The organism is Prochlorococcus marinus str. MIT 1013, from assembly GCF_027359395.1.
GTDB lineage: Bacteria > Cyanobacteriota > Cyanobacteriia > PCC-6307 > Cyanobiaceae > Prochlorococcus_B > Prochlorococcus_B marinus_E.
On sequence record NZ_CP114778.1, the window covers coordinates 229,453 to 284,364 of the forward strand.

At 32.6% G+C, this 54,912-nt stretch carries 69 protein-coding genes and 1 tRNA gene (2 of these 70 cut by a window edge); 39 read left to right on the forward strand and 31 right to left on the reverse strand.

The features are described from left to right. Nucleotides 1-2,838, forward strand: partial view of a carbamoyl-phosphate synthase large subunit gene (gene carB / locus O5633_RS01200; RefSeq protein WP_269610201.1) — the 3' portion only. It extends 471 nt beyond the left edge of the window; only the last 2,838 of its 3,309 coding nucleotides appear in the window; its start codon lies beyond the left edge, outside the window; it ends in the stop codon at nt 2,836-2,838. A 223-nt stretch (nt 2,839-3,061) separates the two neighbouring features. Continuing rightward, on the forward strand, nt 3,062-4,168 hold the full coding sequence (gene acsF, locus O5633_RS01205; RefSeq protein ID WP_269610202.1) for a magnesium-protoporphyrin IX monomethyl ester (oxidative) cyclase: 1,107 nt from the start codon (nt 3,062-3,064) through the stop codon (nt 4,166-4,168). Nucleotides 4,169-4,183: 15 nt separating this feature from the next. Here acsF and O5633_RS01210 read toward each other — a convergent pair whose 3' ends face one another. The 3 genes from O5633_RS01210 to O5633_RS01220 all read right to left on the reverse strand — a co-directional run bounded on the left by O5633_RS01210 (nt 4,184) and on the right by O5633_RS01220 (nt 5,328). Continuing rightward, a complete protein-coding gene (locus O5633_RS01210; protein WP_269610203.1) occupies nt 4,184-4,570 on the reverse strand; it encodes a 2Fe-2S iron-sulfur cluster-binding protein in 387 nt (128 codons plus the stop codon). 8 nt (nt 4,571-4,578) lie between these two features. After that, on the reverse strand, nt 4,579-4,914 hold the full coding sequence (locus O5633_RS01215; RefSeq protein WP_269610204.1) for a hypothetical protein: 336 nt from the start codon (nt 4,912-4,914) through the stop codon (nt 4,579-4,581). 195 nt (nt 4,915-5,109) lie between these two features. Further along, nucleotides 5,110-5,328 (reverse strand): hypothetical protein, encoded by a 219-nt coding sequence (locus O5633_RS01220; protein WP_036907367.1) that lies wholly within the window; start codon nt 5,326-5,328, stop codon nt 5,110-5,112. A gap of 136 nt (nt 5,329-5,464) precedes the next feature. Here O5633_RS01220 and O5633_RS01225 point away from each other — a divergent pair, with 136 nt between their 5' ends. Together O5633_RS01225 and O5633_RS01230 are read left to right on the forward strand one after the other, a co-directional pair. Beyond that, complete coding sequence (locus O5633_RS01225) at nt 5,465-6,328, forward strand: NAD(P)-dependent oxidoreductase (protein ID WP_269610206.1); 864 nt, start codon at nt 5,465-5,467, stop codon at nt 6,326-6,328. A gap of 98 nt (nt 6,329-6,426) precedes the next feature. Continuing rightward, nucleotides 6,427-6,555, forward strand: a complete 129-nt coding sequence (locus tag O5633_RS01230) for a hypothetical protein (RefSeq protein ID WP_269610207.1) — start codon at nt 6,427-6,429, stop codon at nt 6,553-6,555. Here O5633_RS01230 and O5633_RS01235 read toward each other — a convergent pair. Continuing rightward, a complete protein-coding gene (locus O5633_RS01235; protein ID WP_269610208.1) occupies nt 6,547-6,951 on the reverse strand; it encodes a hypothetical protein in 405 nt (134 codons plus the stop codon). The two genes, O5633_RS01230 and O5633_RS01235, sit on opposite strands and share 9 nt — an antisense overlap. A 95-nt stretch (nt 6,952-7,046) precedes the next feature. Here O5633_RS01235 and O5633_RS01240 point away from each other — a divergent pair, with 95 nt between their 5' ends. From O5633_RS01240 to O5633_RS01250, 3 genes are read left to right on the forward strand one after another with little or no spacing between them, the layout of a single operon-like run. After that, on the forward strand, nt 7,047-8,045 hold the full coding sequence (locus tag O5633_RS01240) for an ABC transporter ATP-binding protein (protein ID WP_269610209.1): 999 nt from the start codon (nt 7,047-7,049) through the stop codon (nt 8,043-8,045). Beyond that, complete coding sequence (locus tag O5633_RS01245; protein WP_269610210.1) at nt 8,042-8,839, forward strand: ABC transporter permease; 798 nt, start codon at nt 8,042-8,044, stop codon at nt 8,837-8,839. Before O5633_RS01240 ends, O5633_RS01245 begins: the two co-directional genes overlap by 4 nt. 1 nt (nt 8,840) lies before the next feature. Then, complete coding sequence (locus O5633_RS01250) at nt 8,841-9,629, forward strand: ABC transporter permease (RefSeq protein WP_269610211.1); 789 nt, start codon at nt 8,841-8,843, stop codon at nt 9,627-9,629. Between the two features lie 56 nt (nt 9,630-9,685). Here O5633_RS01250 and O5633_RS01255 read toward each other — a convergent pair whose 3' ends face one another. Further along, a complete protein-coding gene (locus tag O5633_RS01255; protein ID WP_269610212.1) occupies nt 9,686-10,999 on the reverse strand; it encodes an NRAMP family divalent metal transporter in 1,314 nt (437 codons plus the stop codon). 149 nt (nt 11,000-11,148) lie between these two features. Between O5633_RS01255 and O5633_RS01260 the strand changes: the two genes are divergently transcribed. Then, entirely contained in the window at nt 11,149-11,655 is a 507-nt protein-coding gene (locus O5633_RS01260; RefSeq protein WP_269610213.1) for a josephin, read from the forward strand. 7 nt (nt 11,656-11,662) lie between these two features. On the opposite strand, the gene O5633_RS01265 is transcribed toward O5633_RS01260, so the two are convergent. Continuing rightward, entirely contained in the window at nt 11,663-12,049 is a 387-nt protein-coding gene (locus O5633_RS01265) for a phosphoribosyltransferase (RefSeq protein WP_269610215.1), read from the reverse strand. 333 nt (nt 12,050-12,382) lie between these two features. Next, nucleotides 12,383-12,547: a hypothetical protein gene (locus O5633_RS01270; protein ID WP_269610217.1), complete on the reverse strand. Its 165-nt coding sequence runs from the start codon at nt 12,545-12,547 to the stop codon at nt 12,383-12,385. A 137-nt stretch (nt 12,548-12,684) separates the two neighbouring features. On the opposite strand from O5633_RS01270, the gene O5633_RS01275 reads away from it, so the two are divergent. Then, the gene (locus O5633_RS01275; protein ID WP_269610218.1) at nt 12,685-12,972 is read left to right on the forward strand and encodes a hypothetical protein; all 288 of its coding nucleotides are present in this window, start codon (nt 12,685-12,687) and stop codon (nt 12,970-12,972) included. Nucleotides 12,973-12,976: 4 nt separating this feature from the next. Here the strand turns inward: O5633_RS01275 and O5633_RS01280 are convergent, their stop codons facing one another. Together O5633_RS01280 and O5633_RS01285 are read right to left on the reverse strand one after the other, a co-directional pair. Beyond that, nucleotides 12,977-13,375, reverse strand: a complete 399-nt coding sequence (locus tag O5633_RS01280) for a DUF2862 domain-containing protein (RefSeq protein ID WP_269610219.1) — start codon at nt 13,373-13,375, stop codon at nt 12,977-12,979. Nucleotides 13,376-13,500: 125 nt separating this feature from the next. Beyond that, nucleotides 13,501-13,695 (reverse strand): hypothetical protein, encoded by a 195-nt coding sequence (locus O5633_RS01285; protein WP_269610220.1) that lies wholly within the window; start codon nt 13,693-13,695, stop codon nt 13,501-13,503. Between the two features lie 154 nt (nt 13,696-13,849). Here O5633_RS01285 and O5633_RS01290 point away from each other — a divergent pair, with 154 nt between their 5' ends. Next, entirely contained in the window at nt 13,850-14,059 is a 210-nt protein-coding gene (locus tag O5633_RS01290; RefSeq protein ID WP_269610221.1) for a hypothetical protein, read from the forward strand. Nucleotides 14,060-14,109: 50 nt separating this feature from the next. Next, nucleotides 14,110-14,883, forward strand: a complete 774-nt coding sequence (locus tag O5633_RS01295; protein WP_269610222.1) for a sulfite exporter TauE/SafE family protein — start codon at nt 14,110-14,112, stop codon at nt 14,881-14,883. Nucleotides 14,884-14,902: 19 nt separating this feature from the next. Here O5633_RS01295 and O5633_RS01300 read toward each other — a convergent pair whose 3' ends face one another. Next, entirely contained in the window at nt 14,903-16,090 is a 1,188-nt protein-coding gene (locus O5633_RS01300) for a glycosyl transferase (RefSeq protein WP_269610223.1), read from the reverse strand. 71 nt (nt 16,091-16,161) lie between these two features. Between O5633_RS01300 and O5633_RS01305 the strand changes: the two genes are divergently transcribed. The 5 genes from O5633_RS01305 to O5633_RS01325 all read left to right on the forward strand — a co-directional run bounded on the left by O5633_RS01305 (nt 16,162) and on the right by O5633_RS01325 (nt 20,531). Continuing rightward, a complete protein-coding gene (locus O5633_RS01305; RefSeq protein ID WP_269610225.1) occupies nt 16,162-17,913 on the forward strand; it encodes a sugar phosphorylase in 1,752 nt (583 codons plus the stop codon). Nucleotides 17,914-17,969: 56 nt separating this feature from the next. Next, nucleotides 17,970-18,764: a mannosyl-3-phosphoglycerate phosphatase-related protein YedP gene (gene yedP, locus O5633_RS01310; RefSeq protein WP_269610226.1), complete on the forward strand. Its 795-nt coding sequence runs from the start codon at nt 17,970-17,972 to the stop codon at nt 18,762-18,764. A gap of 228 nt (nt 18,765-18,992) precedes the next feature. After that, on the forward strand, nt 18,993-19,778 hold the full coding sequence (locus O5633_RS01315) for a uridine kinase (RefSeq protein ID WP_269610227.1): 786 nt from the start codon (nt 18,993-18,995) through the stop codon (nt 19,776-19,778). 137 nt (nt 19,779-19,915) lie between these two features. After that, nucleotides 19,916-20,293 (forward strand): GIY-YIG nuclease family protein, encoded by a 378-nt coding sequence (locus O5633_RS01320; RefSeq protein ID WP_269610228.1) that lies wholly within the window; start codon nt 19,916-19,918, stop codon nt 20,291-20,293. A gap of 76 nt (nt 20,294-20,369) precedes the next feature. Continuing rightward, nucleotides 20,370-20,531, forward strand: a complete 162-nt coding sequence (locus O5633_RS01325) for a hypothetical protein (RefSeq protein WP_269611374.1) — start codon at nt 20,370-20,372, stop codon at nt 20,529-20,531. Between the two features lie 42 nt (nt 20,532-20,573). Here O5633_RS01325 and O5633_RS01330 read toward each other — a convergent pair whose 3' ends face one another. Then, nucleotides 20,574-20,855, reverse strand: coding sequence for a hypothetical protein (locus O5633_RS01330; RefSeq protein WP_269610229.1), 282 nt, complete (start codon nt 20,853-20,855; stop codon nt 20,574-20,576). Nucleotides 20,856-20,936: 81 nt separating this feature from the next. Between O5633_RS01330 and O5633_RS01335 the strand changes: the two genes are divergently transcribed. Both O5633_RS01335 and O5633_RS01340 read left to right on the forward strand, forming a co-directional pair. After that, a complete protein-coding gene (locus O5633_RS01335; RefSeq protein WP_269610231.1) occupies nt 20,937-21,776 on the forward strand; it encodes an undecaprenyl-diphosphate phosphatase in 840 nt (279 codons plus the stop codon). A 58-nt stretch (nt 21,777-21,834) separates the two neighbouring features. Further along, nucleotides 21,835-21,993 carry a hypothetical protein gene (locus O5633_RS01340; protein ID WP_269610232.1) on the forward strand — a complete coding sequence of 53 codons (159 nt, stop codon included), beginning with the start codon at nt 21,835-21,837 and terminating at the stop codon, nt 21,991-21,993. 17 nt (nt 21,994-22,010) lie between these two features. On the opposite strand, the gene O5633_RS01345 is transcribed toward O5633_RS01340, so the two are convergent. From O5633_RS01345 to O5633_RS01370, 6 genes are all read right to left on the reverse strand, one after another. Then, a tRNA-Pro gene (locus tag O5633_RS01345) sits at nt 22,011-22,084 on the reverse strand. Nucleotides 22,085-22,097: 13 nt separating this feature from the next. Next, complete coding sequence (locus O5633_RS01350) at nt 22,098-22,451, reverse strand: hypothetical protein (protein ID WP_269610233.1); 354 nt, start codon at nt 22,449-22,451, stop codon at nt 22,098-22,100. A 39-nt stretch (nt 22,452-22,490) separates the two neighbouring features. Further along, nucleotides 22,491-22,655, reverse strand: a complete 165-nt coding sequence (locus O5633_RS01355) for a hypothetical protein (protein ID WP_269610234.1) — start codon at nt 22,653-22,655, stop codon at nt 22,491-22,493. Further along, the gene (gene msrA / locus O5633_RS01360; protein ID WP_269610235.1) at nt 22,655-23,404 is read right to left on the reverse strand and encodes a peptide-methionine (S)-S-oxide reductase MsrA; all 750 of its coding nucleotides are present in this window, start codon (nt 23,402-23,404) and stop codon (nt 22,655-22,657) included. Before msrA ends, O5633_RS01355 begins: the two co-directional genes overlap by 1 nt. 4 nt (nt 23,405-23,408) lie before the next feature. Next, entirely contained in the window at nt 23,409-23,654 is a 246-nt protein-coding gene (locus O5633_RS01365; protein WP_269610237.1) for a hypothetical protein, read from the reverse strand. Between the two features lie 90 nt (nt 23,655-23,744). Further along, complete coding sequence (locus O5633_RS01370) at nt 23,745-25,496, reverse strand: ABC transporter ATP-binding protein (protein ID WP_269611288.1); 1,752 nt, start codon at nt 25,494-25,496, stop codon at nt 23,745-23,747. A gap of 74 nt (nt 25,497-25,570) precedes the next feature. Between O5633_RS01370 and O5633_RS01375 the strand changes: the two genes are divergently transcribed. The 9 genes from O5633_RS01375 (at nt 25,571) to O5633_RS01415 (ending at nt 35,834) form a co-directional block, all read left to right on the forward strand. Then, nucleotides 25,571-25,882 (forward strand): DUF3288 family protein, encoded by a 312-nt coding sequence (locus O5633_RS01375; protein ID WP_269610238.1) that lies wholly within the window; start codon nt 25,571-25,573, stop codon nt 25,880-25,882. Between the two features lie 111 nt (nt 25,883-25,993). After that, nucleotides 25,994-27,031 carry an anthranilate phosphoribosyltransferase gene (trpD, locus tag O5633_RS01380; protein WP_269610239.1) on the forward strand — a complete coding sequence of 346 codons (1,038 nt, stop codon included), beginning with the start codon at nt 25,994-25,996 and terminating at the stop codon, nt 27,029-27,031. 29 nt (nt 27,032-27,060) lie between these two features. After that, nucleotides 27,061-28,215 carry a glutamine-hydrolyzing carbamoyl-phosphate synthase small subunit gene (gene carA, locus O5633_RS01385; RefSeq protein WP_269610240.1) on the forward strand — a complete coding sequence of 385 codons (1,155 nt, stop codon included), beginning with the start codon at nt 27,061-27,063 and terminating at the stop codon, nt 28,213-28,215. A 51-nt stretch (nt 28,216-28,266) separates the two neighbouring features. Next, nucleotides 28,267-28,632 carry an STAS domain-containing protein gene (locus O5633_RS01390; RefSeq protein ID WP_269611289.1) on the forward strand — a complete coding sequence of 122 codons (366 nt, stop codon included), beginning with the start codon at nt 28,267-28,269 and terminating at the stop codon, nt 28,630-28,632. After that, complete coding sequence (locus tag O5633_RS01395) at nt 28,629-29,027, forward strand: Mini-ribonuclease 3 (RefSeq protein WP_269610241.1); 399 nt, start codon at nt 28,629-28,631, stop codon at nt 29,025-29,027. Before O5633_RS01390 ends, O5633_RS01395 begins: the two co-directional genes overlap by 4 nt. 17 nt (nt 29,028-29,044) lie before the next feature. Continuing rightward, entirely contained in the window at nt 29,045-30,295 is a 1,251-nt protein-coding gene (gene rlmB, locus O5633_RS01400) for a 23S rRNA (guanosine(2251)-2'-O)-methyltransferase RlmB (protein WP_269610242.1), read from the forward strand. 227 nt (nt 30,296-30,522) lie between these two features. Then, on the forward strand, nt 30,523-30,753 hold the full coding sequence (locus O5633_RS01405) for a DUF1816 domain-containing protein (RefSeq protein WP_269610243.1): 231 nt from the start codon (nt 30,523-30,525) through the stop codon (nt 30,751-30,753). A 30-nt stretch (nt 30,754-30,783) separates the two neighbouring features. Further along, entirely contained in the window at nt 30,784-32,244 is a 1,461-nt protein-coding gene (gatA, locus tag O5633_RS01410) for an Asp-tRNA(Asn)/Glu-tRNA(Gln) amidotransferase subunit GatA (protein WP_269610244.1), read from the forward strand. Nucleotides 32,245-32,315: 71 nt separating this feature from the next. Beyond that, nucleotides 32,316-35,834 carry a DNA polymerase III subunit alpha gene (locus O5633_RS01415; protein ID WP_269610245.1) on the forward strand — a complete coding sequence of 1,173 codons (3,519 nt, stop codon included), beginning with the start codon at nt 32,316-32,318 and terminating at the stop codon, nt 35,832-35,834. 8 nt (nt 35,835-35,842) lie between these two features. On the opposite strand, the gene O5633_RS01420 is transcribed toward O5633_RS01415, so the two are convergent. Genes O5633_RS01420 through O5633_RS01440 form a run of 5 tightly spaced genes read right to left on the reverse strand, consistent with a single transcriptional unit; the run spans nt 35,843 to nt 38,634 of the window. Continuing rightward, nucleotides 35,843-36,283, reverse strand: coding sequence for a PAM68 family protein (locus O5633_RS01420; protein ID WP_269610247.1), 441 nt, complete (start codon nt 36,281-36,283; stop codon nt 35,843-35,845). Between the two features lie 27 nt (nt 36,284-36,310). Then, the gene (gene rpsO, locus O5633_RS01425) at nt 36,311-36,580 is read right to left on the reverse strand and encodes a 30S ribosomal protein S15 (RefSeq protein WP_269610248.1); all 270 of its coding nucleotides are present in this window, start codon (nt 36,578-36,580) and stop codon (nt 36,311-36,313) included. A 51-nt stretch (nt 36,581-36,631) separates the two neighbouring features. Continuing rightward, nucleotides 36,632-37,303, reverse strand: a complete 672-nt coding sequence (ruvA, locus tag O5633_RS01430) for a Holliday junction branch migration protein RuvA (protein WP_269610249.1) — start codon at nt 37,301-37,303, stop codon at nt 36,632-36,634. Nucleotides 37,304-37,342: 39 nt separating this feature from the next. Continuing rightward, nucleotides 37,343-37,729: a glycine zipper 2TM domain-containing protein gene (locus O5633_RS01435; RefSeq protein ID WP_269610250.1), complete on the reverse strand. Its 387-nt coding sequence runs from the start codon at nt 37,727-37,729 to the stop codon at nt 37,343-37,345. Then, nucleotides 37,726-38,634 (reverse strand): DMT family transporter, encoded by a 909-nt coding sequence (locus O5633_RS01440; protein WP_269610251.1) that lies wholly within the window; start codon nt 38,632-38,634, stop codon nt 37,726-37,728. The genes O5633_RS01435 and O5633_RS01440 overlap by 4 nt, the downstream gene beginning before the upstream one ends. A 48-nt stretch (nt 38,635-38,682) precedes the next feature. Here O5633_RS01440 and dnaG point away from each other — a divergent pair, with 48 nt between their 5' ends. Both dnaG and O5633_RS01450 read left to right on the forward strand, forming a co-directional pair. Continuing rightward, the gene (gene dnaG / locus O5633_RS01445; protein WP_269610252.1) at nt 38,683-40,710 is read left to right on the forward strand and encodes a DNA primase; all 2,028 of its coding nucleotides are present in this window, start codon (nt 38,683-38,685) and stop codon (nt 40,708-40,710) included. A gap of 22 nt (nt 40,711-40,732) precedes the next feature. Beyond that, nucleotides 40,733-41,032: a hypothetical protein gene (locus tag O5633_RS01450; RefSeq protein WP_269610253.1), complete on the forward strand. Its 300-nt coding sequence runs from the start codon at nt 40,733-40,735 to the stop codon at nt 41,030-41,032. Nucleotides 41,033-41,045: 13 nt separating this feature from the next. Here O5633_RS01450 and O5633_RS01455 read toward each other — a convergent pair whose 3' ends face one another. The 5 genes from O5633_RS01455 to O5633_RS01475 form a co-directional block, all read right to left on the reverse strand. Next, on the reverse strand, nt 41,046-41,504 hold the full coding sequence (locus O5633_RS01455; RefSeq protein WP_269610254.1) for a serine hydroxymethyltransferase: 459 nt from the start codon (nt 41,502-41,504) through the stop codon (nt 41,046-41,048). A 96-nt stretch (nt 41,505-41,600) separates the two neighbouring features. Beyond that, nucleotides 41,601-42,878 carry a Y-family DNA polymerase gene (locus tag O5633_RS01460; RefSeq protein WP_269610255.1) on the reverse strand — a complete coding sequence of 426 codons (1,278 nt, stop codon included), beginning with the start codon at nt 42,876-42,878 and terminating at the stop codon, nt 41,601-41,603. Between the two features lie 2 nt (nt 42,879-42,880). Beyond that, nucleotides 42,881-43,327: a LexA family protein gene (locus O5633_RS01465; protein WP_269610256.1), complete on the reverse strand. Its 447-nt coding sequence runs from the start codon at nt 43,325-43,327 to the stop codon at nt 42,881-42,883. A 56-nt stretch (nt 43,328-43,383) separates the two neighbouring features. After that, nucleotides 43,384-43,821: a 23S rRNA (pseudouridine(1915)-N(3))-methyltransferase RlmH gene (locus tag O5633_RS01470; RefSeq protein WP_269610257.1), complete on the reverse strand. Its 438-nt coding sequence runs from the start codon at nt 43,819-43,821 to the stop codon at nt 43,384-43,386. A 13-nt stretch (nt 43,822-43,834) separates the two neighbouring features. After that, nucleotides 43,835-44,200 carry a hypothetical protein gene (locus O5633_RS01475; RefSeq protein WP_269610258.1) on the reverse strand — a complete coding sequence of 122 codons (366 nt, stop codon included), beginning with the start codon at nt 44,198-44,200 and terminating at the stop codon, nt 43,835-43,837. 111 nt (nt 44,201-44,311) lie between these two features. On the opposite strand from O5633_RS01475, the gene rsmA reads away from it, so the two are divergent. From rsmA to secF, 6 genes are all read left to right on the forward strand, one after another. Then, entirely contained in the window at nt 44,312-45,184 is an 873-nt protein-coding gene (rsmA, locus tag O5633_RS01480; RefSeq protein ID WP_269610259.1) for a 16S rRNA (adenine(1518)-N(6)/adenine(1519)-N(6))-dimethyltransferase RsmA, read from the forward strand. Beyond that, on the forward strand, nt 45,162-46,121 hold the full coding sequence (gene ispE / locus O5633_RS01485) for a 4-(cytidine 5'-diphospho)-2-C-methyl-D-erythritol kinase (protein WP_269610260.1): 960 nt from the start codon (nt 45,162-45,164) through the stop codon (nt 46,119-46,121). The genes rsmA and ispE overlap by 23 nt, the downstream gene beginning before the upstream one ends. Further along, the gene (locus O5633_RS01490) at nt 46,108-46,470 is read left to right on the forward strand and encodes a DUF3082 domain-containing protein (protein WP_269610261.1); all 363 of its coding nucleotides are present in this window, start codon (nt 46,108-46,110) and stop codon (nt 46,468-46,470) included. Before ispE ends, O5633_RS01490 begins: the two co-directional genes overlap by 14 nt. Nucleotides 46,471-46,664: 194 nt before the next feature. Continuing rightward, the gene (locus O5633_RS01495) at nt 46,665-47,654 is read left to right on the forward strand and encodes a pyruvate dehydrogenase complex E1 component subunit beta (RefSeq protein ID WP_269610262.1); all 990 of its coding nucleotides are present in this window, start codon (nt 46,665-46,667) and stop codon (nt 47,652-47,654) included. Between the two features lie 2 nt (nt 47,655-47,656). Next, complete coding sequence (gene secD / locus O5633_RS01500) at nt 47,657-49,147, forward strand: protein translocase subunit SecD (RefSeq protein WP_269610263.1); 1,491 nt, start codon at nt 47,657-47,659, stop codon at nt 49,145-49,147. A gap of 24 nt (nt 49,148-49,171) precedes the next feature. Next, entirely contained in the window at nt 49,172-50,137 is a 966-nt protein-coding gene (gene secF, locus O5633_RS01505) for a protein translocase subunit SecF (RefSeq protein WP_269610264.1), read from the forward strand. A gap of 294 nt (nt 50,138-50,431) precedes the next feature. Here secF and O5633_RS01510 read toward each other — a convergent pair whose 3' ends face one another. Then, nucleotides 50,432-50,629: a hypothetical protein gene (locus O5633_RS01510; RefSeq protein WP_269610265.1), complete on the reverse strand. Its 198-nt coding sequence runs from the start codon at nt 50,627-50,629 to the stop codon at nt 50,432-50,434. Nucleotides 50,630-50,774: 145 nt separating this feature from the next. On the opposite strand from O5633_RS01510, the gene O5633_RS01515 reads away from it, so the two are divergent. Then, the gene (locus tag O5633_RS01515) at nt 50,775-52,424 is read left to right on the forward strand and encodes a glycosyltransferase family 39 protein (RefSeq protein ID WP_269610266.1); all 1,650 of its coding nucleotides are present in this window, start codon (nt 50,775-50,777) and stop codon (nt 52,422-52,424) included. 53 nt (nt 52,425-52,477) lie between these two features. Continuing rightward, entirely contained in the window at nt 52,478-52,615 is a 138-nt protein-coding gene (locus O5633_RS01520; protein ID WP_269610267.1) for a hypothetical protein, read from the forward strand. 8 nt (nt 52,616-52,623) lie between these two features. On the opposite strand, the gene O5633_RS01525 is transcribed toward O5633_RS01520, so the two are convergent. Next, nucleotides 52,624-52,968: a hypothetical protein gene (locus O5633_RS01525; protein ID WP_269610268.1), complete on the reverse strand. Its 345-nt coding sequence runs from the start codon at nt 52,966-52,968 to the stop codon at nt 52,624-52,626. A 223-nt stretch (nt 52,969-53,191) separates the two neighbouring features. Between O5633_RS01525 and O5633_RS01530 the strand changes: the two genes are divergently transcribed. Beyond that, nucleotides 53,192-53,461, forward strand: coding sequence for a hypothetical protein (locus tag O5633_RS01530; protein WP_269610269.1), 270 nt, complete (start codon nt 53,192-53,194; stop codon nt 53,459-53,461). A gap of 266 nt (nt 53,462-53,727) precedes the next feature. Here O5633_RS01530 and O5633_RS01535 read toward each other — a convergent pair whose 3' ends face one another. Further along, nucleotides 53,728-54,033 carry a DUF2103 domain-containing protein gene (locus O5633_RS01535; protein ID WP_269610270.1) on the reverse strand — a complete coding sequence of 102 codons (306 nt, stop codon included), beginning with the start codon at nt 54,031-54,033 and terminating at the stop codon, nt 53,728-53,730. A 106-nt stretch (nt 54,034-54,139) separates the two neighbouring features. On the opposite strand from O5633_RS01535, the gene petN reads away from it, so the two are divergent. Next, complete coding sequence (gene petN, locus O5633_RS01540) at nt 54,140-54,241, forward strand: cytochrome b6-f complex subunit PetN (protein ID WP_071841048.1); 102 nt, start codon at nt 54,140-54,142, stop codon at nt 54,239-54,241. Between the two features lie 143 nt (nt 54,242-54,384). Here the strand turns inward: petN and psb29 are convergent, their stop codons facing one another. Next, nucleotides 54,385-54,912, reverse strand: the 3' portion of a protein-coding gene (gene psb29, locus O5633_RS01545; protein ID WP_269611290.1) for a photosystem II biogenesis protein Psp29. 72 nt of this gene lie beyond the right edge of the window; the window shows 528 of its 600 coding nt (coding positions 73-600); its start codon lies off the right edge, out of view; its stop codon occupies nt 54,385-54,387.

Consider the following 54,912-nt stretch of genomic DNA (forward strand, 5'->3'; position numbering starts at 1 on the left):
GTTGGAAATGAAATTTCTTTATTTCCAAAAATTATTCGTCCCGCTTTCACATTAGGAGGAAGTGGAGGCGGTATTGCTTATAACCAGGATGAATTTTTAGAATTATGTAAAACAGGCCTAGATGCTAGTCCTGTTTCTCAAATACTTATCGAAAAATCTCTTTTAGGTTGGAAAGAATTTGAGTTGGAAGTTATGAGAGATTTATCAGATAATGTTGTAATTATATGCAGCATTGAAAATGTTGATCCAATGGGAGTTCACACTGGAGATTCTATTACAGTAGCTCCTGCGCAAACTCTTACTGATAGAGAATATCAACGTTTAAGAGACTATTCAATTTCAATAATTAGGGAAATTGGAGTAGCAACAGGTGGAAGCAATATCCAATTTGCAATTAATCCTATTAATGGTGAAATTATAGTAATTGAGATGAATCCTCGTGTTAGTAGATCATCAGCTTTAGCTAGTAAAGCTACAGGTTTTCCTATTGCTAAAATTGCCGCTCTTTTGGCTGTTGGTTATAGACTAGATGAGATTACTAACGATATTACTGGCAAGACTCCAGCGTGCTTCGAACCTTCAATTGATTACGTAGTTACTAAAATACCTCGTTTTGCATTTGAAAAATTCTCAGGGAGTTCTTCAATTCTAACTACTTCAATGAAGTCAGTAGGTGAGGCTATGTCGATAGGTAGATGTTTCGAAGAATCTTTTCAAAAGGCAATACGATCTTTAGAAACAGGACTAAGTGGTTGGGGGTGTGATCGAGTTGATCAGAAGGTCTCTTCTATTGAATTAGAAAGACTATTAAGGACGCCCTCGCCAGAAAGAATAATGCATGTTCGATTAGCAATGAAGAATGGACGTAGTGATAAAGAAATTTTTTCTTTTACTAAAATTGATCCTTGGTTCTTATCTAAACTTAGAAATATAGTCAATGCAGAGGATCAATTACTTAAGTATGAAAATATTAATCAATTAGAGCCTAATTTTTTATTCAAACTCAAACAAATTGGATTTTCTGATTATCAGATTGCCTTTGCTCTAAATACTGATGAATTAACAATTAGAGCTAAAAGAACTTCCCTAAAAATAGTTCCTGTTTTTAAAACAGTTGACACTTGTGCTTCTGAATTTTCCTCTAATACACCATATCATTATTCTACATATGAAAGACCAGCCTTCAAGATTGATACCGAAGGAAATATAATCAAAAATATTAATCTTAATGAAATTAAAAATGAGAATAAAAATAAAATTTTAATTCTTGGTGGAGGTCCAAATCGTATTGGACAAGGCATTGAATTTGATTATTGTTGTTGTCATGCTTCTTATCAAGCTCAAGAGGAAGGTTATACAACAATAATGATAAACAGTAATCCCGAAACTGTTTCTACTGATTATGACACTAGCGACATACTTTACTTTGAACCTTTAACTCTGGAAGATGTCCTAAATGTTATTGAATTTGAGGAACCTTATGGAATAGTTGTTCAATTTGGAGGACAAACTCCTTTAAAACTTTCTTTGCCAATAGTCAATTGGTTAGAGAAATCGGAAAACTCACAGTTACGAACAACAGTTTTAGGTACATCCCCTATGTCAATTGATTTGGCTGAAGATAGAGAGCAATTTGACAAGGTTTTAAGGAAACTGGATATTAGGCAACCCAAAAATGGTCTTGCTAGAACTTTTGAAGAATCTTTGAATGTAGCTAATAAAGTTGGCTATCCATTGGTTGTTAGGCCTTCATATGTTCTCGGTGGTAGAGCTATGGAAATTGTTTATGAGCAAGATGAATTGGAAAGATACATAAAGGAAGCTGTAAACGTTGAGCCAGATCATCCAATCCTTATCGATCAATATTTAGAGAATGCAATTGAGGTCGATGTTGATGCTTTGTGCGATGGAAGCAAAAATGTTGTGATTGGAGGATTGATGGAGCATATAGAGCCCGCTGGTATTCATTCAGGTGATTCAGCCTGTTGCCTTCCTTCTATAACACTCTCTGCAGAATCAATTAAAACAATTAAGCATTGGACAAAATCTTTAGCTATTGAACTTGATGTAGTTGGTCTAATCAACCTTCAATTTGCTGTTAAGAGAGATGATGAGGGCAATGAGATTGTTTACATTATTGAGGCAAATCCAAGAGCTTCAAGAACAGTTCCTTTCGTTTCTAAAGCCACTGGAGTCCCTCTTGCGAAAATTGCAACGCAGTTGCTTTTAGGTAAAACACTAAAAGATATTGGATTAAATCAAGAACCAATTCCTCCACTTCAGGCAATTAAAGAGGCTGTTATGCCTTTTAAACGTTTCCCTGGCTCAGACAGTCTTTTAGGACCCGAAATGCGCTCAACTGGTGAGGTTATGGGATCTGCAAAAACTTTTGGAATGGCCTATGCAAAATCCGAACTTGCAGCCGGTGAGGGATTACCTACTTCTGGTTTTGTCTTCTTATCTACTCATGATCGAGATAAGCCGGCATTGATTCCAGTAGCAAAGAAATTAATTGAACTAGGTTTTTCAGTTCTGGCTACATCTGGCACTTCCAACTATCTTGAGAAATTTGATTTAAATGTAGAAAGGGTCCTTAAGGTTCACGAAGGAAGACCAAATATAGAGGATCTGATTAGATCAGGAAAGGTTCAGTTGGTAATAAATACTCCCATTGGCCGTCAAGCGATTTATGATGATAAATACCTTAGAAAAGCAGCTCTTGACTATTCTGTCCCAACTTTAACAACCCTGAAGGGTGCTAGTGCTGCAGTAAAAGGGATAGAGGCTTTGCAGAATCAAATTCTTTCAGTTTCAGCTTTGCAAGATATTCATTCTTAACCATCTTTTTGCTAATTATTTAAAAAATACGTCTTTTAAATATTTTTTTTAAATAATTTTAATTTAGTGAATTTGTTCTCTCTAAACTGTCATAAATTAACTTTATATTCATTTTTTCAGCTTCTTTTTTGCCGTTTTAGGCAAAGCTCTATTACTACCTGATTAAAAATTCACCTTTTTTTCAAATTAAGACATACAATTATGTTCTTGCTTGAAAATTGGAATGACCGCAACAGCTTCTTCTTCCCCAAAACTAAGAGTTGATACACGCGGAACTAATGAGTTGCCGCCACATTTAGATGAAAACCTTTTAACACCTCGTTTCTATGTAACCGAATTCAAGAAGGCAGCCAAGACAGAATTAACTGATGCGCGTGAAGAGTTTGAAGCAATGCTTTCAGAAATGAAAGCAGATTATAACTGTACTCATTTTGATAGAAAGGCAAGTCTAGATAGATTACAAGAATTACCTCAGAAGGCTAAAGAGACCTATGAGAGTTATTTAGTTAGATCAGTTATTTCAGAGTTTTCTGGATTCCTACTTTTCAAGGAGATTTCAAATCGTTTAAAGAAAGAGGGAAATAGAGATCTTGGTAAACTATTTCAGTTTTTAGCTAGAGACGAAGCTAGACATGCAGGATTTCTTAGCAGAGCATTAGTGGCAGAGGGTATTGAAGTGGATCTACCTCATTTAGGTGGAAAAAGAGCAGCGACCTGGTTCCCAATTAGTTGGGTTATTTATTCTGTGTATCTTTCAGAAAAAATTGGTTATTGGAGATATATTTTGATGGACAGACATCTTAAAGCTAATCCAGGAGAAGCCTTTGCTCCTTTATTTGACTTCTTTGAACCATGGTGTCAAGACGAGAACAGGCATGGCGATTGCTTTACTGTAATGATGAGATGCTGGCCTGGGATAACTAAAGGTTGGAGAGGTAAGTTATTGAGTCGTTTTTTCCTTTGGAGTGTATTTCTTACTCATACGCTTACAGTTTGTGAAAGAGGAGAATTTTATGAATTATTGGGCATAGAGCCTAAAGAATTTGATGAGGAAGTTATTAAAAGAACAAATCACACATCTAAGAATGCTTTCCCTTGGGTATTTAATCTTGAAGATAATAGATTTTGGGATTTAAGAAATAATATAATTGAAGCATTTAGAGCTTTTGTATCAACAAAAGGGATAGCTAAACCAGTTAAATTTATAAAATTTGTTTCTTTAATATTTCAGCAATTTGCTTTACCTATGGAGGCAACCAACGCATTAAGATATGAAAAGGATGTTAATTTTACTGGTGGAGATATTTTGAATTTTTGGACTGATAAGTAAGACTATTTAGACCTTTTAAATATCAAATGGATTACCAGCTTGGGTATCCAGTCCTTTGAAATACTTTCCAAATTGAGCGTTATAGACTTCGTCTTCTTCTTGGGTCTCGCATACTAGAGGACCTATGGCTTTTGAAACGCATAACAAACCAAATCCTTTAGCTCTAAGCTCTTTAGATAAACCAATACAAGCTTCTTGATCCATTTCACCTGAAATTATTTTAACTGCACATTCTGAGCAGCATCCATTTCTGCAAGAGAATGGAAGTCTATCTCCGATTATTTCACCATTCTCATCTTTGGACTCGAAATTTCTCAAAATGTACTCACCTTCAGGAACCTCAAAGGAATATGTTTTCCCTTCCTGCTTATGATGGATAGTTATTTTATGAACAGGTTTCATCAGGTTATTTATTTCTGAATTGCTATATCTTTTATCTCTGGCGGCTCAGGGGGCAAACTTGCATGCTCCCAAAGCTCATCGATATTGAGTTCTTTGCTCAACTTTTCTCCTCCAAAGCGAAGCTTTAGCCAAGCTATTGTTGTTGCATCTTCTGCTACAACAGCTTCATATCCTTCTTTCTCAGTGATATTGAACTTGCTAACTAACGAGGAATTTAGATACCACATAGGATAATCTGCACCTCTGCGATCCCTTCTCTCATGAAAGGATTCTCTTAATTGTCCATTACCCTGTAATTGGCCCTCTGGGGCAATAAGTACATTTAGGGCTTTGGTCTCTGACATTATTTAGGATCAGATATGTATTGATCTTAGGCTATATATTTCCTAGGACCTTAATTAAATAACTTTAGTAAAATGAATTGCATTGACGCAACTAGTTTGATACATCTTCACAAGATTTTCCTATTATCTGTCAGTAATTTATCTAATTATTTAAAGAGGTAAATATATTCTTTCTCTTGATTAAAAAATATTTATTTAAGCCTCTTTTTTGGGAGCCTCAGCCTTTGCTTTAAGAGCTTCAGCTTCAGCTGCTTTCTTTGCTTCTTCAAAATCAATTCTGTTTTGTAGTTGCCCTGAAGCTCTCATCCAATCATTAACACTAGCTTCCTTGCCAGCGGCTTCACATTCCTCTTGATACTTCAAGAATGGATACCAATGATGAGTAGCATTCTTGGAATCTGTAAAATTAGTCAATTTCTTAAGTATTCAATGAATTGATTATCGCATCATATTTTCTTCTTTTGGCACCATATTAATTTTTTATAGTAATAGTTCAAATCTTTGTTGTACTTATTACTCTTAGTTCGTTTTGAATGAAAATCCAATTTTGATGAAACTAGCTTTTATTGGCCTTGGAGCTATTGGGAAGCCCATGTCTCAGCGCCTAATTGATAATGGCTATGATTTGAATTTGTATCAGAGAAATAAATTAAATAATGACGCAAAAAGAAAATATTTTTTTGACCCTATAGAAGCTGTTAGTGACTGCGATGGCCTTTTGATTTGCGTGACTGATGATAATGCAGTTGAATCTGTTTTGTTTGGGGATAATGGAGTATCAGAATCACTAAAGCCTAATTCATTTGTTATTGATTTCTCTACAATAAGTCCTGATAAATCTATCTCAATACATAAACGATTAGGTCAAAAAAATATTTTTTATGTTGACTGTCCAGTTTCTGGAGGGACAGAGGGTGCTCATAACGGTTCACTATCTTTATTTATTGGTGCAAGTGAAAAAGATTGTTTATCTTTTGAACATATATTTCAAGTGCTAGGTAAATCAATTAATTACTTTAATGGTGTAGGTAAAGGTCAACAAGTCAAAGCTCTTAATCAGATACTGGTTGCAGGAACATATGCAGCAGTTGCAGAGGCAATGGAATTAGGTAAAATGTTGAATTTGCCAATGGATGATGTCGTTGCTGCTTTAAAAGTAGGAGCAGCGAATTCATGGCCATTAGAAAATAGATCAAAAGCAATGTTGATTGATAAACATCCATTGGGATTTAAATTAGAGTTGCATCATAAGGATTTATCTATTGCCACTGAGTTAGCTAAATCTATAAATATTGATTTACCCATTGCATCAAGAGTAAAAGAAATGGAGCAACTATTAATGCAGACTGGTTTAGGTGAATTAGATGTTTCTGTTCTTCATAGGTACATCTCAAATAAAAGAATAAATCACTAGAATTGTTGTAAATATTGGTTTTTGATAACTTACTTTATTTACAAATCCAAAGAAGTATGTTATATTTATATTAATTATTTAATTCTTAAATTTGTTTTATGAAGTTGGAGAAACAGCATGCGAAGCTTATAAAGTTGCAAACTAAAGCTGAGTCTTGCATGTCTCGTGAAGAGGCTAAGAAGATTATTCGTAAAGCCGAGAAAGCTCAATCAAAGATTTCAGGATAGTTTCTTATTTTTTAAGTCATTAAAAATTATTCCTTCATGTTTTTGGAATTTAATACTCCAAAGATTTGAACATATTGATTTTAATTTTTCTATTAAAGTATCTGTATCTCCACTATTAATCCAATTTGATTTAATTACTGGAATATTATTATGCAAACTTTCAAAACTAATTTCTGCTAGTAATAATCCACTTTCATCGTTTGATATTTTAAGACTACCTTCAGTAGTTCTTTGAAATATCCTTAGTAATAAATCAAGTATTATCTTTTCGACTTCTTTTTTAGACGATTGACTTAAAGTATTAACTCCAGAAAATGTTTTTCCTCCAAGAGGCATTAATCTTTTATTATTTTGCTCTGCAAGAGCTATCGCTATTACATATTTTTGTTCTTCCATTTAGTTTTAAAACCTATAGTTTTTTCTTTACTTTGATTTTATCTGCTATGTAGGCAAAAATGTTTTATCTTAATGTTGAAGCGTTTGAAAATTAATTGCAAAATAATCCTAATGACTTGATCGTTGTAGATCAGCTGAGTAAATATTATCGAGTTGCAAACAAACAGCCGGGTTTTAAGGGTACTCTTAAGCATTTTTTCGATCGAAAGACTTATGACGTCCCTGCAGTAACTGATATAAGTTTTAAAATCTCACCGGGAGAAGTAGTCGGATTTCTTGGGGCTAATGGAGCTGGTAAAACCACATTATTAAAAATGATGTGTGGTCTTATTCATCCATCGACAGGGTTAGTTGATGTTGGTGGTTTCTCACCTCAAAGAAGGCAAACGGCTTTTCTAAAGGAGATAACTTTGGTTATGGGGCAAAAGCAACAGTTGATTTGGGACCTTCCTCCCATGGATTCTTTATATGTAAACGCAGCTGTTTATGGTTTGTCTGACCACGAAGCTAAGGTAAGAATTAATGAATTAGCAGAGATGCTTGAACTAGGAGAAGAACTTACGAGACCTGTCAGAAAGTTGTCGTTGGGACAAAGAATGAAATCTGAAATTCTTGCTGCTTTATTGCATAAACCATCTGTCCTTTTTTTAGATGAACCTACTCTTGGTCTAGATGTAAATGCTCAAGCTAGAGTTCGTAGTTTTTTAGCTGAATACAATAAAAGAACTGGTGCGACAATTTTGCTAACTAGTCATTACATGGCTGACATAACAGCATTATGTCCAAGAGTTATTTGTATTCATAAAGGAAAGCTTTTTTATGATGGTGACCTTGATTCACTTGCTAATTCATTATCACCGTCAAGAGAGGTAAAAGTTGAATTGAAAAATTCATGTGCAAGTGAACAATTTGAAAAATACGGTGAGATTCAAGATGTAAATGATCGTTTTGTATGTTTATTAGTTTCAAGGGATAAGTTGACAGATGTAGTAAGTAATCTATTAACTGATTTCGATATTATCGATTTAGAGATTAGTGATCCTCCTATTGATCAATTAATAGGAGAATTATTTATTAAAGGTGAAGTCAATTGAGAATATTTGGATTGTCTTTCAAGGTTATTAAGACCTTACTTACAACACAATATGCATACATGTTGGAATATCGCATCGAAATAGCTTTATGGGCTCTATCTGGAGTACTACCATTTATTATGTTTTCTCTTTGGAGCCAAAATGATGTTGGTAATTCATTTGGTCTAAATGATATAGGGTTGGCAAGATATTTTTTAAGTGCTTTTCTAGTTAGGCAATTTTCAGTTGTTTGGGTTGTTTTCTCTTTTGAGGAAGATTCTCTATCTGGTCGATTATCACCATATTTGCTCCAACCTTTGCACCCTCTATTTAGATATGTAGCTTCTCACTTGGCAGAGCAGGCAACAAGACTTCCTTTCGCAATAGCCATAGCTATAACTTTTTTTATATTAAATCCATCATCCTTTTGGCTTCCCTCACTACCTCAATTAATGCTGGCGTACTTATCAACTCACTTTGCTTTTACTATTGCTTTTCTTCTTCAAAGTTTAGTCGCTGCACTTTGCTTTTGGACTGAAAAATCTAGTGCACTTGAGAGATTAATATTTGTACCTTATCTTTTTCTTTCTGGTTTATTAGTACCTTTAACAGCCTTTCCTTCTAACGTTCTAAAAGTTGCAATGTTAACCCCTTTTCCCTATCTAATTAATTTTCCAGCAAAGATTTTATCGGGGATGCCAGTTGATATTTTTAATGGCTTTTTAGCTCAAATTTTGTGGATTTCAATACTGGTACCTTCTGTAAATATTCTTTGGAAACTTGGTGTAAAAAGATATACAGCAATGGGAGCCTAATATGCAGCGTTACTTTAAAACTATTAGATTATTTTGGTCTACAGCATTTGCTTCTCAACTTGAGTATCAATTAAATTTTTTGATTGAGTTGTTAGCTATGTTGGGAACTCTTTTGGGAAGTGTTTTTATATTATCCCTTTTCTTCACTGGAGGAAGGGAATTAGGAGATTGGACTTGGGAATCAGCACTAGTTATTCAGGGTGTTTATACATTTCTTGATGGTTTAACGAATGCTCTTTTACGACCGAATTTAACCGAAATAGTTAATTACGTTAGAGATGGTACGCTTGATTATGTTTTATTAAAACCAATTGATAGTCAATTTTGGTTATCAGTTAAAAAGTTTTCTTTTGCAGGATTGCCTGAAATTATTTTAGGACTTTCAATTGTTTTTTGGGCGGCCATTCAATCAGGTTCAACTTTTTCACTTTACTCATTATTTGTATTCATTATTTCCATATTGATTGGTTTTGTAATCCTTTATTCCGTTTGGTTCTTGATTGCTGCATCTAGTATATGGTTTGTTAAGACATGGAATGCTACAGAAGTTCTGAGAGCTTTATTGGCTGCAGGTAGATATCCTATTTCAGCTTATCCTGTTATTTTGAGATTCATCTTTACATTGGTTTTACCTGTAGCTTTTTTAACAACTTTTCCGGCTGAGGCAATTCTGGGAGAACTAAAACTTAATATTTTATTTTTTGGTTTGATGTTAAGTAGCCTATTCTTTATTTTTAGCAGATTCTTCTGGAAGTTTGCTCTTAAACATTATACTTCTGCCTCAAGTTAATTATTTAATTAATTACATTAACTCTTATCTATTTTTAAGGAAATTAAATTCTTGGTTTATTGTCCGATACCAAAAAACGAATTGAATATGAATAATAAACTAAAGATTGAGAGGAATGAAATACCAAACCAGCAAAGTGTTTTTAGAGCAATTCCGTAACGAAATTGACTTTTTACTAATGAGCTATTCATTGTATCCATCGCCATCCAGGCAAACAAAGGAGCTGTCAGGAAACTACCGGTCATCGCCCCGAAGACATAGTTTTTAACTCCAATGCCTCCGGATTTTGCAATAAGAAGTGCACAAAGCGATGCAAAAACATGAAATATGATCCATTTTTTGAGACGTTTCTTTTCAGTCAAAGTAGAGCTATTTCCCTTGTCTGAGCGAGCTATTAACCCATGAGCTGATGAGATGCTCCTGGGATATGCATCTAGACATGTAAGCGTAGTGCTAAACATTGCTGCAAAAGCTGCAGGTACAATGATCCACTTTGCCCATCCACCAATAGATTCTGTATACAAGCGGATTAAATTCTGAGCAAAACTAACTCCTGATCCTGTAAGCATTTCATCGCCAGTGCCATACATTGTGTAAGCACCAAGAATTAGAAAGAAAATTGCCGTTAGAACAGTTATGAAATATCCAAGATTGAAATCAAATTCTGCTTCTTCCAACGTAGCTGTGTGTTCTGTCTCTTTGGCTCTTGAAAACATCCACAATGATGGCCAAATACAAAGCTCTACTGGACCAGGCATCCAACCCATAAGAGGAATTAGAAAACCAAGGTTTGAGAGAGTCCATGGAGAAGGACTGCTATTAAAGAATGAAATATTGATATCACCAGCAGGGCCTTTAATAAGTAAAGATAAAACAGCAAAAAATGTTAATGATGTAAGCAAAAAAACAAGAATTTTAGATATCCTATCAAGAGCTTTATATTGGCCTATAAATAATATTAATGAACAGACTATTAATATGCCTATCGCTAAATCTAAAGCAGGAAAGGATGAAAAGACTAGTATATTTTTTAAAAGAAGACCTGTAACAAAGCTAACTGCTGAGATAGTAAACGTACCTGTTATTAATCCAACTATTAAATATATAGGTAAATAAAATTTATTACGCTTTTTAAATCCCTCCAAAAGTGATAGTCCTGTGACGGCTGTAAATCTTGTTCCAACTAGTAAAAATGGATATTTAACTAGATTTGTTAATAAAATAAGGCCAATAAGCGAAAATCCAAATTTGGCGCCAGCTGTAGTCGATGACATTAGGTGTGATCCACCTATGCATGCTGCAGCTAAAAGGATTCCAGGTCCAAGGCTTTTTCGATAGCCAATGGATTTACTTGAGACTACTTTTTCCATTTATTTGGGAAGTTATTTTTATTTTTACAATAAAAATAACTTTTTCAATTTAACTACATAAAGATTATTATTTTATAGTTAGATATCCTTTTATTAAATTCGCTTTTTCTAAGACCTATTTATTGCATAGCGTCTATAGACTTTAATTAATGACTAAATCTGTGAATCTATATTTGGCATCAGGAGTCTGTGAAGGCTTAGGTTTTTGGGTCGTCAACTTTACTGAGGAGGATGATATCTTTAATTCTTTTGGTAGTAAATTACTTGAGTGCTATAGAAAAGAATTATTTGGTCTTGAAGGAGCAATTGAAGTTAAGGATGCAATTAATACAACATTAGATATCCTGTGTTTAGATTCGAAATATGAAAAATATAAATTAGATAATTACAATATAGGTTATTCTTTCGAGATCCCCATTAACATTATTGAAGATATTTTTGATTTATGGGCTTCTAATTATAATAATAAAATTTTATGGAAAAAATATATTGGTTTGTTAAACTTACGAAAGAAAATTAAAAAAAATAATAACTATATTAATATGGGATTAAAAGGTGATATATATAAATTTTCTACGAAATTAGATGGATTGTTGAGTTTCAAGACTGTTGATTTCTCATCTAGGAGTGATAAATCTAATGATTTAATGTGGTGAAAATTGCTTATGATCTAGATTTATAATATAAATCTCTATCTTTATTAGCTGCATTAATGCTTTCCCAGGGAAAAATAATCCATTCATTATCTTTGACATTTTTATAGGAATTCCACCAGGTCGGATTTTTTTTGCTAACCCATACATGAGTTTCTGAGCCTTTTATATATTTTATTTTCTCAAGTGTATGTCCAGTATCATAAATATCATCAACTATGAGTGAATTACTTTTCGGTTCGTCTAGTAAAGGTATTCCAAGTGAATGGCTTAGTGTAACTGCAAGACATAAGCCACCCCTAGGGAATCCATAAACTCCTTCAAACTTTTTATATTTGCATTTGTTGTGTATTGAATTTATACATTTATCAAATTCTATCCAGCTTAATTTATTCATTTATAGGTTATAAATATGTTTTCTTTACTCTTTAAGGTATAACTTCTAAAACTTCCTAGATAAACTGTAGTAGCCCATAAAGCCACCTATAGTAAGAATTCCAGCGATTGGTGCAGATAGATTTAATGGCGTCGCCCAATCATGAACCATCAATGAAGCTAACATAAGTCACTATTAATAGATAATTCTTAAAATACTACATCTATTATAGGTTTGTTATTTTAGTTCGTAATAATTCACAACTATATAGAATTATTAATTCATTCAAAAAATAATTATCTTTTAAATATTTTATTATATAGATATAAATTTATTTAATAAAATATTTTTCTATCAATCATTTTTATTTTTATTTTCAAAAAAATTAGCTACTTGTTCATATATTTTTCCAAATAGCCATGAAATGGCAATAAGACCAAAAATTCCTAAAATTATTGTTATTGCTGATATTCCTGCATCATTTGGACCATAATTTATTGCTGGGTCAAATCCTTGCACGATTAATTTAATTCGATTTTTTCCATATTAATATTTTTTTGATTCAGTTTCCGATTCTTTACTTTTTTGAAATCTGAATATATCAAAATCCCTCATAGTTGAATTATGTATAATAAATATTATCTTAAATTATATTTATGAAATGGGAATATCACGTAGTCCATCTCAATGTAGACGATTCATCAAGTAAAACTGAAGAAACTAGCAATCCTGAGGCTGCAAGCGAAAAACTTAAAGGTTCACTCAGCCCAGATTTTCTTAAAGATCAATTCCCCGAACAATATCAGGAAAATGAAGATTCCAAGCATCCTGCTATTCAACTAAGTCAATTTTTAAATAAAAAGGGACTGGAAAGATGGGAACTTTCAGAATCAATCAAAGTTAGGAATATGCTATTTCTTATCATGAAGCGGCAAGTTGATTAGTAGTTTATAAAACATCTTTCATTGTAAAGATTAACCAGTTAATTAGATTTATTGGACTTGATATCGCTTTAATATTTTTATTCCCATTTATTTCGTAAGCAACTTTATATTTTCCTAGTATAAGATTACTATTTTTGGGATTATGATATTTATTAGTCACTGCCAAGCTATATTCTTTTATTGTTTGTTCATTTAATTCGGTGTTAAAAATCCATATTTTTAGATTATTTTCAGTAATTAATACATATCCAATACCCATACCATCTGTCATTTTATAATCTACAATTTCCCCTTTTATCATTTGAGGTAATTCATTCAATAATTTGTTTGGCAGTAGATTTTCTATTTTTGACTTATCTACTTTTATCTTTGCTCCAATTGGTATTAATGGATTTACTTCCATTATGAATAACTATAGATTTTACCAAATTAACATATTTTTCGAATCAATGAATTAACTATCCATCTAAAAACAATTTCTTTATGTGTTGGAAAGCTTATCTTTGTTCTATTCTTAATTTAAAGTCTTTAAAAACCTTTGGTTTCGATTTCGTTCTCCTTCTTTTCCTTGTTTTGTCCTTCTTCTTTTGAAAAATTAACCTTTAAATAGTTAATTCCTATTATCGTCAGTCTTACAAAGACAAAAGCCGTAGCTATGAATCCGATTAAGATAAAAGTTGATAAAAGTGCAGATCCTAGATCTATTTCAGATAATTTGGTCATGTTAATAATCTTTCCTAATTTAATTAATCTTTTATAAATCGAATTTTAATTCAAAATCAAATTTTATATAAATTTTAATTTATATTGGTTACAAGACATCCGTAGAAAAAAAATCAAAATAGATGCATAACTTAAATAGGAATATAAATTGAAAATGAATCAAAATCAATTTAAAATCCCACTTACAAGCTTAAGACCTTATACAGTTCATTATAGGAGCTGTGATAATCAACGTCTTGAGAATTGCTTTTATGCATGTGATGCATATGAGGCAAGGTTGCTTGCAATGGAATTTAATAGATACATTCATGAACACCCAAATTGTATTGATCTAATTAGAAGGGAAATGATTAAGAATATTTAGATCAATATATAAGAAACGATTTTTGTATAAAATATATCATTTAGAATTATATGTTAAATAATAATATTATTTCTCAAGTATTTTTGGGATTTGTATCACTTTTTTCTAATTTCATTTCTGCTTTATCTGGAGGAGGAGCAGGCTTAATACAACTCCCAGCTCTTTTGTTTTTTGGATTACCTTTCTCAAAAGCTTTGGCAACTCATAAAGTTGCTAGTGTTGCACTAGGCATAGGTGCTTCAGTACCTCACTTAAAGCGTAGTAGCTTTAAGCTAAAATATTGTTTTTTGATACTAGTTTCGGGTATACCAGGTGTTTTATTAGGTGCCTATATATCATCCATTTTACCTGGTCATTTTTCGACTACCTTATTAGGTATATTGACTTTATTTCTGAGTTTTTACTCAATAAATCAAAAAAATCTTGGAAGTTCAAATCGAAAAATACCAATTACTAAGTTAAGAATAATTATTGGTTCCTTTGGCCTTTTTGTTATTGGTTTTCTCAATGGCTATCTTTCTTCTGGTACTGGTCTTTTTGTGACGATTTGGATTATAACTATATTTAATTTGTCCTTTTCTGTAGCTGTTGCTTATACCTTGATTTTTGTTGGAATTTTTTGGAATGGTATTGGAGCAATCTCTTTAGGATTGAATGGAAATATTATTTGGAGTTATATACCCGTATTGATTTTAGGTTCTCTTTTAGGTGGATACTTTGGAGCTTATTTCTCAATAATTAAAGGGTCTAAATTTATTAAATTTATTTTTGAATTAATCTCTTTTTCTGTTGGAATTTCATTACTTTTTAAAGGCTTTTTATGAGTATTTAATTATTAGTTTTTTACGTGCAACCCGCTTTTTCTAAATCATCTTGCAATTTACTCTCACAGTCTAAAACCCTTGCCCAGCAAGGCAATTGCTGCTTTACGGGAGATTCAAGGAATTTATTGATTGCAGGTCTTAATAGTTTTCCAAAAGTATGAACGGCTAGTTCTTCTTTATGTCTACTGTATGGCAATTGATTAACTGAGGAATCTAAACTAAATTGTTTAACTCTATCTTCTCCTGCTCTTCTATATAAAACCTCCAAGTTTGCTAATTGAGAACTTGTAAGGGTTCTTGCTTCATGTTCCATTAACCCTCTTAAAACACTGGAAAGAATTTCTGTAGACATTTTTTGGAGGCCTTCATTAGGCTTTGAACCTATGTCTTTGTGCTTGTGATCGAAAATACCTAGATCTACTTGTGAGATTCTTGATATCCTTACATTTTTATAAACTTCTGAGAGAAGCCCTATCTCTAAGCCCCAATCACATGGGATTCTTAAATTCATTGCTAAGTCTGTAGTAAAAGCAAATTCTCCAGCTAGTGGATATCTAAAAGACTGTAAATATTGGAGGAATGGCGCATTCCCCATCAATTGTTCCAAACTTGATAGAAGTGGACCTACAAATAATCTCGTAGCTCTACCTTGCAGTGCATTTGTCTCAAGTGATAAACGACTGTAAAAAGCTTTTACATAAGATATCCCATTTGATTTTTCTAGTAATGGTCCCAACATTCTTGCTGGATAATTAGAGTTGAATGTTCTGATATCAGCATCAAAAAGTGCTACAACTTCAGAGCTCTTTGTAGCCACACCAACTCCTTGCCATACTGCCCATCCTTTTCCTGGAACACCTAATAGATCTAGTCCATTCTTTTCTTGGTCTTTTAGCAATTCAATAACCGTTGGACTATTAGTCCATTGGACGTGAACTGGATATGGCATTTCTTTAAAGAAATCCCTGGCTTTCACCACCTCTTCTCTATTGTTTGCAGACAAGGCTATGACTAGTTGATTTAAATTTTTTAATTCTTTTAAAGTGCTTCTTATTAGTTTTAATGCTGGCCTGCTGAACTCATCGAATAAGCATGGGATAAGTATAGATGTTGGCCGTTTTAATAGGTCTTTATTTAATTGAGATACTGGATCTTTTGCTAGTCCGTACTCATGAATAGTTGTGATTAAACCCTGCTGAAAGTCCATTCAAGAAAAAAGTTTTACAGATTCAAGGTGGGAGCTACGATGAGGTAGAGAAGATTGTTTTCCTTTAAAGAGTGTCTGAGTTGGATAGTGAATTAGATGAGCTGAGATTGTCTCTCAGAGAAATTTATCCCGATCACTCTGAACAAGAAATCAATTCAGTGTGGTCACAATTGTTGCAGATTCTCGATCCGTTTCGTGTAAGAAATGACACTGATGAATTTGTGAACGAGTCAATATGGGATTCTTCAAGTGTTGTTTTGATTACTTATCCAGATTCAATTTATAGGAAAGATCAATCAACTTTAAAAACATTAACTGAATTCGTAAAAAATAGATTAAGTGGCCTTTCTTCAGTCATACATGTTTTACCATTTCTTCCTTCTACAAGTGATGGTGGATTCGCTGTCTCTAATCATGAAAAAATTGAAGAAGCTTTTGGGAATTGGAATGATTTAAAAGATTTATCAAGTAAGCACAAAATAATGGCAGATCTTGTTTTAAATCATGTCTCTTCTTCACACCCATGGGTTCATCAATTTATTAAATCAGAGGATCCTGGTATGTCTTACATTGTTGCTCCCTCTGAGACTCATATTTGGGATAAAGTTATAAGGCCAAGAAATTCATCGCTCTTCACTAACATCAATACAAACCAAGGCTTTAAGAATGTTTGGACAACATTTGGGCCAGATCAGATTGATGTTGATTGGAGAAATCCATACATTTTTTTAGAGTTTTTAAAATTATTGGTAAAATATGTAACTAATGGAGCTGACTGGATTCGACTTGACGCAATTGCATTTATTTGGAAGGAGCCATGTACGACTTGTTTACATTTAGAACCAGTACACTCAATAGTTAAGCTTTTAAATAAATGCTTGAAGATTATTAAACCTACAGCTGTATTAATTACCGAAACTAATGTACCAGAGGAAGAAAATCTTTCTTATTTGATTGAAGGGAATGAAGCAAATCTTGCTTATAATTTTACTCTACCTCCTTTATTACTAGAAGCTATTTATACCGGGAAAACAGATTTGTTGAATAATTGGTTATCTAATTGGAATGAGTTGCCAAAGTATACATCTCTGCTCAATTTTACTTCTTCACATGATGGTATTGGATTGAGAGCATTAGAAGGAATTATGGACGATCAGAGAGTCCATAATCTCTTGGTCGAATCAGAGAAGCGCGGAGGATTAGTTAGTCATCGTCGCCTTTCAAATGGGGAAGATCAACCATATGAACTGAACATTAGTTGGTGGAGTGCGATGACCCATAATGGACCTGATAAAACCTTATTTCAATTTGAACGTTTTTTGCTCAGTCAGGTATTCACTTTATCTTTAAAAGGAGTTCCGGCTTTTTATCTTCCATCTATTTTAGCTTCTCCTAATGATCTTGATTCATTTAGAAAAACAGGTCAAAGAAGAGATTTAAATCGAGAAAAATTCGAAGCTAGTAAATTACTTGAGTTACTTAAGAACTTTGAATCTCCTGCTAGCAGAAATATTTCATATCTGACTCACATCGTTAAAGTTAGATCCAGACTTAAAGCCTTTCATCCTGAGGCGAGTATGAAATGTATTTCAACTAATTTTGATAATTGTGTAATTCTTCAAAGAGGTTTAGCGGAAGATAGTGTCTATGTTATTTGTAATATGTCTAATAAATGTTTAAGTATTTCACCAGTAAATCTACTTGATTCATTAGAATTAAGTTCTAACAAACGTTTACTAGATAATATTACAGGTTCTTATTTGAATACTGATATATTTAAAATTAATCCTTATCAAGTAGTTTGGCTTACATTAGATGAGTAGACTTATGAAAATTAATCCTTATCAAGTAGTTTGGCTTACATTAGATGAGTAGACTTATGAAAAATAATTCAAAATATTGGATAGTTACAGATCTGGATGGGACATTAATGGATGAGGATTACGATATTTCTCCTGCTAAAAAAACCTTGAAGTTGTTAGCAGAATATAATATCCCTGTAATCCCCTGTACAAGTAAGACTGCATCGGAAGTTAGATATTTTAGAAAAGAAAATGGATTGTCAGACCCTTTTATTGTTGAAAATGGAGCGGCTGTTTATGGGCATTATGAAAAAAATTCGTCAGAATGGGAATTGATTTTGGGAAAAAGTTATAAGGAATTGAAAATTATTTTGTTTAATATATCTAAAAAAGTTAACTACCACCTAACCCCTTTGAATGATTTAAATAACAATCAAATATATGAACTTACTGGTTTATCTGATGCAGGTATTACTAGAGCTCTAGATAGGCGCTGGAGTGTTCCTTTCTTAAATCCTCCTGATGATATTTTTGAAAAAGTAAAGCTTATTTGTGATTCTTATAATGTTCATGTTTTCAAAGGGAATAGAATGAGTCATTTGCTTTCCAGTGAAAGTCATAAAGGTCAAGCAGTTAATAGATTAAAGGTTCACCTACACAACAATGATGTAAAGATTATTGCACTTGGTGATTCGCAAAATGATCTCCCTTTACTTGAATATGCTGATATATCTATTGTTATTCCTGGCAAGAATGGTCCGAATAAGTATTTACAGAATGGTATTGATGAAGGTTCTTTTAGGTTAGCTAATGCGCCTCATGCAAAGGGTTGGTCAAATAGTGTTCAAGATGTTATTAATAGCTTTCACTGAAATATGTTAGACAAAGATATCAATTATAATTTTAATGATATTTTCCCTATGGATATAAGGGGTGACTTCCTTTTCCCTCTTGACACTTATCGTTTATTTCTTGAAGGATTGTCAATTAACCCTTCATTCTTTTATCAAAAATGGTCTGATGTTAATATGCAATCCATTATTGATAAATATTGGAAATCAAATACAAAATCAGATTGGAAATGGTCCTTAACATTCCCATTGTTTTCTCTTTTAGAGAATTATATAAATAATATTAATAATCCAATAATTATAGGTTTTTCAGGGCTTCCAGGGTCAGGGAAATCTACTTTAGGCTTTTGGATTGACAGTGTAGCGAAAGAACTATCTTTAGATATAAAAGTTATATCTTTGGATGATTTTTATTTGCCTGGAAAAGAAATGGATTTTGCTATGAGGGGTAATCCATGGAATGTTCCTAGAGGTTTTCCAGGTAGTCACTCTTTAGATTTATTACATCAATCATTAGACACTTTTTTGAAAACTGGTGTTTTAAGCAGTCCTACTTTTGATAAGTCTTTAAGAGATGGAAAAGGAGATAGATCAGGGTGGTGTAAATTGGAATCTAAAATTTTAATTTTAGAAGGATGGTTTGTTGGCTGCTATCCCGTCTCAGATTTATATAAAATAGATGATTTGGATGAGGACAAATTTACTTTGTCCTTGAGTCAGCCTGAAAAAGATTATCGTAATGTGATTCAAGCATCATTGTTAGAATATAGTAAGATTTGGAAAAAATTTCATAAAATTTGGCATCTTAAATCTTCTAATTTCGATAATACTATTATATGGAAATCTCAACAAGAAAATGAAATGATTAACTTAAAAGGATCAGGATTGAAAGGTAAAAATTTATCGGACTTTATACGCATGATTCAAACTGCTATTCCACAGCAATCTTTATCTTTTATTAATTCAGATACTACAGTAGAAATCAATCAAATTCGTCGCATTGAAAAACTAAAGACAACTAAATATCATTTTTAATATAATTAAAGTCTGGTAAATAGTAGATATTATTAATTTTACTATTCTTTACTTATTTTATCTTTTGTTAAACTTTTATAATTTAATCTATTTACAGTCTATTATCATTAAATATAATTCTTACACTTGCCTATAAAATGGCTTCATATGTCTATTTAATTCAAAACGGCGATTTATTCAATATTGGTTTTACTAATAACCTTGAACGAACAAGAATTGATTTAAGACCTGGTGAATTGGTTGCTTTTTTAATTACTGAAAAACCAGAACCACTTATTAAAAATCTTAGGAAAGCATATGTTGATAGCAGACTACCTGGTTCAGATTATTATAGGCTTGCGAATTCACAGGTAAAAGAATGCAGGTCTCTTCTAGAGGGAGAGGGATCGAATAATTATTTTCAACCTTTTCTCAAGGGTACAAGTTTAATTATATTCTTTATTCTTTCTTGGTTTACACTAACTTATATCATTATAGAGTTTGCTGTGGATCCTATCCTTAGTAAATTCAGCTAATACATACTTTTTGGTTTAATAGATTAATGATTTATAAAGATTTTTAATTTAAAAATTTTGATTTTCTTGTTAGATTATGTTTATACGAACAGATCAAAGCAATTTGAATTTATCTAATTTTTTAATTTTTGTAGCAGTACCTTTTGTTGTCTCTGCAGTTTTTTTTGGAACTAAGAATGGATATTACAATAGCGATGATTATGAAGGAGATGGATGCGCTCATGATGTACAGAGATGATGATTTCATTATCCAATCTTTAATTAACTTTACTAGTTTCTTTTAATTGCTTGAATTTTTGATGCATGTCCATTTGCTATCAAATTGCCACACAGGTTTGTATATATCATTCTCAATTTTTTTTCCAGCTTCCATACACATACTTTCGGTCCCAATTGGAATAGCAAATAATGATGGACTAGTGATACCACTTACTTGTGGCTTTCCTCCGGGACCTTGCCTATAGCTACCTATTACTAACCAGTAATCTGCTTTAGCCTTTCCTTGTAATCCAGCTAAGGACGTTAGAACAAGAATTAATGAGAATATAATTTTTTTACCCATGATTTATTTTTGAAATAATATCTATACTAATTGAAAATTTCAAGAAAATTAGCGAGCTTGCTTTTTTATTATTTTCATAATATGTCTGAAGAAATTCCTCCTTATCTTTTTATTTACCTTAAATCATTTTTCTTAGGCATTATTCAAGGTTTTACTGAGTTTCTTCCAATTAGTAGTACAGCTCATTTGAAAGTTGTTCCTTATTTTTTGGGATGGAGTGATCCTGGTGTCTCATTTTCCGCTTCTATTCAATTAGGAAGCGCAGTGGCTATTATTTATTATTTTCGAAATCAGATTAGTTCAATTATTGAAGCTTATTTTTCGTTTTTTAATCATCGCAAAGTTTCCAAAGACGCTAATACTAGACTTGCCATTTATATATTTGTAGCCAGCATCCCAATATGTTTTTTTGGTTTTATTATTAAAATATATTGGCCCAATTACTCTGATTCGAACTTTAGAGGTTTGTTTTCCATCTCTATTATATCTATTCTTATGGCGCTATTGCTAGCTCTTGGAGAAATTTATGGTAAAAGAAAAAAGCTATTTAATGATATTAATTTAAAAGATATTATTTTGTTAGGCCTTGCTCAATCTCTAGCTATATTTCCTGGAGTTTCTAGATCTGGTATTACTTTGACCTCAGCTTTGTTTTCTGGTATTGATAGAAAAACAGCCGCTAGACTTTCTTTTTTAGTTGGTATCCCAGCTATTTCTATCTCAGGACTTGTTGAATCTTTTACTTTGTTTAGAACATTATCTCCAATAGATATTTTACCTACAATTATTGGGATTTTATCATCCTTCTTTTCTTCATTAATTGCTATTGAATTGTTTCTTAAGTACTTGGCTAAAAATAATAGTTTTGTTTTTGTCTATTATCGTTTAGCTTTTGGTCTTTTTATATTGTCAGCTTTATAAATATTAGTTTTCTATATCCGTTGCTTTAGTATTGCTTTATGATATTGATTTGTTTTTGATGAACCCTTTAACTAATTTATTCGCTGTTTCTTTTGGGGAGATTGATATACCTCCATTACTATTTGCATTAATTATTTTTTTAACTCTCTTTGTGTTTCTAGCAGTTGTGATTAGTACAACTAAATTAATCCAATCTTTAGTTGATGACTCTGATTAGTAATACATTTGATGTTATCGGAACGGCGGGATTTGAACCCACGACCCCCACTACCCCAAAGTGGTGCGCTACCAAGCTGCGCTACGTCCCGTATTTTTAAATTATCACAAGGTCTTGCGGATATTCTGAATTTTTAATGATTTCCATTTAATTCTTTTCTTAGTCTTTCTATTTATTCGTCTAATGAGTGAATTCTTATTTTCATTTGAATAACCATGAATACATAAACTTTTAGCCATTAATCTTAGCTCATAGATATTCAATTTTGAGAGTCTTAATTCAGTTTCGGTTTCCCAGGCATCTCCCTCGTTTGGCAATATGGCTTTATGTTGTGACACTTCGATTGTATAGATTAACTCAGCAAGATATTCAGGAATAATTACAATTAAAATTGCAAGAACATTGTATAGATGTATTCGCGCTCTTTCTAAATTCTTTTCTAATTTATTGTTTTTCATATTTTTAAAATTTATAATCGAAGATATAATATATTTTGTTTAGCTTGGATAAGCCAATTCAGTATTTATCGAACTATCCATCCATTGAATTGTTTTTTCTTGTTCAATCTTCGTAGATTTAAAACTAAACACTAAAAAGAATACTAATAACAATGTAGCTAATATTATTAGCAAAACTGTTCTATCTGGTAATTGATCATTCATTATAAATTAGATTCAATCGGAGTATTATCACCTCTTAGAATACAATGACTTATATCCCAATTATAGTTAGTCCATATTTTTTCATTTAGTTTAAAGTTTGCCCCAGTAAAGTCTTTAAACTTTACTTTTGTTGGCATCGCAGAGCAGTATGGTCTACTGCCAGGCTTTGCTAAATATTGTTGATGATAATCCTCAGCAAAATAGAACTTAATATCGTGTTGAATCTCTGTAGTGATTTCACCAAAACCATTATTTGTTAGTTCTGTTTGATAACTATTTTTGCTTTCTATTGCTTTAGATAATTGATCTTTGCTTGTCGTATAAATCGCAGATCTATATTGGCTTCCACTATCGTTGCCTTGACGATTACCTTGTGTTGGATCATGACATTCCCAAAATAACTTTAGTAAGTCGCTTAGATCAATTTTACTATCATTCCAAACAACTCTTACGACTTCAGTATGACCTGTTAGGCCAGAACATACTTCTCTATAGTTTGGATTATCCTTCTCGCCTCCGGCATAACCAACGGCTGTGTTTACAACACCTGGCAGCCTCCAGAAACCTTTCTCAGCTCCCCAAAAACATCCGCATCCAAAAAATATTTCTTGCTCATTATCTTTTGTTTTTGCTGTTACATCATTTTTTAATATTGTATGTAGCATTTTCTTCTTTAGCTTTTCTGTACTTTTATCAGCATATAGCTTATCAATTATTAATGTTAAATATTCACTTATCTTTTTAATCATAACTTTAATTTATAGTTTCTATTCTTATATGATTTATTAGTGTAGTGACAAATGCAAATAATAAGAAAGGGAGGCTTAATACAAGGATTAATCCGACACCTAAAAGAGCGAAAATTGGTCTTGATGAGCCCATTAGTGAAAGACCTGCAGCAAGACTTACAAAAATTACACCCATCCATGCAAGGATTTGAATGTAAATATCACCAAATGCTAGGTCGCAAATAAGTTTATAGTTTGTTAATGAGCTCATGACTTCATAATTATCTTAATGAACATAATTGTTTTTCTAGCTTATATCTAATTAAGTTCGAATTGATTAAAAAACTTTAATTAGTAATGATTAATCATCTGCTTGAAGTTGCTCTTTTGCTTTTTCTCTATCCCACATGCTTTTATACAAACCATCTTTCTTAATTAAGAATTGATGAGTTCCCTCTTGTACAATTTTTCCATCACTCATTACTAATATTCGATCACACGCAGCAGCAGCTGATAGTTGGTGACTAATCATCAATACCGTTTTACTATATTGATTTTTTATTGTTTGAAGTATTGCCGAAGCGGTTTTATTGTCCACACTTGCTAAGGCATCATCAAGAACAATTATTTTTGAATTTACAAGTAATGCTCTACTCAGTGCTGTTCGTTGTCTTTGTCCACCGCTAAGTGTTATGCCCCTTTCACCAACAAGTGTTTTTAGACCATCTGGAAAACCTTTTATGTCATCTGCCATTCGCGCTTCATAGGCTGATTCCTTGACTTTCTCTAAGGAGGCTTTTGGATTACCGTATTTTATATTTTCTGAAAGTGTTTCTGTAAAAAGATATCCTTCTTGAGGAACTATGGCGATATGGCTTCTTAACTGTTTTAGTTTTAAGTCCGTTACATCATTATCATCTAAAAACAATGCTCCTTCATCAATTTTTATCATCCTTCCAAGAGCTTTTGCTAATGTAGTTTTACCGCAACCTACAGGTCCTACTAAAGCAACTATTTCCCCAGGTTTTATTTTAAAAGAAATTTTATCAAGTATTTTTCTAGCAGAATCTTCATATTTTATTGATAAGTTTCTTGCTTCTAATTTCCCTGAAATAGGCTTAATTATATTTAGAGTCTTATCTTTATCTTTGATTGTTGGTTCATTATTTAGTAGCTCTTCTACTCTCTCTAAACTTACTTGGCCCAATTGAAAAGTATTAAGTGTAAAACCTAGCAAGGCTGTTGGAAAAACAAGTCTTTCTACATAAAGAATTAAAGCTACTAACCCCCCAACTGTAAGACTTCCACCGCTTAATTTCCCACTCCCTATTGCAATAAGTAGAAGTAATGAGATTGAGGATAAACCTTGAAGTAGTGGAAATAAAGTACTTGCAGTTCTTGCAAGGTTAATAGCAGCGTCTCTATATCTAATATTTAATTTCTTGAATGCTTTTTGTTCAGCTTTTTCTTGACCATAAATCTTAATGGCGCTAAAGCCAGATAGATCTTCTTGGATTAGTTCACTTAATTCTGATAAGGCTTGTTGTTGCCTCTTTCTTTGTTTGACCATTCTTCCACCAAACAATCCAACGGTGCCAAGTAAAACTGGGTAGACGGATATTGCAAAAAAGGTTAAAAGTGGATCAATTGATAGCATTGCTGGCAACGTGAATGTGTATGCCAATAATGTGTTTGTAAGACTAAGTACTGTAAAACCAAGCAACCTTCTAATGTTTTCTAAATCGCTAGTAGCTCTTGTTATGACTTCTCCAGTCCCTATGGTTTGAACCCATCCCGGATCTTGTTCCAACATGCGGTCAAATAATTTTTGTCTTAATGACACTTCTACTTGTCTACCCACTCCAAATACGAGTTGTCGTGATATCAATCTTGCTCCCCCCATCACTGTTGCCAAAAGGATTAGCCATGTCGACTTATTTAAGACGTATGAAAATGTGAATCCTTCCTTTAGGTCATCAACGATACTTCTAACTTCCATTGGAATTGCAACACTTAAAATATTTACAAAAATCAGACAGAAAGCCCCTATTATTAGATTCTTCTTGTGTGGACTCAAATAGTTTTTTATTAGATCTAGTCTTAATGCAGCCATTCTTTTATTAATATGCACACTAACCTAGGCAATATAAGCCCATGGACGTGAGCAAATTGCAATTTAACTAATTTATGAACGATGCTCAAAATCACCCACTGTACTTAACAGATAGAGAAAATCTGGATCGTTTATGTGCCATAGATTCACCAACATCTAACAATTTTGTTGAACTAGCTAGATTAATCATTCGCTATCAAGATTTTAAAGGTGCTGAAGATCTTAATTCTGACATGGAAAAATTATTAAAAAAATGGAGCATTAATCGTGACAAATTAGAGGCACTAACAAGAAAACTTTGGTCAGAGGGATTTCGTCCTACAAGTCATTCAAGTCCTGATAACGTTGGTTCTGGATTTGATACGTCCGATTCATCTCAAGTCTAATGTTAGGAAATTATTTTTTTATTTAAACAACTTATATAGTTGATATATTAATGATTAAGTTATAAAAAATATTCTGCTGGGAATGCTTAGCATTCAGGCACTTTCTGATTAATGACCCCATTAAATCCTATATCTTTTTCAGTAATCCTTGAATCACTTCTTTCAGCCAATGATTTAACTGAAGAGCAGTCTAATTATTTAATGAATTCATGGCTTGAAAATAAAATTGAACCAGTTCAAACTGGAGCATTATTAGCAGCATTTAGAGCGAAGGGGGTTTCTGGTGATGAACTTTCGGCAATGGCGACAATCCTTCAAGATGCTTCAATAACATCATCATATCTACCCACCTTTGATTTGGTTGATACATGTGGAACTGGTGGAGATGGAGCTAACACCTTTAATATTTCCACAGCAGTTGCTTTTGTCTCAGCTGCCTTAGGAGTGAAAATCGCTAAACATGGAAATCGAAGTGCAAGTGGCAAGGTTGGATCAGCTGACGTATTAGAAAATTTAGGATTACCTCTAAATGTTTCTTCAGAAAAAATTGTTGAAGCTTTAAAGAATTTGGGTATTACATTTCTTTTTGCTCCTTCCTGGCACCCTTCGTTGGTAAATCTCGCTCCTTTAAGAAAAAGCTTAGGAGTTAGAACCATTTTTAATTTGCTGGGTCCATTAGTTAACCCACTTAAACCAAAGTCTCAGGTATTGGGCGTAGCCAAAGCTGACTTGCTTGATCCAATATCAATAGCTTTAAAAGGAATGAGGCTTAAAAGAGCTGTAGTTGTTCATGGTGCAGGTGGACTTGATGAGGCTTCACTAGCTGGGCCTAATCAATTTCGTTTCTTAGATAAAGATGTTATTAGATCTGAAATTATTACGCCTAGTGAACTTGGACTTACTGAAATCTCTAATGAAAGTTTGAAAGGTGATGACTTGAATACTAATTCTCAAATTCTAATGTCTTTACTTAAAGGAGAAGGAAATAAATATCACAAAGAAGTTGTAGCATTAAATACTGCTCTTGTTTTATGGGTATCAGGAACTGAGGATGATTTATCTTTAGGTGTCAAACGATCATTAGATTGTTTGAATACAGATAAATCATGGCTTCTTTTCAAGCAGTTAAGAGATTTTTTAGCCACCTAATTCTTTTAATCTGATAAACCGTATTTCTTATGTTTTTTGATTCTGATAGCTCTGCAATATTGTTATTAGAGGATGGTACCTATTTTGAAGGATTATCTTTTGGTGCAGTAGGAACTATTACTGGAGAAGTAGTATTTAATACTGGTATGACAGGATATCAGGAGGTCATAACTGATCCAAGTTATTATGGTCAGCTTATTACTTTTACCTACCCAGAAATTGGAAATACTGGAGTAAATTCTGAGGATAATGAATCATCACATCCCTCCGTTAAAGGTGTAATAGCTCGTCAAGTCTCAAAAATTTCTAGTAACTGGAGACATGAAATTTCGTTTGAAAAGTGGCTAAAAGATGAAAATATTGTTGGAATTCATGGAATAGATACAAGAGCACTTGTTAGACATTTAAGAGAGTCTGGTTCTTTGAATGGAATTATTTCATCAGATTTAAACTCTTCAATAGCAGAATTATTTTCACTTTTACAAAAATCCCCTTCAATGAGTGGTCTGAATCTTGTAGATAAAGTAACAACGAAAACCTCTTTTAAATTTAATACAAGTTGTCCGGTTTCATTTGATAAGAGAATTAAAAATATTCAACCAATTCCATATAAAGTTGTCGCTATAGATTTTGGGATAAAGAAATCTATATTAGATCGATTAGTTGCGCATGGTTGTGAAGTAACTGTCTTACCTGCAAATGCAGAAATATCCGATGTTTTGGCTTTATCCCCTGAAGGTGTTTTCCTTTCTAATGGCCCTGGTGATCCCTCCACAGTTCATAGTGGTATTAAACTTGCTAAAAATTTAATTGAATACAAAAAATTACCTGTATTTGGAATCTGCTTAGGACATCAGATCCTAGGATTAGCTCTAGGTGGAAAAACATTTAAACTTTCTTATGGGCATAGAGGTTTAAATCATCCATGCGGATTGAAAGGAAAAGTTGAAATTACAAGTCAAAATCATGGTTTCGCTTTGAATTCAGAATCTCTGAATCCCAAAAAAATAAAAATTACACGATTAAATTTGAATGACCAAACAGTGGCCGCTATTTCAGTAATTGATAAGCCTTTCTTTGGTGTTCAATATCATCCCGAGGCAAGCCCAGGACCTCACGATGCTGATCATCATTTTAATCATTTCGTAACCTTAATAGAAGAACGACGAATAATCGTGGATTAATTTGGTTTCTATCACTACACTTCCATCATGAAGTCATAGGGGACTAATCCCATAACTGAATTACAACGACTTACTGTTTCTCTTAGAGGTGGTTTTAGCCAGCAAAATGGTTGTTTGGTGATTAATTTCACTGGTCAACTAGATGCATATTCAGAGAAACAATTCACAACTTATATCAATGAAGTTTTAGCTTCTAATCAACTATCAGTCGTAATTGATTTAACTAATATTGATTTCATTGATTCTTGTGGCTTAGGTGCCATGGTTCAAGCAGCTAAAAAATGTACTCAGTCAAAAAGATCATTTAATGTTGTAGGAAATCCTAGAGTCATTCAAACAATTAAACTTGTTCGATTAGAGGAATTCCTGCATTTGGCGCCAGATCTCAATACTGCAATTGGTAAATTATCAGCTTGACTGATTGGATTCGCTCTTACAAATCAACCATTTCTCCTGATGGTTTGGGCCCTCTGCAATTAGCTTGGTTAGGTGACGCTGTATGGGAAATGCACCAAAGGTTACGATATTGCAATAGTCCAATGCGCTCCAAGGATCTGCACAATGCGGTTGTTAATGAGGTGAATGCATCTAGCCAAGCGAGGGCAATCAGTAAAATTGAACCTTTTTTAACTGATACTGAAAAGGATTTCCTTAGAAAAGGTAGAAACAAAGCAGGAAGAGGTCCTAAAAATGTAGATGCAGCCACATATGCTATTGCGACCGGTTTTGAGACTATTGTTGGATGGTTGTTTCTGAAAAATCCCAATCGGCTTGCTGATTTATTCGATCTTCTAGATCGACCAATTAACTAGAAAAAAGTTCTTATAAAATGAGTTATCGCTTCAATAAAGACACTACGAATTCAAGAAACTCTTCATCTAATAAACGAAGTAGTAACTATTTTCGTCGAGATAATGATTCTAAAAAGTCTAATTTTAATGATCGAAGAAGAGAAAATAATAAAATCAATCGTCTTTCATCTGCTCAAGTAAATCAATACTCATTAGATAAAGAATTATCTGAAAGATCAAGAACTAGTAATAAGTCAAATTCAAATTACAGAGGATCTAATCGATTCGAACGAAAACTGACAAACTCATCATATAGAGATCAAAACTCTCAGGAAACAGGTTCTTATAGAGGATCTAATCGATTTGACCGAAAATCAGTTAAACCTTCACACAGAAATCTTAATTCTAAGGAAACTAACAATTACAGAAGAGCAGAAAATAATGAACCTCTTTCATATTCTGAAAGTTTTACCAAAACGTTAAGTGATGATCTTATTTGGGGTCGTCATTCAACTGAGGCAGCTCTTCTGGGTGGCAGAGCAATTCATAGGATTTGGTGTACCTCTGAATTACGAAGTTCATCTAAGTTTTATCAACTTCTCAAAGATTCAAAATCTTCTGGAGTCTTGGTTGAAGAAGTTTCTTGGTCAAGGCTTGGCCAGCTCACTAATGGAGCAGTTCATCAAGGAATAGTTTTACAAATTGCCGCATCAAAAACTCATGATTTGAAGAATCTAATTGATGCTTGTAAAGCTTTTGGTGATTCATCATTGCTCTTGGCTTTAGATGGGTTAACTGATCCTCAGAACCTTGGAGCAATAATTCGATCTGCCGAAGCCCTCGGCGCTCAAGGCTTGATCCTTCCACAAAGACGCAGTGCAGGCTTGACAGGATCCGTAGCAAAAGTTGCTGCTGGAGCTCTAGAACATTTGCCAGTAGCAAGAGTTGTTAATTTGAATAGGTCTTTGGAGAAATTGAAAGACGAAGGTTATACCGTTGTTGGGTTAGCGGAGGAAGGGCCTTCAACCTTGTCTGAAATTAAATTCCATGGTCCTTTAGTCGTAGTGGTTGGGTCTGAAGATAAAGGAATTTCACTAATAACAAGAAGGTTGTGCGATCAGTTAGTAAGGATTCCTCTTAAAGGAGTCACCACAAGCCTTAATGCATCAGTTGCCACGTCAATCTTCTTATATGAAGTGGCTAGATCAAGATGGATGCGATCAATCTCTGGACAAGACCCATCTCCTAGATTATTGAAACCACAGATTTCAACTGAAAATAATAACTAATCTTTTTAAATTTAATTTTGAAAAGAAGCGTATATTTTTTATAGTTTTATTATGAATTCTTAAATTTCATATTCAAATTATATTATTAATTAAATCAACCAAAGCTTTTTATAATCAACATTTTTTGGATTCAGGTATATGTTTCATCATCAACTGAACATAATATTCATTTTTTATTTGATAAACATCTAGTTAAGAAAGTATAATAAATTAAACGCAGTTTACTTATGGGTCCCATTAGGGCTCTTCGAAGCTTAGGTAACAGTTTTGGCTTGGCCTGGTGGGCCAAGGTTGAGACAATTCAACCTGAGGTTACATATTGGTTTGGTCCATTTCTGACTCGTCGTAGTTTGAAAGTCAGATTAAATGGATTTGTAGATGATCTTTCTGCAGAGGCACCTCATGAAATAAGTCATAGTTTAATTAGGTGTCGCCGTAATGAGCCTCTAACGTCATAAGCTTAAAAATATTTTTTTTATAATTTAATAATGACTTTTGAAGACTTACGCCAGAAATTGAAAAGTGGTGAGGTCTCTTCCAAGGAGCTTGTTCAAAAAAAAATAAACCGAATAAATGAATTAGATCCAACTCTGAATTCCTTTTTAATCGTTAATACTGAGCTGGCTCTAAGCAAAGCTGAACATATCGATAAACAAATAGCTTCTGGTGACTATTTACCGCCTTTGTCTGGAATTCCCATTGCTATTAAAGACAACCTTTGTACAAAAGGAATTAAGACAACTTGCGCAAGCAAGATTTTGGACAATTTTGTCCCCCCGTACGAATCAACAGTTACTAAAAAACTTTTGAACGCAGGAGCAATAATGATTGGCAAGACAAATATGGATGAATTTGCGATGGGGAGCTCTACAGAAACCTCTGCATTTGGTCCTACCTTGAATCCATGGAACATAACAAAAGTTCCTGGTGGCAGCTCAGGTGGTAGTGCTGCTTCTGTTGCTGCAGGATTGTGTTACGGATCTCTGGGCTCTGATACTGGCGGGTCAATCCGACAACCAGCTTCTTTTTGTGGCGTTGTTGGTATGAAGCCAACTTATGGTCGAGTAAGTCGATGGGGTTTAATAGCTTTTGCTAGTTCTTTAGATCAAGTTGGTCCATTTGCTAATAATGTTTCTGATGCAGCTGAAATTTTACAAGTTATAGCAGGCAAAGATGAGTTTGATTCAACTACTGTTGATGTTCCTGTTCCTAATTATTTAGAGACCCTTTCTAAGTCAATTAAGGGCATAAAAATAGGTTTAATTGATAACTGCTTTGATCATGAAGGTTTAGCTGCTGATGTTAAAGAATCTGTTCTTGGCTCTGCCTCGCTGCTAGAAAACTTAGGTGCAGAAATTGTTAATGTTTCTTGTCCTCGTTTCAATGATGGAATTGCTACTTATTACGTTATTGCCCCATCTGAAGCTTCAGCGAATTTAGCTAGATACGACGGAGTCAAATATGGATTCCGCGCTGAAGATGAACAATCTCTTATTGAAATGACCTCCAAAAGTCGAGCACTTGGCTTTGGAAGTGAAGTTAAACGAAGAATTCTTATTGGAACCTATGCCCTATCCGCTGGTTATGTTGATGCTTACTACAAGAAGGCCCAGCAAGTTCGAACTTTGATACGTAGAGACTTTGATGATGCTTTTAAAAAAGTAGATGTTTTGTTAGCTCCAACAGCACCTACAACTGCTTTCGGTTCTCGAGAAAATATTGACAATCCAATGGCGATGTATCTATCGGATTTATTAACGATTCCAGCAAATTTAGCAGGATTGCCTGCAATCAGCCTGCCATGTGGTTTTGATAAATCTGGTTTGCCAATAGGCTTACAGCTAATTGGAAATATTTTTGAAGAAGGTAAGCTTCTTCAAGTAGCTAATCAATTTGAGAAAGCTGCTGAGGTTTATAAAAGTAGGCCTAAAACAGATTTCACGTTATAAAGTTTGAACCACTTCATGTGGAGATTATAATTATCGCTACACTACATGCAGTGTAGTTTAGTGGAATATTAATGACTTTTGTTCCCATTCATAATCATAGTGACTACAGCCTTCTTGATGGAGCCAGTCAACTCCCTTTAATGGTTCAAAGAGCAAAGGAATTGGGGATGCCAGCTCTTGCCCTGACTGATCATGGAGTAATGTATGGTGCGATTGAATTATTGAAGTTATGTAAGGCCGCAAATATAAAGCCAATTATTGGGAATGAGATGTACGTTATCAATGGTTCAATTGATGATCCTCAGCCCAAAAAAGAAAAAAGATATCATCTTGTTGTTGTAGCGAAAAACCAAATTGGTTATGAAAATCTCGTAAAGTTAACAACGCTTAGTCATTTAAACGGTGTTAGAGGAAGAGGTATTTTTTCAAGACCATGTATAGATAAGTCTTTATTCAAAAAATATAGCGAGGGATTGATTTGTTCAACAGCTTGCTTAGGTGGTGAAATTCCACAAGCGATTTTAAAAGGTAGAAATGACGTTGCTAGAGAAGTGGCCGCTTGGTATAAACAAATTTTGGGCGATGATTTTTATCTTGAAATTCAAGACCATGGATCAATTGAGGATAGAATTGTTAATAGTGAAATAGTCAAAATATCTCAAGAACTTGATATCCAAATTATTGCTACTAATGATGCACATTATGTATCAAAGAATGATATTGAAGCACATGATGCACTTATTTGTGTTTTGACTGGAAAATTAATAAGTGATCACAAAAGATTACGATATACAGGGACTGAATATATTAAATCTGAGGAGGAAATGAGAAGTTTATTTACTGATCATTTAGACAATCATGTTATAAATAGTGCAATAGAAAATACAGTTAAACTATCAAACAAGGTTGAAGAATATACGATATTAGGGACTTATAAGATGCCAAATTTTCCTATACCTAATGGTTATAAACCAATCGAATATCTTAAAGAGATAACTATCAACGGTTTGAAAGAAATTTTAGATATTACTAAATTTCAAAATTTTCCAATTGCATATAAAGAAAGACTTGATTATGAGTTACAAGTAATAGAACAAATGGGGTTTCCCACTTATTTTCTTGTTGTATGGGATTATATTAGATTTGCAAGAGAGCAAAATATTCCTGTAGGCCCAGGCAGAGGATCAGCAGCTGGTTCTTTAGTCGCTTTTTCTCTTCATATAACTAATATTGACCCAGTAGAAAATGGTTTATTATTTGAAAGATTTCTCAATCCTGAGAGAAAGTCAATGCCTGATATTGATACTGATTTTTGTATTGAAAGACGTGGTGAAGTTATAGATTATGTAACTAAAAAGTATGGTGAAGATAAAGTTGCACAGATAATTACTTTTAACAGAATGACATCTAAGGCTGTTTTGAAAGATGTCGCCCGTGTACTTGATATTCCATATGGAGATGCAGATCGTTTAGCTAAATTAATTCCAGTTGTAAGGGGTAAGCCGGCAAAATTGTCATCTATGATTTCAAAAGAATCGCCAAATAAGGATTTCTATGAAAAATATAATAAAGATTCTAGAGTAAAGAAATGGGTTGATATGGCAATGAGGATAGAAGGGACAAATAAGACTTTTGGTGTGCATGCAGCAGGTGTTGTTATTGCTGCTAATTCACTTGATAATTTAGTTCCTCTTCAAAGAAACAATGATGGACAAATAATCACTCAATACTTTATGGAAGATATTGAATCACTTGGCCTTTTGAAGATGGACTTCTTAGGACTTAGAAATCTTACAATGATCGAAAAGACAATTAATTTAATTGAGAAATCAATTGGTAGGAGATTAGATCCTGATACTTTGCCTTTCACAGATAAAAAAACATTCGACTTACTTTCTAGGGGCGATTTAGAAGGTATTTTTCAACTTGAATCTAGTGGAATGAGACAAATAGTAAAAGATCTTAAACCTTCGTCTCTTGAGGATATTTCTTCAATTCTTGCCCTTTATCGTCCAGGTCCTCTTGATGCAGGGTTAATTCCTAAATTTATAAATAGAAAACATGGTAAGGAGAGTATTGATTTTCAACATCAGTCACTTGAGCCGATTTTAAGTGAGACGTATGGAATCATGGTTTATCAAGAGCAGATCATGAAGATCGCCCAAGACTTGGCAGGATATTCGCTTGGTCAAGCAGATTTATTAAGAAGGGCAATGGGTAAGAAAAAAGTATCCGAAATGCAGCGTCATAGAACGCTATTTGTTGATGGGGCTGTTAAGAATGGCGTTTCAGCCAATGTTGCTGAACAGTTATTTGATCAAATGGTTTTGTTTGCTGAATATTGCTTTAACAAAAGTCATTCAACAGCTTATGGCGCGGTTACTTATCAGACTGCTTATTTGAAAGCACATTATCCTGTCGCTTATATGGCGGCATTGCTTACCGTTAATGCTGGCTCGACTGACAAGGTTCAAAGATACATTTCTAACTGTAATTCAATGGGCATAAACGTAATGCCTCCAAACATCAATACCTCTGGTGTTGATTTCACTCCAAAAGATAATTCAATTCTTTTTGGTTTTTCGGCTGTAAAAAATTTAGGTGATGGTGCAATTAGAAAAATTATTACCTCTAGAGATAAAGATGGCGAATTTACTTCTTTAGCACAATTCTGTGATCGAATTTCACTTAGTGCTGTTAACCGAAGAGGTCTTGAGGCCTTGATACATAGTGGAGCGCTTGATTGCCTTGAAGAAAATGCAAATCGCGCTCAGCTTATTGCTGATTTGGATTTAACTATTGAATGGGCTTCTTGTAGAGCAAAAGATAGAACTAGTGGTCAAGGTAATCTTTTCGATCTTTCTACTTCCACAAATAATGAATCATCACCGACTGATGATTTTTCATCTGCTCCAAAGGCTAAAAAAGTCAACGAGTACCTTCCTTCAGACAAACTTAAACTAGAAAAAGAGCATGTTGGCTTCTATTTATCGGATCATCCTTTGAAGCAACTTTCAGAACCTGCAAAATTGATTGCTCCTATCAGCCTTGGTTCTTTAGAAGATCAAAAGGATAAGTCAAAGGTCAGTGTGATTGCAATGATTCCAGAGATGAGAGAAGTTACAACTAGAAAAGGTGACAGAATGGCGATTATTCAACTAGAGGATTTAACTGGTTCTTGTGAAGCGGTTGTCTTCCCAAAAAGTTATGAAAGATTATCTGATCATTTGATGGTTGAAACGAGGTTATTGATATGGGGCAGCGTAGATAGGAGAGATGAAACTGTTCAACTGCTAATTGATGATTGTCGAGAAATTGATGATTTAAGATTTCTATTGATTGATCTTCGTCCTGAGCAAGCTACTGATATCAATGTTCAGCATAAATTAAGAGAATGTCTTTCGAAAAATAGACCTGCTAGAAACGAATTAGGAGTTCGTATCCCAGTTGTGGCTTGTCTTAAGGACAATGATAATACTAGGTATGTAAGATTAGGTGATCAATTTTGTGTAAAGGATACTGACTTGGCTTTAGATTCTTTGTCAAAGAATTCCTTTATTGCAAGATCTAGTAAAAGTCTTGTACTTTAAAAAATCTTTTAACCTGCAATATCTTTTTGACTAGTTTTAAATGCATCTTTCATTCTATTGATGTTTGGCTTTATATTCTCAAAACCAAGAAAAGTGCCTGGGGTGAAATCCCAACTGGCTGAAAGTATTCCATAACTTAATCCTAATAAGCCAACAAGAAAACAAATTGCTGAACTTACTAGAGTGAGTGTTGGAGATATTTCAGCAATACCTTTACTTATTAAAAAATAACTTCCAATAAATACTCCCATGCCACTTAGGGTCGGAATACCTGTCGTAAAAGCAATTCTTCTTGCCATTCTATTTGCTACATAGCTTGGAATACCTGACTTCTTGCTAGCAGTTTTTAAAGATTTGTTTTTAACGATTTTTGGAGCCGAGTCGTTGCCGGAGAATCCTATTTTAACTTCTTTAGGTTGATTCTTTTTGTTTCTTTTCTCACCTTTCATTAGCTTCCAGGAATCTAATAGTATTTATTATCCTCTAATAGCTAATTTTTCTATAAGCTCTGTATACCTTTTTTCACTTTTGGTTCGTACATAACCTAAAAGTCTTTTGCGCTGTCCAATCATTTTAAGCAATCCTTGCCTTGAGGAGAAGTCATGGATGTTGCCTTGAAGATGTTTGCTTAATTTTGAAATCCTTGTAGTAAGCATAGCCACTTGAACTTCTACTGAACCAGTATCAGTTGGATGTACTTGATGTGTGTTGATTAGCTTTTGTTTCTCTTCTGTGCCAAGTGACATTTGTTTTAGCTTTTCTTATTTATCAATTCTAATTTAATCCCTAGCCTTCTATCAAGTACTCTTTTCACTTAATTTCAAAAGAATCTCTTTGAGATGTTTGTCCATTAGCGCTGCTTTTTTTTCTGCAGATAGTGAATTCAATAATAAAGAATTTTCTTTTTCATTGGTTGTTATTATTTTAATTGAATCTTTTATTTCATTATCTACATAGCCAAGTGAATTTAGAATTAAACATATTTCATCAATATATTTAGAAAATTGATTAGGTACTATGTCTTTTTTGTTATCCTGACTTGTTTGATTATCTATAAATGCTTCAAGTTTGTTTCTTAGCTCAACTATTAACCTCTCTGCAATACGTTTTCCTATACCTTGCGTTTTTGTTAACAAATTAGATTCTTTATTATCTATCACCTTAACTAATTGGGTAACCTCAAAGTCCTCTAACAATGCAATTCCAATTTGTGGACCAATACCGTTGACACCAATAATTTGTCGAAATAAATCTCTTTGATTAACCTCTAGAAAACCATATAAATTTGAGCCGTTTTCTCGATCTATTTGGTGAATCCATAATTCAATCTCATTAGAATTCTCTGTTTTATCTATGTGTTTTGGTAATAGCTGTATTTCATAACCAACACCACCAACATTTAGAACAACTCCTTTTTTGGTGGATATTTGCCAGCTATGTACTATTTCACCTTTTAACCAGCTAATCATTATTTGTTTTGATTAAACTTTTCTGAATATTAAATATACTCAACCACCATCAATCTGACATCCAACCATTGAGCCTCCTACTAAACCGGCTGGAATTGCCCACCAACGATCTTTTCCTCTGGATATTGCCGTAGCCAAGCCAGCACCTAAAATACCTCCTGCAATTTTGCCTTCAGAGCAATCATTGTTATCAAATTCATTGGTATTAATTCCTGAGTCAACACCTGGGCAAGGAACTTCTACAGTTTCCTCCCACTTCTTGACATATCCGGGATCTTTTCTTGTTCCTGGAATATATTCTTCTCTATATTCGTTCCTAGTACAAGTTCTACTTGTTGAGTAACCTCGCTGATACTCATCTGCAAGAATTGTTGTTGATCCAGTGCAAATAAGAACTATAGAAAAAATTAAAGATTTACAATTCATATTTTTGCTCGTGAGATTTTGGATGCACTCATACTAATAATAGTGGAAATAAGTACGCAAAAACCACCTAAGTAAATTGAACTTGTTATTGTTTCTTTGAAAATGAATACTCCCCATATACTTGCAAAGATAACCTGGGAATAATTTAGGGAAGTTGCTTGGCCAGCTGGTAGTAGTCTTAAACCCTCTGTTATACAGAGTTGACCAATCTGTGTAAAAACACCGATACCTATTATCCAGAACCAATCTGTTCCGATTGGTAAAACAAAATCATTAATAATAAAAGGAATAGATAAGGGGATCGAAACCAAAGGAAAGTAGTAAATAATAACAAGAGGGTGTTCTTTGGAAGATAATTTTCTTACACATATATATGCTAATGATGTCATCAATGCTCCCAATATTGCAATTATTATCGCTAATAGTGTTTCTTGAGTATTACTGTTGGGATTAAATTCTGGTTGACTAACTAAAACAATACCTATCCAACCAATAATGATTGAATATACAATTCTCATTAATATAAATTCTTTTAAAATTAAGTAAGCACATATCACTGTAAAAGTGGGATAAATGTATTGTATTACTGTTGCTGTTGCTATTGGTAATATTGTAAGAGCTTTGAAGATACAAAATAGTGCAACTGTTCCTAGTAAACCTCTTATAATTAATAATTTTTTCTGATATCCCCAAGGGTTGATTTTATTTTTATATAAGAAAAATCTTGTTAATATTATACTTATAGTAGCCCTAGCAAAAACAAGCTCTGAGATAGGTATCCTCCCCCCAACTGCCTTAACACAAACACTCATAAGGCTAAATGCAAAACCGCTTCCTATTAAAAATTTGATCCCTTTTATTTTTTCTTCAATATTAAATTCATCTGTAAGTTGTTTTTCTCTCAATTTCTAAATCTCTCAACTAAATATTTAAAGATCAATTAAAATTATCATATGACTACTGCTCGACTACATCCTAGGACAATTGAGTCTGTCAAAGAGCGTGTAGACATTGTTGATGTTGTTGGTGAACACGTCGTCTTAAAGAAAAAAGGTAAAGAATATGTTGGAATATGTCCTTTTCATGATGATAGTAAGCCTTCAATGTCAGTAATCCCTGGCAAGCAATTTTATTATTGTTTTTCATGTGGTGCGGGTGGGAATGCAATTAAATTTTTAATGGAGTTTCAAAGGCAAAGTTTTAGTGATGTTGTACTTGAGCTGGCTAAAAAATATCAAGTACCAATAGACACAGTTGAGGGACCTCAACAAGAAAGACTCAAGCAACAGATTTCACGTAGAGATACACTTTATCGTGTTTTAAAACTCGCTACAGGTTGGTTTAGAAATCAATTAAATTCACCATGTGGAGAAAATGCTCTTAATTATCTTAAAAATAAGCGTCATTTAAGTGATGGTACTTTAATTAATTTTGAGCTTGGATATGCACCAGATAATTGGGATTCATTACTCAAATATTTTGTAGATATAGAAAAAATCAGTGTTGAGATCCTTGAATTGGCTGGATTAATTGTTCCTAGAAAAGGTGGTAATGGTTTTTATGACAGATTTCGTAATCGTATTATTGTTCCTATACATGACAGGCAAAAAAGAGTTATTGGTTTTGGAGGAAGAAGTCTTGATGGGTCAGAGCCTAAGTATTTAAATTCACCTGAGACTGAAATCTTTGAAAAAGGTAAAAATCTTTTTGGTTTAGACAAATCAGCCCTTTCAATTAGAAAAAAAGATTATGCAGTTGTAGTTGAAGGGTACTTTGATGTTATGGCACTTCATGATTCTGGCATTAAAAATGTTGTCGCCTCTTTGGGGACTGCCTTAAGTAGTAATCAAATTACGCTTCTTTCTCGTTCTACCGATAGTAAAAAGATCCTTTTAAATTTTGACTCAGATAATGCTGGGATTCGTGCTGCTAATCGCGCTATTAGTGAGGTAGAAAACCTTGCTATTCAAGGTCAGCTAGATTTAAGAGTTCTTCAATTACCTTCAGGCAAAGATCCAGATGAGTTCCTTAAGGATAATTCACCATCCGAATATGAAGCATTAGCAGTGAAATCTCCTCTTTGGATGGATTGGCAAATAGATCAATCATTAAAGGATTTAGATTTAAATAAATCTGATCAATTCCAGGAAGCTGTTAGTACTTTAGTAAGTCTTCTTGGCAAGTTACCTCAAACAGCTATCAGAACACATTATTTACAGAAGGTCGCTCAGCGTCTTAGTGGAGGTCAAGGTAGATTCGCTCTGCAACTAGAAGAAGATTTACGTAGCCAAATCAGTGGTCAAAGATGGCACGGACGTTCAAAGAAATATGATAAACCTCAAGAAGTTAGTCTAAGAGAAAGAAGCGAAGCAGACATCCTTTTTACTTATATTCACTGTCCTAACTATCGATCATATATTCGTTACGAATTGAGGTTAAGGGATTTAGATGATTTTGCAATCAATCATCATCGAGCAATATGGTCAACTATAACTAACATTGAGGAGAATAAGTTCGGTTCTGAAACTGTTGAGAAGATAAATCGTTATAAAGATTCAAATAATATTTTAGCCGATGTCGAGTTAATGAAAAATTTGTTAGATAACTTTCTCGTTAATGATAATGAACATCTTTCTAAACTTAACCCTTTAATAGAGGCTTCTGAACTTCGTTTAGCAACACTAAGTGACCCTGAGTCGCTTATCCGTGGAGCCCTAGCTGCTCTAGAAAAGCAAAAATCCTTAAAACGTTGTAGACATTTAATTGATGCATGGAGTTCTCAGCGATTACAGACTCTTGAAAACTGTATATCCTCTCTTATTGCTCAGGAAAGTTCTGAGCCTAGTAATTCATCAGATATGGAACAAAAAGTTATTAGTATGTTTGAAGAGTTAAATAATGACGCTATAAATTTTCAGCAACTTTACTATGCTGAGAGAAAACATATATTAAATTTAGATCAACAGCGATGTTTTAAATAATTTTTAATAGCTATATTTATCAATGAAAAATTCCTCTCCCTTTAATTTAGAAGAATGTTCTTTATCTAATGAACTTTGGCCTAATTTTATCAATAAAATTGGACTTATTAAAGCAAAGTTAGCTGTACAGCAATCTCTCGATCTTCAGAGAATGCAGGGATCGACTGCTACTCTTCCTGTTCTTATCCTTGAGACATGTGGAACAGCTCTTGTTAATTCTAAGGCTGTTAAGACCTGTATTGGTCTTTCTTACTTGGACCAAGGAATGGTTTTGATTTTTAGTAGTAAATTAAAGGCTATTCAATTACTTAGAGACAATTAATATTACTTGATTATTATAGACAATATTTTTTTAATTCTTTTTCTACTAATTTTGGTTTGTCTTCTAATATATATGCTTGTCTTTCCTTTTCTTCCTCTCCAGATATTTTTATAGATCCATTTAAAGCCTTCAATTTCGATGAGTTCATTGATAATTTTCTATCTATTTTTAATAGATTTCCATTGTTGCATTCTTGAGCAACATGAACAGCTTCATGTCTTAAAGCTTTTTTTATATGTAAGGCTGTCCTTTCATGAATATCCTTATCTTTCTTTCTTAGAAGCGTATAGCCTCCTCTCATCTTTGCATTGCTTGTACAAATGATAATTTCCTTTTTTTTTCTATCAAAGAAGCCTACATAGCTTTCACTTAATAAACATAGTTTTGTATTTTCTGCTGTTTTATATCCTGCCTTTTCAATTATTTTTATTATTTCTACTTCTGTTCTATCTAAAAAATCTATGAACTCCATTATTTTTTATTTTAAGATTATTATTTATATTAATTTAGCATAAAACTTTATTTCAATTCTAATATGTAGCATCATTGTTAAATATTATACTAACTACTAATTAGCATATATAGTTGGAATGTTTTCTATATTTGTTGTCTTTATACTAGATAGTTTTTTTCTTCGCGGTCTCCATTCTTTTTCAATAATTGATGATCCCCAACCTATTGTATCTATACCATTTCTCGAATTAATATTATCTATTATATTATCTAGTCTCTGCAGATATAAGTCTTCTTGAATATCTTGTTTATCAAATATTAGGTTTTGTTTGTATTTATTGCTTTGAAGTTTATGCAATATCACACCAGCCTTTATAAATTTTTTATAAGGTTTAAAAATTTCTTTCGTTAGCGATAGACTTTTATCAATCATTATTTTTGAGTTAGAAGTTGGGAAGCTTAATTTTTCTGTTGCTTCACTTTTAAAAAAATCTTTTGAATGAGTATTTGTATTCGTAAAAACTGTGATTGCTGAAGATGATTGATTATATTTTCGAAGTTTAGCACTTGCGATTAAGACATATTTAATGATTACTTGACTCAATTCTTCTAAACTATCTATTGGATATGAAAGACTTCTGCTTACACAGATTTCTTTTCGATCTGATGATTTTTCTTTTATTGGGATACAGAGCTTTCCTTTTAATTCATTTTGAATACGTAGACCAACAACACCATATTTTTCTTTGATTTGGTCGTTTGACATATCTCTAAGCTCTAGAGCATTAGTGACCCCTTTGCTCTTTAGCCATATGGACATTCTTTTACCTATCCCCCAAACTTTATCTACTTTAATTAGATTAAGATAAGGATCTTTGTTTCGAATAATACCTATATCAAAGATACCTGAATTGTTTTGTATTCTTTTTGCTAGATGATTAGAAATTTTTGATAAAACTTTTGTCTCACCAATACCGATAGCTATTGGTATTCCTATGTTTTGATAAACTAAAGCTCTTAAATCTTTTCCCCATTGATATAAGCACTTATCTTTTGGACGTTTTATCGTTCCAAATGCTTCATCTATAGAATAGATTTCCAGCTCTTCACAATTATTTCTTAGTAGTTGCATTAATCGATTACTTATATCACCGTAAAGCTCATAATTTGAACTTCTTACTTTTATATTTAATTGAGTTAGCTTATTCTTTAACTTGAAATAAGGCTGTCCCATAGGGATTCCCATCTTTCTAGCCTCTGAACTGCGAGCTATTATGCATCCATCATTATTCGAAAGTACAACTAAGCCCTTTCCTTTTATAGAAGGATCGATCAATTGTTCACACGAGGCATAGAAATTATTTCCATCAATTTGAAGTATTGCTTTGGACATAATTAGGCTTTTGTTTTTTTTAGTTCATGTATCGAATAAATCGCTACTCCCCATATTTGTATATCTATATATTCATATATGTTTATTGCTGGATAATTTTCTTTATCTGCTCTTAGATAATAATTATCTTGCTTTTTTATAAGTCTTTTTAAAGTAAATTCTCCATCCAAGAGAGCAACTACAATATGTCCAGACTTTGGATTTATACTGCGATCTATTATTAATAAATCATTATTATAAATGCCTGCGTTATTCATTGAACTACCGCTTACACGTAGAAAGAACGTACTTATTGGATTTTTGATTAAGTATTTATTTAGATCGATCCCGAGTTCTATGTAGTCTTCTGCAGGAGAAGGGAAACCTGCCGAAATAGTTTCTGTTACTAATGGAATTAATATTGTCGACGAATCTTCATTTAATGAAGAGTGCGAACTCTTTGAATCCATAGGCCCAGATCAACACAAACAGTATAGTACATACGAACTATACTGTTTGTGTATTTTTATTCCTTGTGGTAAGGACCTCCTTGGGTAATGGTTTTTGCGCGGTAGAGTTGTTCTATTAGTAAAAGGCGAGCTATTTCATGTTGAAAAGTTAAATGTGAAAGACTTAGTTGCCAAGAGGCGGAATTGTTGAGGGAAGGAGGGAGGCCCGAAGCACCTCCAATAACAAAAATAATATTTTGATTGTGAGAATTTAGAAGTTTTGTTGCTAGTTGATTTGAAGTTAAAGATTCTCCATTTTCATTAAGAGTTACGAGGATTTCATTTTTCGTTATGATTTCTTTGATCATATGTTCTTCTTTTGTTTGGTTGTTGTCTTTTATTTCTATAATTTTTAAACCAGGTAATCTTTTTAAGTACATTTCTATACCTTCTTGAATCCATTTTTTTTTAATTTTTCCAATGGCAATGATTTTGTAATGTGAAATATTAAGCATAAAAAAGATATTTCTAATCGATATCATCTTCGAGTAGAAATTGTTGAAATTGGGTATATAGGTTTAGTGAGTCTTCACTTGTAAGATCTTTAGAATTTTCATTGATAGATGGATCTAAGTTGGAAGAAATTTTCACATTATTTGATTCAAGTTTTTTCAGTCTTTCTAATAAATGAGGTGGTACATTGCCATCGGAACTTATTTCCATCAACTCTCGAAAAAGTTGTTCAGGGTTTGTTTCGATTTCAACAGGGTGTAACTTGTGATTTTTTGTTTCTTTTTGATTTTTTAATTCATTTGATTGAGGTTTTGATATTTCTTTAGGAAGTTTTCGTCCTAGTTCTTTTAAGCGTTCAAGGCTATGGCTATCAAAAGTCATTTTAAAAAATGTATATTGATTGAAGATCTTCTTGTGAGTATATTTTAAATAATTTATTTTTATTTGAGTGAAATATGTGATTGTTTCTAATGTGGTTTGAAGATTGTTCGTATGGGTGATAACACTTTGAATTATTTTAGGCATATCCCTAGAAAACGCTTTGGGCAACATTGGTTGAAAGACCAGGTTGTCTTGGATCAAATAGTTAAAGCTGCCGAATTGAATTCTGAAGATTGCGTATTAGAAGTTGGTCCAGGTAAAGGAGCTTTAACTGAAAAATTAATTGAATCCCAAGCAAGATTCATCCAAGCAATTGAGCTGGATAGAGATTTGGTTGTTGGTTTGAAAAAACGTTTTAGTCGTCAAATTAAATTTAGTTTGAAAGAGGGGGATGTTCTATCTGCTCCACTGGAGGCTGAAAATGGACTGACTATTAACAAGGTTGTAGCTAACATTCCATATAACATCACGGGGCCACTATTAAAAAGATTGATTGGTGAATTAAGAAAAGGACCTGAATATAGTTTTGAAACTTTAGTTTTACTTATGCAAAAGGAAGTTGCACAAAGACTTGTAGCCTTACCTGGAACTAGTAACTTTAGTGCCTTAAGTGTACGGATTCAGCTTTTAGCAAAATGTAATCTCGTATGTGATGTGCCCTCTAAATGTTTTCAACCGGCACCTAAGGTGGATTCCAAAGTAGTTAAGATTTCACCCTTCGTACCTAGTGAGCCAGATTTTTATAAAATAGGGAATTTGTTAGAGCAACTTTTGAAACATGCTTTTGCTGGTAGAAGAAAGAAATTACGAAACACGATTGGAAGTTTTGTTACTTCTAACGATCAGATAAACGAATTTTTAGCCTACAGAGGTATTAGTCTTGATCAAAGACCACAGGAAATTTCACCTTCCAATTGGTTCGCCTTGGCAAAAGCTTTAAAAGAAACTTGTGTTATTGAAAATGGTCCCTTCCAAAGCAAATAAAGATTTTCTTATCGCAGAAGCACATGCAAAAATCAATCTACATCTAGAGATTTTAGGTATTAGAAACGATGGCTTTCATGAATTAGCAATGGTCATGCAAAGTATTAATTTAAGTGATCAATTGAAGATGATAAAAAGTGGAGATAATAATATTACTCTTAGATCTAATAATAACGAGATAAGTAATGGTGAGGATAATCTAATAATAAAAGCTGCAAAGTTGTTGAGAAATAAAGTAGGAAATACACAATTAGGTGTTGAGATTAAACTTGAAAAAAATATCCCTATTGGTGCAGGATTGGCAGGCGGATCTACAGATGCAGCTGCAACATTGGTTGGATTAAATAAACTCTGGAGGTTAAACCTTAAGACTGAGGAATTAGAGAACTTATCAAAAGAAATAGGGTCAGATATCCCTTTTTGCATATCAGGAGGTAGGCAGATCTGTTTTGGTAGAGGTGAGATTTTAGAAAAATTAAAATTTGATCAGTTTAAATTGGGTCTTATTTTGGTTAAAGATCCTTCAATACAAGTTTCTACTCCAATTGCATATAAAACATATAAAGAACAGTATGGTGATAGCTATCTTGAAGATGATAGGGATTTTGAGAACAAGAGAAGCATGATCAGATCTAATGACTGGTCTGATCAGTCGCTATTAAATAATCGCAAAGAAATACAAAATGATTTACAAAAAAGCGTTCGCCCCATAACACCAGAGGTCGAAAAGTCATTGAATATATTGTCTCGTTTACCTCATTCCCGTCTCGTTTCAATGAGTGGTTCTGGTCCAAGTTGTTTTGCCTTGTTTCAAAATTATGACCAGGCAAATAAAGTACTTAAAGAACATGTTAATGAATTTGAAAGAGCTGGTTTATCAGCTTGGGCATGTTCAATGATGTCTAATGGAGTTCAATTACGAAATGAATTCACCTAGTAATGGGTTTAACAATGAATCCGATGAATCAGCCAATCCCTCATTAAGCCCTTTAGATACTGCTAGCTCTGAGCCAAAGAAAGGCCCCTTGAGCTTTCTATCAGGTTCGATTACGAGTTTATCTTTTAGCCTATTAAGCCTCTTTATTAGTAAAAAAATAGTTTTATATTTTTCTATTCATACTCCTAATTATTCTTCACCAATTGCTCAGAGTATTGCTTCCGGATTTAAAACACTAATTATTGGAATTAGCTTTCTTGCAACTTTTACGTTTGGTTTTATTGGACTGGGTTTGTTTTTAGTATTTATTCGCAGTTTGATAGAAGGCAATAAGCAAAAAACTGATTAGTATTTAAATATTAAATTGTCATATTTAGATCTTTCTATGACTCTTCATGATTTAGGACTTCTGGTTTTATTACTATCTCCTGGGATGTTGCTTTCCATATTGCTGTTATCGACTTTTGCTGCAGGTGGGTAATTAGGCCCTGTTTGAGATAGTTTGGAGTAACAAACCGGTAATCCGGACGATCTGTTAAAGCTGTGAAAGGGACTCTTTTATTTAATGCTCTTCGTGAAGCAATTGATGAAGAAATGGCAAGAGATGACTTGGTCTGCGTAATGGGTGAGGATGTTGGACAATATGGCGGGTCTTATAAAGTTACGAAAGATTTATATGAAAAATATGGAGAGTTCAGAGTCTTAGATACACCAATTGCTGAAAATAGTTTTACTGGTATGGCTGTTGGTGCAGCCATGACAGGTTTAAGACCAATTGTGGAAGGTATGAATATGGGTTTTTTACTACTTGCTTTTAATCAAATATCCAACAATATGGGAATGCTGAGATACACGAGCGGCGGAAATTTTACTATTCCAACAGTTGTTAGAGGCCCTGGAGGCGTTGGAAGACAATTAGGTGCTGAACACAGTCAAAGACTTGAAGCCTATTTTCATGCAGTTCCTGGTATAAAAATTGTTGCTTGTAGTACTCCTACAAATGCTAAAGGGCTAATGAAAGCTGCAATTAGGGACAATAATCCTGTTCTTTTCTTCGAACATGTTCTTTTATATAACCTTACAGAAGTGCTACCTGAGGGTGATTATGTCTGTGCCCTAGATCAAGCCGATCTTGTGAAACAAGGAAATGACATTACGATTTTGACTTATTCGAGAATGCGTCATCACTGTTTAAAAGCAGTTGAGATTCTTGAAGGGAAAGGAATTGATGTTGAATTGATTGATTTAATAAGTCTTAAGCCTTTTGATGTTGAAACAATTTCTAAATCCATCAAAAAAACACATAGGGTAATTATTGTTGAAGAATGTATGAAAACAGGTGGTATTGCAGCTGAATTGATGTCTTTAATTACAGAGAATTGCTTCAATGATTTAGATTCTCCTCCTGTACGTTTAAGTAGTCAGGATATTCCGACTCCTTATAATGGAAACTTAGAAAATTTAACCATCATTCAACCTCATCAGATAGTAGATGCTGCTGAGAAAATTATTAATAATGGTGGAGTAGATTAATAATGGGTAGAAAGAATTATTGGTTTCTATTTGTCATTTTATTTGGTGTATTAAGTATATTTACTATAACCAAAAATCCTTTTCAACTTGGTTTAGATCTTCGTGGAGGTAGTCAACTCACCTTAGAGGTTCAGCCTACTGAGGAAATTGCAAAAATTACTTCAAATGAAATTGAGGGCGTTAAGGCAGTTCTCGACAAGAGAGTAAATGGCTTAGGTGTTTCTGATTCTCAACTTCAAACTGTTGGAAAAAATCAATTGTTGTTAGAACTGCCAGGGGAACAGGACCCTTCGGGCGCAGCGAAAGCATTAGGAAAAACTGCTTTACTTGAATTCAGAATTCAAAAAAATGGTACAGATTCCCAATTAAGAGATTTACAAACTCAAAAAAGAAGTGTCGAATCTATTCTTAAATTATTAGATGAAAATAATAATTCGGCTCAGTTGAGAAAAGAGATTAATACTAATAGTGAAATTAATAATTTATTCGAAAAATTTAATATTAAATCCAACCAAATATTAGATGTCGATCAATTCTCCCTGCTAAGAGATGAGATACGTAAAGAGATAGCCAATTTATTTGAAACTAGTAAATTAACTGGTAAATATCTTACAAATGCAGGAAGACGTCAAGATCAAAATACTAATAATTGGGAAGTCACTTTAAGCTTCAATAATGAGGGAGGAGAATTATTTGCAGATCTCACAAAATCTATTGCTGGCACCTCACGATTGCTTGGAATTGTTATTGATGGAATTTCATATAGTGAAGCGAGTGTTGGCAAACAATTTGAGACGGCTGGTATAACTGGTGGTGCTGCAGAGATTAGCGGTGATTTCACTGCTGATGAGGCAAGGGAATTAGAGGTTCAATTAAGAGGCGGAGCTTTACCTCTACCGATAGAGATCATTCAAATAAGAACAATAGGACCTTCTCTTGGCTCTGAAAATATACGACTTAGTCTTTTTGCAGCTCTAGCAGGTTTAGTATTTGTAGCTTTATTTATGATTTTTGTTTATAAACTAGCGGGATTTGTTGCTGTATTAGCTTTGTCTTTTTATGCGCTATTTACTCTTTCTATATACGCACTCCTTCCTGTTACCTTAACCCTTCCTGGTATGGCTGGATTTATATTAAGTATTGGAATGGCAGTTGATGCTAATGTTCTTATTTTTGAAAGACTAAAAGAAGAATTACGTAGAGGAAATACGTTGATTCGTTCCATAGATGCCAGCTTTAAAAATGCATTTTCTTCGATCATTGATGGTCATTTAACCACCTTAATAAGTTGTATCACTTTATTTTATTTAGGTACAGGCTTTGTTAAAGGTTTTGCAGCTACATTGGGTATTGGGGTTGTATTGAGCTTGTTTACGGCCTTAACATGTACAAAGGCGATATTGAAGTTCCTAATGAGTTATCAAGGCCTCAGGAAAATTTCTAATTTTATTAATCCCAATCAGATTTCATCACCATCTATCAACGTTCAATAGCAACAAATTCAAATCAATTAAATTATGAAACCTAATTTTAATGTTCAACTCTATAAAAATAGAAAAATAGTTTGGCTTCTTTCATTTTCTTTATGTTTAATATCAATAATTGGAATGTTAATTTGCCTAAAAAGTCCTTCTATTAATGCCCCTTTAAACCTTGGTTTAGATTATACCGGAGGAACTCAAATAACTTTAGAGAGGAGTTGTACTGATTCTTGCAACTCCTTAAATACAAGTGACATATCTAATAATATAATTAAGTTAAAAAATCAGGATAAAATTTTTAGTTCAAATACTTCTCCTAATTTAACTAGATCACAAATACAATTGCTTGATAATTCAAAATTAATATCCATTAGACTGCCATTTTTATCTGCAGCTCAATCTCAGTCTGTAGTGGCCGAGGTGAATAAATCTTTTGGCCCATTTAACAATGAAAATACTTCAGTTGAAATTATTGGTCCAAGTCTTGGTAAACAATTACTTAAAAGTAGTTTAATTTCTTTATTCTTTGCTTTTTTAGGAATAGCTTTATATATTAACTTTAGATATGATAGAAGATATTCTTTTTTGGCTTTGTTTGCACTATTTCATGACGTGCTTATAGTTTGTGGTGTGTTTTCTTGGTTAGGTTATTTTTATAATGTTGAAGTAGATTCATTGTTTGCGGTTTCACTTTTGACTATCGCAGGTTACTCAGTTAATAATACTGTTGTTGTTTTTGATCGTATCAGAGAGAAAAGCCTATTAGAGAATAAATTAAGTTTTAAATATCAAATTGACAAAGCAGTTGATGCAACTTTAACAAGAACCTTATATACAAGTTTTACTACCATACTTCCATTGATTTGTATATTGATCTTGGGTGGATCTACTTTGTATTGGTTTTCTTTTTCATTAGTTATTGGTGTTATATCCGGTTTTTGGTCTAGTATTGCTTTGGCTCCTTCGTTATTATCAATAACAAGTATTAAAGATGTAGTTTGATTAGATATGGGTTATAGCTTTTCTTTCAGATTATTTAATTATTTAAAAATCAATTGGATTCAGATACTTTTAATTTTACTTGCCATATATGATTTACGTATTGATTTAAAACTTTTAATAGATTTCTTTACTTTTTCTTCTCTTGTTTATACAATTTCTGAACATCCTTTGGCTATTACAACTTTGATTACTATACCAACTTTGTTTATCTCCATAAAACAAGCTTAATCAAGATAGTTCTTGTATTTTTATAATTTACACTTTTGTTTAATATATATATTATGCATTATTATCTTACTTTTTTGCTTTTCTAGAAGACTTAGGTTCAATTACTACCAATAGTTCCTCCATTTGAGTCATTAACTTTTTTACTTCTGCTGGCTCTGGCAGTGATAACTCTTCTGTTACGCCTAAATGCATTTTTCTCAGTTCAGTTCGTAAAATCTTTAATGAGGCTTTAACTTCCTCTTTCTTCTCTTTAGCGGTTGCCATCTTTTATGATTCTAATAATTATTATTATACATGATGTTATTAGTACTCCGTCTTTTAAATTCCCAAATCAAATTACTAAGGATATAATTTGATTTGATGTATAGTTCATTTAACTAAACCTTTAAATTTTTATTATTATTCGATCATGCGTAATATTCGGTCTAAAAGTATAAACTATGAGGATAATAAATTAAGACTTTTAAATTTTTTATCAAATAACAAAACAACAATAATACCTTTTCTTTTTATTTTCTCATATGTATTACTTTATTTTCTTATAGACTCTTCTACACAAAGTCTAGTTGCACATGATGAAGGGCTTTACGCAAGAAGAGCACGTTTGCTTCTGGAGTCTCAAAACTGGTTCGCTTCCCCTTTCTCTTCCCCTCACCATAAAACACTTGGTAGTTATTGGTTTATAGCATTATCTATAAAGTTATTTGGAAATAGCGAAATTGCTCTAAGGCTTCCAAGTATCTTAGCTTCTTTTCTTTGTTTAATTATTACTTATTTGATTGCATTGCACATTACAAATAAGAAGTCTGCATTTATCTCTGTACTCTCACTTTCATCTATGCCTTTATGGATTCAATATTCTAGATATACTAGTCCTGATATCACTTTTGTATTGTCTATTCTTTTAGTGATATGGCTTTTCTTGAGATCTTTAGCTGCTACAGATAATAGAAAACAATATATTTATATATTCAGTTCCGGCATTTTTATTTCTACGGCATTTTTCATTAGAAGTTATATGGCACTTGTCCCTCTAATAGGATTATCACCTTTTATTTTGTACCATTTACTAAGGAAAAAATTTATATTCAAATCGTTTTTTTTTATTGGAATATTAATTGGTTCTATTCCTACTATATTTAATTTATATTTTTCATATCAAAAGTTTGGTATCACTGGCATTACATCACTATTTGATTTTGCAAGAAAACAAGCTATTGGGGGCTTTGATTTTAATAACCTTATACTTACACCATTAAACTATTTATATTTAACATTCCCTATTGGGATTATAATAATTCTCCTCGTGTTACTTACATTTTCAAAACATAAGATTAATTATCCATTTTTAATTTACGGTTTCCCACTTTTATCTTTATCAATACTCTTATGCATGTCTACTTCATACCCTCATTATTATCTTTTTTTATTACCTTTTTTATCTATTTTATTTGGACATAAAATCTTTTCTTATTCTTTCAGATTTACTGAATCAAAAAATATCATCAAATATACATTGTCATTGTTTTTGATTTTAACAAGCTGCATTATATTATCTGCGTTTTTGTATTATAAACACTCCTTTATAGAGTATTCATACGGTAATCTTATTTTAGTATATATATTTTCTATAGTATTGATTTTGTCGTATATATCTTCAATAAGATTCCTTTATGATACACAATACTTTCGCTTTGATTTAATCAAATTCTTTTCTAATATTGTTATTACTCAATTTATTTCATTATCTTTTTTATATAACTTTGGAGTTCTTGGTAATCCTAATAATAAAACTAAGAAATTTTTAAAAGATGAAGCTGTCTCTAATATTATAAATTCCAATACCATATATTTATTTAGTGTAGATAGCAAGATTCAAACCTTATTGTCATACTATTTACCTTCATCGACAGTTGTTCAATCTTTTTCTAATATCAGAGTGTACGATTATGTAATTACAACTGATATAAATTCTTTAATTAGGTTTAAAGGTGAACGAGTCTTCAAACGAATCAAAACGATTGATAATCACTTCCTACTAATGAACATTAGTAAATAAAAATTTTATTTTTACAACATTTAAATTAAAGTAACCATAAAGTAATAAATCTAATGCTTAAAAGTGCCTACAAAAGATTCTGGGTCCCAGTTATGGGAAGGTTTATCACTAGATTAATACCTTTACTTGAAGGTAAGCCAGCCTTAGAAAAACCTACTTATGATATTGATGGTGATTTAAAAAAAGAGTAATTTTATATTTATTTGGGTAAGGAACCTCCATGACAATATCCAACTGCTATTGAGTTTATATCTAACTCACTTTGTGTTTTGTTTAGATTGTTTATTTTTAAATACTTTATAGTTTTATCTATGCACGATGCACTTGATGACGTATACCTTACTATTGGATATATGTATAATATTCCTGAAATTAATAGAGCAGAATAAGCTATATACTTTTTATTATTGTTAACAAAATTTGCCGTTTCTTTTTTCTTTTTGAGAAATTTAGCAAGCCAAGAATCTGGTAATCCAATTTGAACAAACAATAGTTCTATCCACCATGGAAGTTTTGTTTGATTTTTTTCCGAATTACTTTTCATAGTGATAGTTAAGTTGGATAGCCCTTTAATAAAAAGGTTTTGGGCTGTTATCACATAGATATTGTACCAATTAAAATATATCCTATATTTAAAAAAATGGAACACTCTTCTGATCGCTTTATGAGTATTTACTCTTATTCTCTTTTTTTTCTTAATTAATTTCCTACTTGCATTGATTTTTATATTATAGATAGTGTATTATTTTTAAGGATGGATTTATTCAATGGCAAAAAGAAGGCGTAAGCTTAGTCCTGAATTAGAGAAGAATATTTCATTAGCTAAGAAGGAAATTGAATTAATTACAGCTATCATTCATGATATTGATGAAGAAGATATACAAGAAGAATATAAAGCTGCTTTTTTACCTGTTATGAGTGCTTATTTGTCCCTTGATCAAATGTATAAAGAAGTAGGTTTTAATGATGAAACTACTAATCTTTATCAGCTTTACTTGTCGAATCTCGTTAACTTTAAAGGTGAATATGAACTTTGATATATATAATTAATAAATACTATAGAGCTTATTTTCTTTTATATTAATCGTCTAAATCTCATGATTTTTCTTGTATTAATCAAATCTGTATTTTTTATTAATTAAGTAAGCTTTTCTAAAGGAAGGAATTATATTAAAAAAAAAATTCATGACAGAAAATTTATACGATATTGATACAGCAATGAATATGATCAAAGAAGAGGTTTTTAAAGAACTTTCTGAATGTGTTTCGAAACAAAATAAAAAATCATACTACCAAGAAGTTTCTAGTAACAACCTTTCTTTTTACGAGAAGTGAATGGATTGGTTTTATTTATAACTTCTTGAATTTCAATTTCATTCAAGCTTGTTACTATAAATACTTCCTGGACAAGTTTCCCCTTCCTTGCTAATAGTTTAAATCCTTCATTAGTTTTTATAGTTATTTTTAGGACTAACTTCTCTCCTCGACCTTTTGTTTTTGATAGAGAGGCAGGTGTCACTGTTTTTATATCTTCCTTTTCTGCTATTTTTTTCAACCATTTAATTAAACCCTCTATGTGTGTACTATGGTTTTGAACAATTCTTCCCATATTTTTATATTTGTTTTTGCAGGTTTTTCTTAATCACCCATCTCCTTGTAATACTAAATAGATGGTACCATTCTAGTAGGATATAATTTATAAAACTAATTCAGTCATGATTTTTACGTTAGGTTGGGCCTCTTTAGCTGCTATTTTCACTTTTTCCATAGCAATGGTTGTTTGGGGGAGGAATGGTGATGGCTCTATCGACATTTAACTATATTTATGTCTATAGATATTACTCTCTATAGTTTATTAACTTTAATTTCTATCATACTATTATCTTTTATCACTATAGGTGTGATTTATATTAGCTATATTGATTGGAAAGATAAACGTAGAAAATAAATATTCTATTTTTTATTTAGAAGATAAATTTAATGAAATGATTTCTAAAGCCTGTTTCATTTTATCAATATTTGATTTGTACATACTTATATCTTTTTCAACTCTAGAATATTGGTATCCAAGCAATTCAGAAATATTACTAAGTTCTTCATTGAAATCTTTATCTTTAATATCCTTTAAATACTGCAATTCACTTGCTAGTTTGTATATTCCAATAGCATTGATACGACTGTAATAGCTGCTTTCTTTATTTTCGTTATTAAGTTGAGCTAAAAAATTATTTAAATCGTTTTTTGTATATGAACTTGCCTTATTCAAAAATTCTTCGGATGAGCTATTTATTTCATCAGGATTAAAACCATTACAATTGCAAATTGCATTAAATAGCTTAGTTATGTGTTCAGTAGGTTTATAACCATTAGTAAACTTACTGAATATTTCTTTTAACCCTGTGGCGAATATCGAATTTTTTATAAAGTTTTTTTGATGACTCAACAAATGTAATTCTACAAGCAGTTCATCCACTAGTTTTCTATAAAT

What these genes read in the sequence shown, in the direction of transcription:
- ruvA (WP_269610249.1), bottom strand. Translation starts at nt 37,303, where the DNA reads ATGATTAGCTGGTTAAAAGGTGAAATAGTACATAGCTGGCAAATATCC.
- O5633_RS01280 (WP_269610219.1), bottom strand. Translation starts at nt 13,375, where the DNA reads ATGGAAGTAAATCCATTAATACCAATTGGAGCAAAGATAAAAGTAGAT.
- O5633_RS01535 (WP_269610270.1), bottom strand. Translation starts at nt 54,033, where the DNA reads ATGGGAAGAATTGTTCAAAACCATAGTACACACATAGAGGGTTTAATT.
- secF (WP_269610264.1), top strand. Translation starts at nt 49,172, where the DNA reads ATGAAACCTAATTTTAATGTTCAACTCTATAAAAATAGAAAAATAGTT.
- O5633_RS01350 (WP_269610233.1), bottom strand. Translation starts at nt 22,451, where the DNA reads ATGAAAAACAATAAATTAGAAAAGAATTTAGAAAGAGCGCGAATACAT.
- O5633_RS01295 (WP_269610222.1), top strand. Translation starts at nt 14,110, where the DNA reads ATGTTAAATAATAATATTATTTCTCAAGTATTTTTGGGATTTGTATCA.
- O5633_RS01510 (WP_269610265.1), bottom strand. Translation starts at nt 50,629, where the DNA reads ATGGCAACCGCTAAAGAGAAGAAAGAGGAAGTTAAAGCCTCATTAAAG.
- O5633_RS01300 (WP_269610223.1), bottom strand. Translation starts at nt 16,090, where the DNA reads ATGGACTTTCAGCAGGGTTTAATCACAACTATTCATGAGTACGGACTA.
- rpsO (WP_269610248.1), bottom strand. Translation starts at nt 36,580, where the DNA reads ATGTCACTTGGCACAGAAGAGAAACAAAAGCTAATCAACACACATCAA.
- O5633_RS01215 (WP_269610204.1), bottom strand. Translation starts at nt 4,914, where the DNA reads ATGTCAGAGACCAAAGCCCTAAATGTACTTATTGCCCCAGAGGGCCAA.
- O5633_RS01320 (WP_269610228.1), top strand. Translation starts at nt 19,916, where the DNA reads ATGGCTTCATATGTCTATTTAATTCAAAACGGCGATTTATTCAATATT.
- O5633_RS01470 (WP_269610257.1), bottom strand. Translation starts at nt 43,821, where the DNA reads ATGCTTAATATTTCACATTACAAAATCATTGCCATTGGAAAAATTAAA.
- petN (WP_071841048.1), top strand. Translation starts at nt 54,140, where the DNA reads ATGATTTTTACGTTAGGTTGGGCCTCTTTAGCTGCTATTTTCACTTTT.
- ispE (WP_269610260.1), top strand. Translation starts at nt 45,162, where the DNA reads ATGGTCCCTTCCAAAGCAAATAAAGATTTTCTTATCGCAGAAGCACAT.
- msrA (WP_269610235.1), bottom strand. Translation starts at nt 23,404, where the DNA reads ATGATTAAAAAGATAAGTGAATATTTAACATTAATAATTGATAAGCTA.
- O5633_RS01355 (WP_269610234.1), bottom strand. Translation starts at nt 22,655, where the DNA reads ATGAATGATCAATTACCAGATAGAACAGTTTTGCTAATAATATTAGCT.
- acsF (WP_269610202.1), top strand. Translation starts at nt 3,062, where the DNA reads ATGACCGCAACAGCTTCTTCTTCCCCAAAACTAAGAGTTGATACACGC.
- O5633_RS01365 (WP_269610237.1), bottom strand. Translation starts at nt 23,654, where the DNA reads ATGAGCTCATTAACAAACTATAAACTTATTTGCGACCTAGCATTTGGT.
- O5633_RS01475 (WP_269610258.1), bottom strand. Translation starts at nt 44,200, where the DNA reads ATGACTTTTGATAGCCATAGCCTTGAACGCTTAAAAGAACTAGGACGA.
- carA (WP_269610240.1), top strand. Translation starts at nt 27,061, where the DNA reads ATGTTTTTTGATTCTGATAGCTCTGCAATATTGTTATTAGAGGATGGT.
- rsmA (WP_269610259.1), top strand. Translation starts at nt 44,312, where the DNA reads ATGGGTGATAACACTTTGAATTATTTTAGGCATATCCCTAGAAAACGC.
- O5633_RS01420 (WP_269610247.1), bottom strand. Translation starts at nt 36,283, where the DNA reads ATGAAAGGTGAGAAAAGAAACAAAAAGAATCAACCTAAAGAAGTTAAA.
- O5633_RS01230 (WP_269610207.1), top strand. Translation starts at nt 6,427, where the DNA reads ATGAAGTTGGAGAAACAGCATGCGAAGCTTATAAAGTTGCAAACTAAA.
- O5633_RS01460 (WP_269610255.1), bottom strand. Translation starts at nt 42,878, where the DNA reads ATGTCCAAAGCAATACTTCAAATTGATGGAAATAATTTCTATGCCTCG.
- O5633_RS01405 (WP_269610243.1), top strand. Translation starts at nt 30,523, where the DNA reads ATGGGTCCCATTAGGGCTCTTCGAAGCTTAGGTAACAGTTTTGGCTTG.
- O5633_RS01340 (WP_269610232.1), top strand. Translation starts at nt 21,835, where the DNA reads ATGAACCCTTTAACTAATTTATTCGCTGTTTCTTTTGGGGAGATTGAT.
- O5633_RS01375 (WP_269610238.1), top strand. Translation starts at nt 25,571, where the DNA reads ATGAACGATGCTCAAAATCACCCACTGTACTTAACAGATAGAGAAAAT.
- yedP (WP_269610226.1), top strand. Translation starts at nt 17,970, where the DNA reads ATGAAAAATAATTCAAAATATTGGATAGTTACAGATCTGGATGGGACA.
- O5633_RS01275 (WP_269610218.1), top strand. Translation starts at nt 12,685, where the DNA reads ATGAAATGGGAATATCACGTAGTCCATCTCAATGTAGACGATTCATCA.
- O5633_RS01335 (WP_269610231.1), top strand. Translation starts at nt 20,937, where the DNA reads ATGTCTGAAGAAATTCCTCCTTATCTTTTTATTTACCTTAAATCATTT.
- O5633_RS01250 (WP_269610211.1), top strand. Translation starts at nt 8,841, where the DNA reads ATGCAGCGTTACTTTAAAACTATTAGATTATTTTGGTCTACAGCATTT.
- dnaG (WP_269610252.1), top strand. Translation starts at nt 38,683, where the DNA reads ATGACTACTGCTCGACTACATCCTAGGACAATTGAGTCTGTCAAAGAG.
- O5633_RS01330 (WP_269610229.1), bottom strand. Translation starts at nt 20,855, where the DNA reads ATGGGTAAAAAAATTATATTCTCATTAATTCTTGTTCTAACGTCCTTA.
- O5633_RS01290 (WP_269610221.1), top strand. Translation starts at nt 13,850, where the DNA reads ATGAATCAAAATCAATTTAAAATCCCACTTACAAGCTTAAGACCTTAT.
- secD (WP_269610263.1), top strand. Translation starts at nt 47,657, where the DNA reads ATGGGTAGAAAGAATTATTGGTTTCTATTTGTCATTTTATTTGGTGTA.
- O5633_RS01515 (WP_269610266.1), top strand. Translation starts at nt 50,775, where the DNA reads ATGCGTAATATTCGGTCTAAAAGTATAAACTATGAGGATAATAAATTA.
- O5633_RS01435 (WP_269610250.1), bottom strand. Translation starts at nt 37,729, where the DNA reads ATGAATTGTAAATCTTTAATTTTTTCTATAGTTCTTATTTGCACTGGA.
- trpD (WP_269610239.1), top strand. Translation starts at nt 25,994, where the DNA reads ATGACCCCATTAAATCCTATATCTTTTTCAGTAATCCTTGAATCACTT.
- O5633_RS01525 (WP_269610268.1), bottom strand. Translation starts at nt 52,968, where the DNA reads ATGAAAAGTAATTCGGAAAAAAATCAAACAAAACTTCCATGGTGGATA.
- gatA (WP_269610244.1), top strand. Translation starts at nt 30,784, where the DNA reads ATGACTTTTGAAGACTTACGCCAGAAATTGAAAAGTGGTGAGGTCTCT.
- O5633_RS01370 (WP_269611288.1), bottom strand. Translation starts at nt 25,496, where the DNA reads ATGGCTGCATTAAGACTAGATCTAATAAAAAACTATTTGAGTCCACAC.
- O5633_RS01235 (WP_269610208.1), bottom strand. Translation starts at nt 6,951, where the DNA reads ATGGAAGAACAAAAATATGTAATAGCGATAGCTCTTGCAGAGCAAAAT.
- O5633_RS01465 (WP_269610256.1), bottom strand. Translation starts at nt 43,327, where the DNA reads ATGGATTCAAAGAGTTCGCACTCTTCATTAAATGAAGATTCGTCGACA.
- O5633_RS01520 (WP_269610267.1), top strand. Translation starts at nt 52,478, where the DNA reads ATGCTTAAAAGTGCCTACAAAAGATTCTGGGTCCCAGTTATGGGAAGG.
- O5633_RS01450 (WP_269610253.1), top strand. Translation starts at nt 40,733, where the DNA reads ATGAAAAATTCCTCTCCCTTTAATTTAGAAGAATGTTCTTTATCTAAT.
- O5633_RS01265 (WP_269610215.1), bottom strand. Translation starts at nt 12,049, where the DNA reads ATGAATAAATTAAGCTGGATAGAATTTGATAAATGTATAAATTCAATA.
- O5633_RS01260 (WP_269610213.1), top strand. Translation starts at nt 11,149, where the DNA reads ATGACTAAATCTGTGAATCTATATTTGGCATCAGGAGTCTGTGAAGGC.
- O5633_RS01325 (WP_269611374.1), top strand. Translation starts at nt 20,370, where the DNA reads ATGTTTATACGAACAGATCAAAGCAATTTGAATTTATCTAATTTTTTA.
- O5633_RS01255 (WP_269610212.1), bottom strand. Translation starts at nt 10,999, where the DNA reads ATGGAAAAAGTAGTCTCAAGTAAATCCATTGGCTATCGAAAAAGCCTT.
- O5633_RS01210 (WP_269610203.1), bottom strand. Translation starts at nt 4,570, where the DNA reads ATGAAACCTGTTCATAAAATAACTATCCATCATAAGCAGGAAGGGAAA.
- O5633_RS01415 (WP_269610245.1), top strand. Translation starts at nt 32,316, where the DNA reads ATGACTTTTGTTCCCATTCATAATCATAGTGACTACAGCCTTCTTGAT.
- O5633_RS01285 (WP_269610220.1), bottom strand. Translation starts at nt 13,695, where the DNA reads ATGACCAAATTATCTGAAATAGATCTAGGATCTGCACTTTTATCAACT.
- O5633_RS01530 (WP_269610269.1), top strand. Translation starts at nt 53,192, where the DNA reads ATGGCAAAAAGAAGGCGTAAGCTTAGTCCTGAATTAGAGAAGAATATT.
- O5633_RS01455 (WP_269610254.1), bottom strand. Translation starts at nt 41,504, where the DNA reads ATGGAGTTCATAGATTTTTTAGATAGAACAGAAGTAGAAATAATAAAA.
- O5633_RS01490 (WP_269610261.1), top strand. Translation starts at nt 46,108, where the DNA reads ATGAATTCACCTAGTAATGGGTTTAACAATGAATCCGATGAATCAGCC.
- O5633_RS01225 (WP_269610206.1), top strand. Translation starts at nt 5,465, where the DNA reads ATGAAACTAGCTTTTATTGGCCTTGGAGCTATTGGGAAGCCCATGTCT.
- rlmB (WP_269610242.1), top strand. Translation starts at nt 29,045, where the DNA reads ATGAGTTATCGCTTCAATAAAGACACTACGAATTCAAGAAACTCTTCA.